Origin of the sequence: Streptomyces sp. NPDC049597, from assembly GCF_040675505.1 — a bacterium.
Lineage (GTDB): Bacteria > Actinomycetota > Actinomycetes > Streptomycetales > Streptomycetaceae > Streptomyces.
In genome coordinates this window covers 118480-163139 of record NZ_JBFAOY010000002.1, presented here as the reverse complement: position 1 = coordinate 163139, position 44660 = coordinate 118480, and the positions used below count along the sequence as shown (strand labels likewise).

Here is a 44660-nt window from a genome sequence, read left to right as displayed (position 1 = left end):
TTTTACACCCACACCACGCCATACCGCTTGCAGTTTTGGGTCACTGGTGTTCAGACGTTGGCACTTCCCATCTTTTTTTCGGGTGCGGTGTTGAGGTGCGGCTCTCCAGGAGCTCCTGGAGAGCCGCACTTTTGCTGACCAACCGTGGGCAGGGGGCAAGGCCCCAGGTCACCCGCATGCCAGATCCGTGCCAGATCGAGCGGGGACTCCCGGGGAACCGCGGCTGCATGCAGGGCCCAGGAGCCGCAGGCGCCGAAGCCATCAAATACCCAGGTCAGGCCCAACTCGCCTCACCTCGCTCCTAAAGCGGGTGTCGCAGGTTCGAATCCTGCCGGGGGCACCAGCGCAAAGGCCCCGGACCGATCATGGTCCGGGGCCTTTGACATCCACTTCTGACATCAACGGAGGCGGTCACTCACGGCCTGGCCGCCTCTTGAGCAGCCGGTCCATGTGGCTGATCGCCTCGCGCTGCGTGTCCTGGACGACGTACGTGTAGACGTCCATGGTGATGCTGATCCGGCTGTGCCCGAGGATCTCCATCACGACGCGAGGAGCGACCCCGGCAGCAGTGAGCAAGGTGGCGCAGCCGTGCCGGGCGTCGTGCAAGCGGATGACGCGAAGGCAGGCGGAGTCGGCGACCCGGGTGAAGGACCAATACACGTTGCGCGGCTCGACCGGTCGGCCGGTACGGGTAGCGAAGACGTAGCCGCCCTCATCCCACGACTCCCCCGCGCGCCCCTTGGCGGCGGCCTGGCGCGTCCGGTGCCAGCGGAGCGGCGCGATGCACATCGCCGGGAGCGGCACTGCCCGGCGACGGCGGCCCTTGGGATCGTCGTCATAGAGGACGCCACGCCGACGCTGCGTCTGCTGACGGACGTAGAGCACGCGCTTGTCCGGGTCGACGTCGACCCAACGGAGACCGACGATCTCACCCCGCCGGAGGCCCATGGCAATGGCGAGGACGAAGGCCGCGTACAGCGGGTCCTTACGAGCGGCGGCGAGGAAGTTCAGCGTCTCCTCGAGGGACCAGGGGCTCAGCTCCCGAGACTTGGCCCGGGGCGGCTCGACGAGGCTCGCCACGTTACGGGTCACCAGCTCCTCGCGGCAGGCAGCCGTCAGGGCAGTGCGCAGCACCCGGTGCGATTCCTTGGCTGTGGCCGCAGTGGTCTTGTTCTCCAGCTGGACCAGGAAGCGCCGGACGTCGGCGGTGCCCAGGGATTCGAGCCGTTTCGACCCGATCACGGGCACGAGGTACAGCCGGACGTGAGCCTCGTACGTGTCGTAGGTGCTGAGCTTGCGACGCGGCCTGATGACGTTGTCCAGCCGTCAAGTCGGGGCAACCGACGACGCTCCAGCCCGGGCAGCTAGGGCCGCTGCCCAGCTCATGGCCAGGCCGCGCGCCAACGAGCCGTCACCCGCTCCACGAGAAAGCCCCAGGCCAGCAGCCCGGGGCTTCTTTGCTGTCTGGACCGCGCTGAGCGCCTTGCGCCAGATCCGCACCAGAAGGCCGCTCGCGAGGCCGCGTCGACAGCCGGGCTGATGAGGTGCCAGATGGCGTCTCCGGTCCGAGGCGTTTGCGGGGGCACGCACACCGGGCTCGTCGTATCCGCAGGTATGCGACAGCCAGGGCACCGTCCGTACGGCAAGCACTCCACGAGGGCTGCACCCGGTCGTACCAGATAGGGCGGCGAACCGTGACCAACCATGGTTCACGCGTCCCCCGGCCGCACGTCCACCTGGTCTAGCGCAGCGGGCGGATCGGCCGGGCACAGCCCCTGACAAGACGTGCCCGCTCCTGCCGACGGCCGAAGACCCCCTCTTGAACAGGCTTCATCACGAGCCGTGTGCCCGCCGTTCGATGCGCTCCACCAGGTCGGCCGCCATCGTCTTGATGGTCTCCAGCCCCTGTTGACCCCAGGGATGCGGATCCTGGTCCACCACGCAGATCGTGCCCAGCACCATGCCCGTGTTGTCGATCAGCGGAGCGCCCAGGTAGGAGTGGATCCCAATGGCGTCGACCACGTGGTTCCCGGCAAAGCGTGGGTAGTCGCGGACATCCTCCAGCACCAGAGCCTTGCGCCGCTTGACTACATGCGGGCAGAAACCAATGTCGAAGGCACGAGGCATCACCCGGCCGGGCACGGGATCGTCGAGAAGGGGGGACTCCAGGTTCACGGTCGTGTCGGCGGCCGCGCTGTACAAGCCCGCATAGTACTGACGGCTCTCGTCGACAAGGAAGTTGACCCCCGCGTAACACCCCCCGGTGCGCTGCGCGAGTTCACGCGCGAAGTCATCGAACTCCGGAACGGGCTTGTCCTCGATCCCCAGTTCCCGAAGCCGGCGTGTCCGCGCCTCTGCCTCAGGGTCCTCCGGAGGGAGAAGCAGATGACGCACGGCGATCGCTATCTCCCCTCCGAAGGGAGACTTGTACACCATCTCAGCCATGCGAACTCCTTGAAGTGATCAGATGCTCCACGAGGGAAAGCAGAACCCGAATACCCGAGCTGGACAGGCGGGCATCACACAGGACCACTGGGACCTCGGGCTTGAGGTCCAGCGCCGCCCGCACCTTTTCCGGCTCATAGCGGTGCGCCCCGTCGAACTCATTGACCGCGACGACGAAGTTGATGCCTCGCGCTTCGAAGAAGTCGACCGCCGCGAAACTGTGGTCAAGCCGACGGGTGTCGGCGAGCACTATCGCACCGAGCGCACCAGCGGACATCTCGTCCCACATGAACCAAAAACGCTCCTGACCGGGCGTGCCGAACAGGTAGAGCACGTGGTGGGGGCTGAGGGTGATCCGGCCGAAGTCCATCGCGACCGTGGTGGTGGCCTTGTTCTCCACCCCCTCCAACCTGTCCGTGGCAGCGCTGACCTCGGTCAGCAGTTCTTCCGTGCTCAGCGGCTCGATCTCGCTCACTGCTGCCACGAAGGTGGTCTTGCCCACCCCGAAACCCCCGGCGACCAAAACCTTGATCCCCATCGGAAGGGAGTCGGCGCCGGGTGCCTCAGAGCCGTTTGAGGAGCCCATCCCGCAACGCCTCCAATAGATCTCGATCGGGGGGAGAATATGACCCCGGTGTTCCCACGTCGAAGCGCCGTGTGACGACCGCCCCACGCTCCATCAAGTCGGACAGCAGCACCTTGATCACTGCTGCCGGCATCCGCGTGTGTCCCGCGAGCTCAGCCACCGTGACCGGCGTCCGGCACAGGTCAAGCACATGTCCGTGATCCAATCCGAGGTTGGTCCGCAGCACGGTACCCGTGGCCACCACCATGGTCATCAAGTCGAATTGGCAGGTGGGCCTGGTGCGTCCGTCACTGACGGTGTACGGCCGAACCAGCCGCCCCAGGGCATCGTCGAGCAACGGCCTATGCGGATCGTCCGGGTCATCCGGCATCTCTCACTGCCCCGCCGGCTGACGGGGAGCGGCCCCCAGGTGGCTGCGGACGCTCTTCACCATCATGGTCATCTCGTAGCCCAGCACCGGCACATCCGCCTCGCGTCCGGCCAGCACTGCCAACAGGGCGCCCTGCCCGGCCGCGGAGACAAAAAGCATCGAGCTGCTGAGTTCGGTCACGACCTGCCGCACATCACCGCCGTCATCGAATCGCTTGCCGGCACTGCGCGCCAGAGAGTGGAGCCCGCTGGCGAGGGCCGCCAGATGATCCGCCGCGTCTTTGTCCAGTCCATCCGAGGCCATCACCAGACCGTCCGATGACAACAGCAGTGCACTGCGCGTATGCGGTACGCGGTGCACAAGGCCGCTCAACAGCCAAGAGAGATCTTCACTCACCACAACTGCCCACTTCTCCTCAATGACGTGAAACTGCTAGGGGGCCGGATCCGGTCGGATCTCCCCGCCGAGGGACGAGGAGGTGTCGGTTTCCTGGGAGTCCTCAGCCAGGCGGACGCCGCTCTGAAACGCGGCCATCAGGCCGGGATCGTGATCGTCTTCCTTGGGCGCCACGGCAGTTTGGGGAGACTGCCGCAATTCCGGGGCGAGGTGTTCCTGACGGCGCCGCTGGGGCAGCACGGGGGGAGCATCTCCCTGCGTGGGGGCCGCGACGGGGGCGTGTAGTGGTTCGGCCGCCGGTGCCGGTGCCGGATCCCGAGCGACAGACGTGTCCGGCTCACGTGCCTGCTCCGTCGCGTCGTCGGCGTGTCCATGAGCGGCGGCAGGAGGGAGGTCCGACTGTTGTGGCTGTGATTCCACCACGTCCGGGCCCCGGCCCAGCAGCTCGTGCGGCAGCACCACCACCGCCTGTGTACCGCCGTAGACGTTGCTCTTGAGTTGGACGACGATGCCGTGCCGCCGGGCCAGCACAGAGACCACATACAGGCCGATGCGACCGTCCTGGAGCAGCTCGCCCAAGGCGATGCCCTCAGGGGAGGCGAGCAGGGCATTCATCTGGTCCCGCTCAGTGGAGGTCATGCCCAGACCGCGGTCCTCGACCTCGATCGCCAGCCCGGCGGTGACGTGCTCGGCACGCAGCAGCACCTGGGTCTGGGGGCGGGAGAACACCGTGGCGTTCTCCACCAGCTCCGCCAGTAGGTGAACCACGTCGACGACCGCGTGCCCGCTCACCGTCCCGTCCACCGGAGGCACCATCTTGACCCGCGAGTACTGCTCGATCTCGGCAGCCGCGGAACGCATCACATCGGCCATGCTGACCGGTCGGGTCCACTGACGATAGGAGACCTCGCCGCCGAGCACGGCCAGATTCTCGGCGTATCGCCGGACACGCGTGGCCAGGTGGTCCACATGGAACAAGCCTTTGAGCAGGTCCGGGTTCTCGACCTCGTTCTCCAGGTCGTCCAGCAGCCCGATCTCGCGGTGCACGAGAGACTCCAGCCTTCGGGCCAGATTGGCGAAGACCTCGAAGTGCTGACCGCCACGCTCCCGCGCCCCGTGCTCCACCGCAGTCGCCCCGGCCACGCGCTGAGCGGATGCGATCGGTTGCCCCGGCCGATCCAGCGCATCACCCGTCCGCTCGGACAACGGGCCTGGCTGATGGCGCTGATTTTCTCCCAGCTGTTGGCCAGGCCCCATCTGCCGTCGGAGCGTGGCCAGTTCGGCCTGGCTCCGTGCCGCGAACGAGCTCAACTCGCTATGGCTGCGAGCCACGGCCCGCGCCTTCCCCGCGGCGATGAACGCTGCGCCCGAGAGGATCACGCAGACGAGCAGCAGCGTTCCATTGAGCAGACCCCAGAAGGCGCTCTTGTCGACGTGGCCCACGCCTGCGGTGAACAGGAGAGCAGCGCCGGCGGCTCCGATGATCGCGACCAGCACGGCCGGCAACACCGCCAGAAGCACCATGTGGCGCTCAACTGCCTTGCCACGCCCGCCCATAATGTCAGGAACATGCCATGCCTGAAGCTCGGCGGGCGCTATCTCCTGATGGGCTTGAGCGGGCAACATCAGACGTTCCTGCATCACAGTCCCTGGTTGCGTATCGGCCAGCAGGCTGAAAAGTGTACGGCGCACGTTACCCCCAACGGCACCTCACGTCACGCGTGGTGACGTCATGGGGATTGATTCAACGGTCCTCATGTCCCTGAACTGACCTCAGTGCCGTGGCACACTCCTGGCTGTACGTGCCAGAACGTGCCGATCCATGCCAGAACGAGCGGGCACGAGCAGTGCCGACCACTCGAGGGCAGTGACAGCCCATGGTCGCCGCCATCGCGAGCAGGCTGATCGCCTCCGTGCGGGCGTCGATGCGTGGACGGTTGATCTTCGAATCAGAGTCCACCGACCCCAGGTGCGTACGTAGACTCGCGCAGTGATCACAGCCGTGCGAGCCCGAGCGCTCGTTGACGCCCATCTCGCCCAGATGCAGCCGTCCCCTCCGGAAGAGGGCGTGACCGCTGTAGTGATCCAAGTGAAGGAGCACGGCTTCGCGTGGGAGTACACGTATCAGAGCTCCAGATACGTGCAGACGGGGAGCCTTCGAGACATGTGGATCGGTACGGGGCCCATCGTTGTTGACCGCCGCGACGGCCGCCTGGAAGAACTTGGCGGCAGGCAGTTCGGTGACACGGTCGCTGAGTACCAGCGTGTCTACGACCAAGAGACGTCTACCGGCGGGAAGCCCTGACCCGTGCCCGCTACGTGCCCGACAAGGCAGGAGCAAAGGGGGGAACCACGGGGAACAGGGGTGCCAGTGGTTCGCCCCGGCCTCGGGCGGCAGAAGGGTTTCACTGTGCCGGCGGTGTTGGTGGCGCTCATCGTGCTGGAACGAAAACACCATTGCGTTCAAGCGGCGCCGCCTGTAGGCAAGACGCCGATGACGATCTTCTCTTGTGCTGCGTGCGGCAGGCAGCTCACATCAGAGCTCCAGATGATGGACACGGTTCCGGAGCGTCCGCATTACGACGGCCTACCCGTGGGTGGCGTACGTCGCGCGCCAGCGACGATGCCTCGCGGCTGGTACGCGGTGGACCCCGACCCATCGGGAGCTCCGTTCGTCCCCAGCGACAACCAGGATGAGTGTGTGCCGGCCTACCCGGGCGGCCCTTCGATGAGCGTCGACGGCCTGGAGGCTGTCTCCGGCGGGCCACGTGACACCCTGCTTCTGCACCCTGAGGACATGCCTGGGCTGCTGAAGCTGCCCACCGGCGAAGTCGGCTGCTGTGGTCTTCCTGGTGACCGGGGGCCCAACCGGAAGTGCACCTGCGGACCTGCGATAGGCACCGTGATGTCCGAGTGCTACACGCCGTACGAATTGCACATCGTCCCTGGCGCCGGGACGGGCCGGGGAGTTGGCGTTGACGGCAGCCCCTGACGGCAACCTCCGCACACTGGAGCGGTCGAAGCGCCGGGCGAGGGTTGGGGCGATGGGGAGGACACCAAGTCCAGGTAGCGGGAGGTGATTGGCATTGCGGAAATTGCTGGCGAGCGCTGCTCGATGGGCGGCACCGACTGTTGTCCTCGCCCAGGTCTGTCTCGTCTGGACCGGCGTGTTCAGTTGGGGCGAGGCTGTGGCAGTTGGGCTGATCCTCGAAGTCCTCCTCGCCGGGATCGTCATCATCGAAATCACCGTTGCCAGACGGGCCTTCAAGACCTCCCGACGTCAGGGCGCCGACGGTCAGGAGGCCCTCAGCCAGGCACTTTCCGCAGTCCTCCCCGCACCCGTGGCCAAAGCGATGGGGGCGGAGTTCGGACTCTTCCGGGCCCTTTGGCGCTGGATCCGCCGCAAGCCGGACGCGCCGGAGGCCCACGAGATCCTGACCTACGGCTCCGAAATCAAGCCAATCATGTGGGCGATGGTCTTTCTCGTACCGCTGGAGATCCTCGCCGTCGAATTCCTGGTCCCCTGGCCAGTGGTGCGCTTCATACTGCTGGCTCTCTCCGTGTACGGAACAGTGTGGGTACTCGGGTTCATCGCCGCGCTCTCCGTCCGCCCCCACATCGTCGGCGACGGCAAAGTGGTTCTGCGCTTCGCCCACTTCACCCAGATCACCGTTCCGCTCGAACTCGTGGAGTCGGTGCGTACGACCCGGCACAGCGGCTACCGCAGGGCGGTCCAGATCGCCGACGGCGTACTGGCGATGCCGATCGGCGACTCCACCACCCTCAGCGTCAGGCTGCGCGAGCCGTACCCCGTGGAGCTCAAGCCGGGCAAGCCGACGCAGGAAGTGCGAGAAGTCCGCTTCGCCGCGGACAACACTCGCGAAGCCGTCCGCGTCCTCACACTGGGCATCACCGGCGGCTGATCCACCTGCGCCGAGAGAGCCACGCGCGCTACCAGAGTTGCCACAGAGTCCACATCCCCCAGCCGGAGCCCCCGGCGCATCCTCGCAGGCGGAGGTCCAGGGCCCCGCGTGCACCGAGGGTCCAGGCCCTGCGGATCAGTCGGCGAGCACGGTCGCTGATGTCGAGCCGGGCGGTGGCTGACGGATTGCCTTCGTTGAGCAGACGAGAATTCGGGGGCGATTTGCGCAACGATGCGGAACACTCGGGGGCCGACCGATGAGTTCTGCCGGGTGTACCGGTCCTCACCGGTGTCACCAACCCACTCCAGCCGGCGGCCCTTGGCTGCGAGGCGACTGCGACCAGGAACCCCAGCGAGGTGCTGCCATGTCAGCTGTGATCCAAGAACGACCCGCCGTACAGGCGGGCCGCACACCGATGGTGGTGCGGCTGCTGGTGCTGGCCACGTTCGTGGTGATCCTCAACGAGACCATCATGATCAACGCGATCCCGCGGCTGATGGACTCGTTGCGCGTCACCGAGCAGTCGGCGCAGTGGGTGTCCACCGCGTTCATGCTGACCATGGCCGCTGTGATTCCGGTCACTGGCTGGTTCCTGCAGCGGGTCACCACCCGTCAGGCCTACGCCATAGCGATGGGCGTGTTCCTCGCGGGTACCGCCCTGTCGGCCGTCGCGCCGTCCTTCGAGGTACTGCTGCTGGGCCGGATCGTGCAGGCCGCGGGCACAGCCGTGATGATGCCCTTGCTGATGACCACGTTGATGATCGTGGTGCCCGAGCATGACCGCGGCCGGGTGATGGGCAACGTCACCCTGGCGATCTCGGTGGCTCCCGCGCTCGGACCCGCCGTGTCCGGGCTGATCCTGCAGGTCGGTTCCTGGCGACTGCTGTTCGTGGCTGTCCTGCCGATCGCGGCCCTGGTGACCTTGCTCGGGCTGCGCAAGGTGGAGAACATCGGCGATCCGCAGGTGAGCTCCATCGACTGGCTCAGCGTCGGCGTGGCGGCGCTCGGCTTCGGCGGCCTGGTGTACGGCCTGAGCCTCTTCGGCGACAGCGACGGCAGCGTCGGGCTCGCCATCGGCGTCGTCATCTCCGGGGCCGCGGCCATCGCCGTTTTCGTGATCCGCCAGCTCAAGCTGCAACGCACCGGTGTGCCTCTGATGGACCTGCGCACCCTCGGGCACCGCACCTACAGCCTGTCCTTGGCCCTCATGTCCATCGGGTTCCTCGCGATGCTCGGGGCGATGATCCTGCTACCGCTGTACCTGCAGAACTTGCGCGGACTCAGCCCGCTGGAGACCGGGCTGCTGCTCATGCCGGGCGGTCTGGTCATGGGCCTGCTGGGTCCGACCGTCGGAAAGGCGTTCGACAAGTTCGGCAGTCGCCCGCTGGTGCTGCCCGGCTCGATCGGCATGGTGCTCGCCCTCGGCGGGTTCACGCAGGTCTCGACGACGATGCCGTACTGGCAGGTGCTGGGACTGCACGCGCTGCTGATGGTCAGTCTGGCGGCCACGTTCACCCCGGTCTTCACGCTCGGCATGGGAGCGCTTCCCCCTCACCTGTACTCGCACGGCAGCTCGATGCTGGGGACGTTGCAGCAGGTCGCCGCAGCGTTCGGAACCGCGCTTGTGGTGACCGTGATGTCCGCGCGCGCCAGCCGCCTGGCCGCCGACGGTGTCGCCGCCGTGCCCGCGCAGGTGAGCGGGATGAAGCTGGCCTTCGGGGTCGCGGCCGCCCTCGCCCTGGTGACGATCGTCGTCGCGGCGAAGCTGCCGCACCGGGTCGCGGGGGCCGGCGCCCAGGGCCACGGCAGCGCCGACGCGGGGCCGCCCGCCGACGGACACCCCGGCCAAGGTGAACCTGCCACCGCCAAGGAGGCCTGACGGGCACGCACTCAGGCGCAAAGTGTGTAGCAGGAGGAGGACTTGAGCCAGGCGGCCGTCAAGGCGGCTCACTCCGCTCGCCGTGCGCGCAACACGTGCTGCGGCGCTCGGCAGCCCACGCAGGGATCCGGCGAGACGCATTTGGCGTGCTCAGCCCCCATGCGCTTGAGTATCCAACGTCAAGTCGGCAATGAACACGAGGGGTTGACGTTGATCAAGGCAGCACGGGGGATCGCGGCCGGAGTGGTGCTGATGGCCGTACTGACGGCATGTGGTGGTTCGGACGACGGTCTGGACGCCTTCCGGGGGGACGGCGACAAGCCCCCGGTCACGCTGACGCCGGACATGGTTCGCACCGCCCTTCCCAGCAAGGCGAGCGCCCCCCAGGGCTTCGAGGGCGACGACATCGAGATCGAGGTCGGCGAGGAGGCCGTCGAGACGTGCACCGAATCGACCGAGTCCAACTGCGGCGGGCTCATCGCCATGGGCGGCACCGACTTCGACACGGATGACAGCGGCCGGGGCGACAGCTCCGACTACGACGGTGAGGTCAACTTCGCCATCCTGGCCTTCCAGAGCCCGGACGACGCCAAAGCCACGTACAAGGCCCTGGTCACCGAGGAGCGCGGCGAGGCCGAGGAGGACGGGAAGAAGGCGAAGCCGGTGCAGATCGACGCGGGCGCCGAGGAGACCGAGGCCTTCGAGGACGCCGACGGGGAGACCATGGTCATGATGCGGATCGGGAGCGTGGTCACCGTGGTGAACGGCGACGGCACCTTCGTGGAGAAGCCGAACTACAACGACCTCGCGAAGCTCCAGATCGACCGCCTGAAGAAGACCGCCGAGGGCAGGAACCCCGACGCGTGATCCGGCGAGGCTCCGAAAAGGTTCTGACCCTGCGGGGGCCCAACTTCTGACCCGCGTCAGAGGGTCCACCTCAGAGGGCCGGCGTCAGAGCACCCGCGTCAGAGCGTCGGACACCCCCTCGGAAGTGATCTTCTGAGGGGGTGTCCGACAGCCTGATGGCGTGCCGTGCTCAGCCGTCGGACATGACGCCGTTCACGTCGCACTTTCCGTCGCGGCACGTCTCACCGGCCTGGAGCACCTCGATCACCACGAGCAGGGAGGCCAGGGACTCCCGCGCCTCGGGCACGTTCACCGGTGTGGCGTTGAGGAAGCCGATCGCGGTGTCCAGCCGCTCCCTCAGGAGGTCGACCTCCGCCAGGCAGAGGCACTTGCTGTCCTCCAGCGCCGTCAGCCTCCGGTCGGCCTGGGACAGAGCAGTGCGCGCGGTGGGGATCGCCGGAGGCGTGCTGTCCAGCGAGTCCTCCGCCAGCCGCAGCCGGTCGAGCAGCTGGGCGAGAAGCGGCGCGCAGTTCCTCTTTTCGTCGTCCCTGTCCTTGTCCTTGTCCTTGTCCCTGTCCTTGTCCTTGTCCATGACGACTGCGGCGGACGGGACGGACTTCGTGTCGGCCGAGACTGTGGGGGCCATGAACACGGTGGCGGCGGCCGCCGCCGCGGTGACGGCCACGATGGAGCCGCGGATCTTGGCAGATATCATCTCGTGCTTCTCCTCAATGCGCTCTGATGCGAGATGAGACGAGCCGCTCCGGATGGAGCTCTCGATTCCAAAGAACCCACGCTGACTCAGCGTGCAACCGCGACTACCGCCCGTGTCGCCGATGATGGGGTCCTCACCGCACGAGAACCGCAGGTCAACGGCCCGGAAGGGCCGTTAGGACCAAAGGGCGGCGCTGTCGTGCAGATCGGTGACACGGCGACCGCCCAGGAGGGGCGGCTGAGCGCGTCGGCATACGTCGCATGCGCTCCGGCCGGATCGGACGGAACGGCACCGCGGTCAGGCGCGACGACACCCCCGCAGCGCCGGCCTGAAACCGTTCCGCCGGCCCGCTCTGAACCAGCAGGCCGGCGGCGCGAACAAAGGCATCGTTCCCGCCTCGGGAGACTCGGCAGGCATGAGACCAGCCGCTATTGGCGGTGACGGGGCGTGGCCTGTCGCGGTGGCCGAGTCAAAGTGATCTGTCGGACGAGTTGCTGGAAGCAAGCCAGGCACGCGACGGGCGGCAGGACGGCTGCGGCGACACCCGTGAAGGTCCTGTCGGCCTGAGCCAGGCACAGAATTACCGCGACCGAGGAAAACAGCAGAACAATGAACCAGGAATGGAAAGCCCGGCGCCGGTGCAAGGCGGTTCGCAGGATGGAGAGAGAGGCCGCCATCCAGGGTCCGTACACGAGAAGGGGCCACCAGGGAATCATCCCGCTCTCCGCATCGGACATGATGTTCTGCAGAGGCTCATAGGCCGCCATGCCGCCGAATACGCTGACCATCGCCACAATCACGGCGACGAATGCGACGATGAGGAAGCTGCCGGTCTGCAACCACTTGAGCCGGAGCTTCCGGACTCGAATCTTCCGGTGCGCGGCAGAAGAACGCCGGACGCGCGGCAACTGAGCGGTGATCCGCGTCAGGTTCTCCATCGGGTCGGTGAAGTCACCGCCGGACGGCGCATCGTTGCGAGGCGGTGGCACCGTGGCCGCCGGCTCCGCCGGAACGGCCTCCTGCAAGAGATAGGCGAGCTCCTCGACCGGGTCCCAGTTCGAGTCGGGGGGCACCAGGGCAGGCCCTGAGTGCAGGCCCTCGACAGGGCCGCCGTGCCAGCCGGTCCCCACCCCATAGGTGTACGGGTCGGAATACCAGTCATTCCGCACGAAAGAGGGATCCGCATAGTCGTGATTCATGGAAATCCGCCCCCCGTCACGCGCGGTCAGCGCGGCGGCCAGAGCTTCCCTGACCGTTCCACCGCTGATTGAGTTCCTCCTGGGCCGCCTCCAGCAGTGCGAGGAAATCGCGGAGCAGTGAATCGGTGACCTGGAGTTGAACCCGCGCGCCGTCCCCGTGCAAGGTGCCACGCGCATCGAGCGCCGACTGCGCCACACCGGGCGTGTAAGTGTATTTTCCCGCCACCACATCACGGGCCGCAGGCAGACTGTCCTTCCTCGCGCCGTACTGAGGCAAGCCGTGGAACCCTGCTTTCGTCATATCCCGACTAACGCCGCTCCCTCTCCTCCAGATGCGTGGCAAATGGGTGACGCTGGCACCGGGAAACGCCGAGGCGGGCGTCGTAATTAATACCATCTGCATCTCACTCTGCGTGGCATGAGCCGAGCGGTTGTCCTCCGCTGCCGGCATCGGCGACCACGAAGCGCGGCACACCTTCGGAAGCGGGTGCGGCAGGTTCGCATCCTGCCGGTGACAGCAGCGCGAAGTCCCGGATCGGTGGCGGTCCGGGGCCCTCGGCGGCGTCAGCGGGAGACGGCTACGCGCCGGGGGCTCGGTACGTGATGTGCTCGGCCTTGCGCAAGGCGTCCAGCGTTTCGTCGACCGTCAGGAGAACCGTCGTCTCGAACGAGCTGAGCGCACCGCCTCCCGTGATCGCCAGCGCGACCGCCGCCATGGAGACGTTGTCGGGGGCCTCCCACAAGTTGTAGCCGTCGCGTCTGCCGAAGGCGTACCAGAATCCGTGCAGTTTCCCGCCCACCGACTCGATGTACGTCTGAGCGGCCCGTCTGCGGTCCTCCGGGTGGCTGATGAGCCTGGCCCAGGTCTCCGGCGTGTAGTTGAACCTCGACAGATAGAGCGGCATCGAGTCCCTCTCGTCGGGCATTTCCCTGCAAAATGTCGTGGAATGCCGAACTTAGCCGCTGTGCCCCCGAAGCGGCTGCACCGCTTCTGCGTGTCACGCATCCGCCGCGTTCGACGCGCGGGAGGGCGTCGCCGAGCCCATGCGCGGGCGGCGGACGCCGGTCAGGCGCGGCACTCCGCGCGCATCTGCGCCGCCGCGTGGTGCGCGCCGTCGCGGCCGTCACCGCCCCAGTCCTGACCGCGGTCGACCAGGCGCACCGTCAGCCGCTGACCGTGCACCGGGACTTTCTCGATCACCAGGCCGCTGCCGCGCAGCGACGTCTGGTCGATCTCGAACGTCTTGACCGCGCTGCCCGGATCGTCGGGGTCCTTCAGCACGAAGTACGTGGACGGCCGGCCCGCCACGTCCCGCGCGCGGTCGCTCTCGGGTACGACCACCGCCACGGAGCAGGTCGTGTAGCCGCTGCCCACGTACCAGGACCATGTCGCGGTGTTCCCACGGTCCTTGACCGGGGAACCGGACATCGGGATGGCCGTGAACCGGCCGTCGCAGCCGTCGCCCCGGTGGCCTCCCGCGCGCACGGTGTACCAGCCGTCGTCGCCGTCGCCGTAGCGCCCGTCTTCGTCGTAACGCCCGCCGCCGGTGCAGCCGGGCCCGGCCCAGGCCGTGTAGAAGGAGCCCTTGGTGGAGCGCGGGGGTTTCGGCTTCTGCGGCGGCTTCGGCGTCGGGCGGCTCAGGGAAGGGGACGGCGAGGGCTTCGAACTCGGCGTGTCGGACGGCACGATCCGCTGCGGGGCGCCGCCGAGTTCGTCGAGGTCCTCGTCCGGGCCCGAGGCCTGCGCGCCGGCCGGCTGTGTGTCACCCCCGAAGGGGCCGCACGCCGTGAGGGTCAGGGCCAGAGCCGTCAGGGCGACCGCGCCCGTCATCAGCCGCCTTGCCGCTCGGGGCGACCGGGCCGCCCTCGTCGCCGCGCCGGCGTCGCCGTCTCGCTCGTACGTCATGTCGCACCGAACCCCGTAGACCGACTGATCGGTATGTCAAAACGCGTCCACTATGCACCAGCGCGACCGGGCGCATAAGTGTTAACGCGGGTAAGGCTGCGGCACTACCGGAACTCCTCGGGACACGGCGTACCGCGCGGCAGTCGATAGGGAGCCGCGAGCCGGTAGACGCCCGCGCGCGGTGCGAGCAGTTCGGTCCACTCGTCGCCCTGCGGGTCCTCCTCCGCCTTCAGCAGACAGCCGTGCGGGTTGTCGAAACTCCTCGGCCCGTCCTCCCGCAGCTTCGACGCCTCCGTCTCCTGCGGCCCCGGCACGCTCCTGCCCTCCTCGTCGACGAGGCCGAGCCACGGCGAGTACGGGACACGGATCAGCACACGGCCCGCCGACCGCACACGGATCGTCAGCTTCCCCGCGCCAGCGTGCTCGACCGTCGCCGGCGGGTCCGCGATCGGCATCGGGTCCTTCACCGCGAACAGCTGCCAGTTCGCGTCCCCCCACACCCGGGTCAGATACGGCTGCCCCTTGCTGACCAGCTCCGCCTCGCGCAGCGCACCGCTGGAGTCGGGGCGCCCCTTCGGCAGGACGACGTAGTGCACGGCCCAACGGTCCAGCCAGGCACGGTAGGTGGCCGGGGTGAGGACGTTCTCCTCGTCGTAGAAGAGCGGATTGCGTTTCATGTCCGCCTGGCGGTTCCAGCCGCGCGCGAGGTTGACGTACGGGGCGAGCGCGGACGCCTCGCGGTGGCTGCTCGCCGGGACCACCTCCACCCGGCCGCGCTCCGCGCCCACCTTCTGCAGCCGGTCGACGAGCGGCGCGAGCTCCCGGTTCCACGAAGCCGCCGGAGCGGTGCGGACGATGTCGTCGACGCCCTTGAACCCGATCCAGGCGTTCAGGCCCGCGAACGCGAGCAGGACGGCGTACCACCTGCGCGAGCGCGGCACCGTGTACGGCAGCGCGGCGAGCAGCACCACACCCGCGAACAGCATCGGCAGCCGGGACACGTTCGACCCGATCTGAGAGTCGATCAGCCAGGTCAGCAGCGTGCCGAGCGCGTACACGGCCGCGCCCGTGCGGACCGTGCGCCACTCCTTCGGCACGAGCACGAGGACGAGGGCTCCGAACGCGAACGGCAGCGACGTCGACGCGAGCGACATCGGCTGCGTGCCGGAGAACGGGAACAGCCAGGCGGAGAGCGCCACGACCACGACCGGCGCGAGGCCGACCGCGTACGCGCCCGGGCGGCGGCCGTTCAGGAACAGGGCGGCGGCCACGACACCGAGGAAGAGGCCCGCGACCGGGCTGGCCGCGGTGGCGAGTCCGGCGAGCGGGGCCGCGACGGCCGCCTTCGCCCAGCGGTTGCGCCGCCAGCGGTGCGGCCAGCAGAAGACCGCGCCGACCGCGCCGAGCGCGAACATCATGCCGAGCCCGAACGTGACCCGGCCCGACAGCGCGTTGCACACGAACGCGAACACGCCGGCGAGCGCGCACGCGGCCGGGTTCCGGACGGCCCGCACCCGCACGAGCATCAGGGCCGTCAGGGCGGACGAGACCGTTCCCGCGAGGATCATCGTCGTCCGCACGCCGAGCACGGACATCAGGTACGGCGAGACCACGCTGTACGAGACGGGGTGCATCCCGCCGTACCAGGCGAGGTTGTACGCGGAGTCGGGGTGCCGGCCCACGAACTCCGCCCAGGCGTCCTGGGCGGCGATGTCGCCGCCGCTGTTGGCCACGAAGAAGAACCAGAGCAGGTGCGCGACAGCGGCCAGCGCGGTGGCGAGGGCGACGGGGTGGCCCGCGAGGCGGGCGGCGAGGTGGCGAAGGCGCGACACCGGGGGCCGCTTGCCGTGCCGGTCCTCAGGGGCCTCGTCGCCGTGCACCGCCTGGTGGAGCAGCGTCGGTGAGGCGGACTGTATTCGCGGTCCGCGACGCCGCTGCGGGTCCGCGCCGCTGCCGTCGGGCGTGCACGTGCTGCTGCCGTCCGCCCGTGTCGGCTCAGCGGTGGTCACTGCGGCTCTCCCCGATCTGTCCCTCTGCCTGCCCTGTGTGCCGTCGTCCCCCGGGCCTGCCCTGCCCCGTCATGTGCCGTCCGTACGAGAGGACGCCGTCCCCGCGCCCCCAGTTGCCCGGGGACGCTAACACGTGGGCGCCCCGGTCGCCCGGGACGCCCACGTGTGCCGGATGGCCCGTCGGCCTCAGCCGATACGGGTCAGCCTGGCGCCGAAGCCCGGTTCCACGAGGTCCTGCTGGAGTGCGACGGGCACGCTGACGGTGCCCGCGCCGGATCCGGCGGTGATGCTGCCGACGACCGTGCCCGCCTTCGCCGTGTGCGGCAGCTTCTTGCCGCCGTCGGTCATGCCGAGTTCGACCTTCAGGCCCGACCAGCCGACGACCGTCATGTCCTTGGTGGCCACGACCGGGGTGTAACCGCCGACGCCGTCGTCCACGTGACCGACGACGTCACCCTTCTTGACCACGGTCTTCGCCTTCAGCGCCTCGCGGGTCGCGACCAGCACCTCCTCGCTGACGCGGTTGACCGTCTCGAGGATGGACGGCTTGTGCTGGCCGAGGACCGCGCCGACGATCGTCTGCGTCGTGCCGCCGATGTCCTTGTACGCGGCGAACAGCAGGTTGCCGCCGGCCTTGGTGGTCGATCCGGTCTTGATGCCGATCGCGCCGTTGCGCGGCATCAGCGTGTTGTAGTTGCTGTGCCGCTTTCCTGACGGGTCGTACCACTCCTGCTGACGGGTGATGTCCACCATGGCCTTGTTCTTCACCAGGGCCTGACCCAGCTTCACCTGGTCGGCCGCCGTGGAGACGGTGGTGGCGTCGAGGCCCGAGGGGTCGGTGTACGTCGTGTTCGTCATACCGAGTTCCTTGGCGGTGTCGTTCATCTTCTTGACGAACGCCTCCTCGGAACCGGCGTCCCAGCGGGCGAGCAGCCGGGCGACGTTGTTGGCGGACGGGATCATCACCGCGCTGAGGGCGTCGCGCTCGGAGATCGTGTCGCCCTCCTTGATCGTGTTGAGGGTCGACTCGTCGTTGGTCCGGTCGTAACCGCCCTCCTTCTCGGCCAGCGCGTCCACGGGGATGGACGCGCCGTCCTCGCCCCGCTCGAAGGGGTGGTCGCGCATGATGATGTACGCGGTCATCGTCTTGGTCACGCTGGCGATCGGCACGGGCTTCTCCTCGCCGAACTCGCCGACGACTCCCAGCCCGGACACCGCGATCTGGCCCTGGCCCTCGCCCGGCCACGGGAGCGCGGGCCTGCCACCGTCGAAGGCGACCTCCGCGTCGGCGGTGAGCGCCAGCTCCGGGTCCGGGAGCGGACGGACCATCTGCACGACCGCGAAGACGATCAGCAGGAGCAGGACCAGCGGGGTCCAGATCTTGATGCGCCGCACCACCGTACGGACCGGGGTCTCCGGCGGCGGCGGGGTGTTCGTCAGCTCGGCGAGCAGGTCGAGCGGGGGCAGCGGCGGCATGGGCTGCTGCTTGGTCCGCTCGGCCTCGGTGAGCGAGGCGGGGGGCAGCGGGGCGGCCGCGGCCTGCGGCTTCTGGGGAGCCGCGGCGTGTGCGTCGTCGCGACGCAGGGGCACGAAGGTGCTGGAGCGCCCGGACCCGGCCGCCGGCTCTTTCGCGGAATCGGTCGCCGGCTCCGACGCGGTGGCCGGCTTGGGCACCGGCGGCAGCTTGAGCGCGGTCGTGGGCTGGTCGACGGCAGGGCGGCGCAGCGCCTTGAACGTGGTCGTCGGCTGGTCGACGCCGGGCCGCTCGGCCGGGGCGTCGTCGTCGGCCGCGCCCGCGTCCGTGTCCGTGTCCGTGGCGGCCTTCGCGTTCGACGCCCTGTCGGCCTTCGCGTGCGCGTCCGTGTTCGGCTTGGCGTCCGCGTCCGCGTCCGCGTCCGCGTCCGTGTTCGGCTTGGCGTTCGCGGCCGCGTTCGGCTTCGCGTTCGCGTCGGCGTCGGCGTTCGCAGATGCGGAGGAGTCGGCCTCGGAGCCGTTGCCGACCGCGGCCTCAGCGGAAGCTTTCTCCGCCGGGGACTTGGCGTCGGCCGGGGCCGGGCTCGCGGAGGACTCCGCGTCGTCCGACTTCTCGACCCACGCGGCCACCGCGGCGCGCAGCCGCGCGTCGTTGCCGCCCGGCTCGGCATCGCCGTCGCCCTCGGGCGCCTTGGGAGCCGTCTGAGCCGCGCCGGACGCCTCACGGGCGGGCAGGGTCCGGAAGACCGCCGTCCGCTCGCTCGCCGGCGGCTCGGAGGCCTCGGCGGCATCGCCATCGTCGGAGTCGTCGGAGTCGTCGTCCCTGGCGGACGTACGGGAAGCGCCCGAAGCCTCACCTTCGCCGTCCGCCGGGGCGGTGCCGGTCCGCGAGGCGGCCGCCGTCCCGCGGTCGCCGCCCTCCGCGTCACCCGAGCCCGCGCCACCGCCGGCACCAGCCCCACGGGGCACGTCCTGCTCGGACTGCGAGGCCGCGCGCGCCCCGTCGCCCTGTCCGGACGGCGTACGGGCCGACGCCTCCTCGGCGTCGGCATCCTCAACGGCCGCGTCGCCCGCGTCGTCGGCCTTGTCAACGGTCTCGTCAACGGCGTCCGCCTCGGACCGCGAAGCCGAAGCCGCGCGCGACGCGTCATCGGCGCCCGCGCCCTCCTTGGCAACGGCCCCCTCAGCGGCGTCCGCGCCGTCGCGGACGGCAGCCTCACCGGGACCGTCCGCCTCGGCCGGGGCGGCCCCGGACACGGTGTCCTCCGCCTCGGCGGCCTCCGCCGCCCTTCGCGGGGACAGCGCCCGGAAAACCGTCGTCCGCTCGTCCAGCGGCGGCTCGGCAGCCGGCGCGGACGGCTCGGAAGAGGCCGGGGAACCCTCGCGGAACACAGCGAGCCGCGGGTCGCGTTCGCTCCCCGTCGCCGCCCCCGACGACTTCCGCTGCTCCGACCTGTCGGGGGACTCGCCCGCCACCGTGCCTCCTTCATGAGTCATTGCCATGCGCCATGCGTATCCCGGTGCGTACGCGTACGCGTGTACGGCACCACGAGTGTCACGGCGAGCCCCGAAAATGACGAGCGCCCGCCGTGTCCGAACCATCTACCAGTGTCCTGTGTGAGCGCTTGGCTCCCGTGCTAGACGAGAACGACATACCTATCGGTTCCCTAACAAAGCACCCAGGCGCTCTCGACAGACCAATGTGAGAGGGGTCACCCTGTCATTCATCCACGCGGGGAGGCATGGATGGGCAGGAGCCGCAGAACACTTCCGGAAGAGCTTCTGCTGCTCGCTCTGGACCCGGCCACGGGTACCACAGCGCAGCCGCAGTCGCTCGACCTCGGCCTGGCCGGTGCACAGCTAGTAGAGCTGGCTCTGGCAGGACGGATAGCCCCAGACGGGGATCGTATCGCCGTGGTGATGCCACGGCCGACAGGAGATCCGACTCTGGACTCCGCACTGGAACTGCTGCGCCGACGCGGCAGTCCGGTACGGGCGGTCCACTGGATCGGCGGGCCCCGGCTGGGGCTGCGCCAGGTTTACCTCTCGCATCTGGAGCGATGCGGCATGGTGCATGCCGTGGAGGGCCAGATGTGCGGAGTGCTGCCGACGACTCGCTACCAGGCGACGGAGACGGCGATCAGCCGGGACATCAGGGCCCGGCTGGACAGTGCGATCCGCACCGGTGTACCGCCGGACCCGCGGACCGCGGCGCTCGCCGCACTGGCCCACGCGGTCGGTCTCGGCAAGCACCTGTACCCCGGGAACGAAGGGCGTTCCTCGAGGTCCCGGCTGCGGGACCTCATCCGGCACGATCCGATGGGCGGTCTGGTGGCGCACGCCGTCATGGACGTCCAGAACGGTGTGGCCGCCCAGCCGCGCCGTAGCCAGCCGGCGAGCGGCAGCAGCCGTCAGCCGGGTCCGGTACCGATGCAGCCACGCCGCAGCGGCATGGCCCGCGTCGCCGCGCACTGAGCGCGCTGCCGCACCGCGTACCGCAGCACCACCGCTTTGGGCACACGCACCTCCGCACCACGCCGCACCACGCCGCACCGACGTCCCCATGACCCGGTTCGGGAGCCGCAGAACGCGCGGGGCAGCATCTTTGCTGTCCCGCGTGTTCGCGTGTGTGCCCATTCGGCAGCGCAGCAAGGCCGATTGGTGGCAGTCTGCTGAACAGTAGATACGCAGAGCAACGCGGTCGGAGGTGCAGTTCCCGTGGCGTCCAACGTCAATCCCACTGTCCGAAGGCGCCGATTGGGCCAGGAGCTGCGCCGGCTCCGGGAGCTGAAGGGCATGACGGCCGAGGAGGTCGCGGAGCGCCTGCTCGTGTCCCAGTCCAAGATCAGCAGGCTGGAGAACGGCCGCCGTTCCATCAGCCAGCGCGACGTCCGTGACCTGTGCGGCGTGTACGAGGTCGAGGACCACCGCATCGTCGATTCGCTGATGCAGATGGCCAAGGACTCCCGGCAGCAGGGCTGGTGGCACGCGTTCGGCGACATCCCGTACAGCGTCTACATCGGTCTGGAGACGGACGCGGCGAGCCTTCGGGTGTACGAGCCGCAGGTGGTGCCGGGTCTGTTGCAGACACGTCAGTACGCCGAGGCGCTGATCGCCGGCGCACTGCCGGAGAGCGGGGTCACTGACATCGAGAAGCGGGTCAGCGTCCGGCTGCGCCGCCAGGAGCGCATCAGGGACGCCGAGCACCCGCTGCGCCTGTGGGCGGTCATCGACGAGGCCGCGTTGCGCCGCCGGGTCGGTGACGGACATCTGATGCGTGAGCAGTTGGAGCATCTGGTGGAGCTCTCGCACCAGCCGCACGTCACCGTGCAGGTCCTGCCGTTCGACATGGGCGCGCATCCGGGTATCAACGGGCAGTACGCGATCCTGGAGTTCCCCGACGCCTCGGATTCGAGCGTCGTCTACATCGAGGGCGTCACGAGCGACCTGTATCTGGAGAAGGCCAACGACGTGCAGAAGTACAGCGTCATGTACGAGCACCTGCGGGCCCAGGCACTGAACGTGGAGCAGACGCGGCAGTTCATCGAGAAGATCGCGAAGGACTACGCACGGGAGACCGCGGGAGGCTTCGACGACTGAAAGCGCCGCACGGTACACCACCGGACCGCTGCGATGGAAGAGTCACCTGGAATATGCCATCCAGTCGAGTGAATGCCCATCTCGCGCTCCCGGCACGGCGAGTAGCGTCGATCACGCCAGCAAGAACGTTGGCGCACATCACATCACTTGCCGAAGCGGAGCGATCATGGCAATCATTCAGGGCGCTACGGAGACCTGGACGAAGTCCTCGTACTCCACGGGTAACGGTGCTTGCGTAGAGGTCAAGTCCCCCGTGGCCGACGCGATTTCCGTGCGGGACTCGAAGGTCACGGCGGGCCCGACGATTACCTTCGTGCCGGACTCGTGGAATGCGTTCGTGAACGAAGTGGCGCAGAGCGCGTTCGGTCGCGACTGAGCGCGGCGCCGCGCATCACCGGCGAATTCCAGCCACAGCCCGACAGCACACCGACAGGAGCCCTCTCGACTGGTTCGCCGTCCCGGCCGAGGGGGCTCGGCCTTCTTCTCGGTCCCCAGCGGAGCAGATCGACACAGCGGTCCACCCTTGGAGCGCCGGGACGAAATGAGCGACCAGTTCCGCGCTGTCGAGCCGGCCGCCTCGACAGCGCCGTCGAGCCCTCTGAACACCGGCTCCCCCGGCTCTTGCTGGGTCCGCCTCCAGGAACCACAGCAGAGTGAGCCCGGTGTCCACACCCCTCCACCTGCTTCCCCCAGTCCAATCCGGTCGCCGGGCAACGGCGCCGGCCGCAAGGCGGTCACCATCGCGGCAGCGACCGGCCGGCCGCTGCGGCAGACGCCGCGAGCACAGCCACTCCAGCAACTCCCCGCGTTGTTCTGTGCTCTGCGCGTCGACAACCTCCAGGACCGGTCCGGCGTACGGGCCTTCCCGTGCGTGATGGCCGCGTGGGCCCGTGGCTCCGCCGCCGTGGACGGTGGTCCCGTCGTCCTCGGGGGGCTGGGTGGCGTGGGGCGGTCCGGTCCCGGGGCCGGCGGCCACGGCGGACTGACGCGGTCGGCGACGACCGTGCGGGATGCGGCTCCCGGCGCCGGCCACACCTGGGTGGCGGCGGCCTCAGGCCAGTTCCGGTGTCATCGCTCGGGGATAGCGCGTGAGCCAGCCCGGCGCCGTGGACGTCGGGCTGTGCAGCGCCGGCCCCTGCGTCATCTCCATCGCGAAGTCGTCCGCGATCTGCAGCAGCGTCCCCCGCCCCTCCAGTTCGCACAGCCACGCCGGCGGCAGCGCCGTCTCCCCGTGGAGCGCGCCCAGCAGCGCCCCGCACACCGCGCCCGTCGCCTCCGACGGGCCGTCGTGGTTCACCGCGAGACGCAGGCCGTGGCGGATGTCCTCGCCGACGAGCGCGCAGTACACCGCGATCGCCAGCACCTCCTCCGCGTACCCGTTCTCGCCGAGCGCCGCGACGCGGGTCGGGCTGGGGATGCCCTGGCGCACGGAGCCCAGCGCCTGCTTGAGCGCGTCCGTGACGGGCTGGTGGCCGGGGCGGGCCGCCAGTTGCGCGAGGGCGCGCTGCACCGCGCCGTCCAGGGTCTCGCCGCGGGCGAGCCCGTGCACGATCACGGCGAACGCGCCGGCGGACAGGTACGCGGTCGGGTGCCCGTGGGTCTGCGCCGCGCACTCCACCGCGAGCTGGCAAACGAGCTGCGGCTCCCAGCCCACCAGCAGCCCGAACGGCGCCGACCGCACCAGCGCGCCCGCGTCGCGGGCGGTGGGGTTCTTGGGTGCCTGCAGCGTGCCCATGATCTCGTCGCCGAGACCGGTCAGGCATTCGCGCGAAGGGCCGCGGCGGGCGTAGAGCCATTCCTCGCACGCCAGCCAGCCGTTGTCCTTGCGGCGCTCGTCCGGCCCCCAGTCACGCTGGGTCGCGGCCCATCGCAGGTAGGCGCGGTGCAGGTCGGTCGGCGGATGCCAGGCTCCGGTGTCCCGCCGTACCTGGGCGCGGATCAGACCGTCGACGGAGAACAGGGTCATCTGGGTGGCCGCCGTCACCGTCCCCCGCCGCCCGCCCACCGGTACGAAGTCGACGAGGCCCTCCGGCCCGTGGGCCGCGCGCAGCGCGTCGAGGCCCTCTCCTGCGGCCCCCGCGCCGAGCGCGTCACCGATCGCACCGCCGAGGAGCGCGCCGCGTACCCGGGCACGGAAGTCCTGCTGCTCGGCCCGGCCCCACACGGCCGCGGCTGCTGCACTCACCGTGCCTCCACGACGTCGACGAACACTGCCCGGCGCAGCACTGTAATCGAACGGGAACCGGGTTCCCGGGGACGCGCAGGGGGATCGCGCGGGTATGTGGCATACCTGCCGGAGGTCACTTTTGACGGGGCGGGGCGGGGTGCGAGGAGCCGCCCGAGTCACCGCCGCCCGGATCGGAAGGCCGGGCCCGAGGCCGAGCGGAAGGAGAGGCCGGGAGGACAGGCCGGAGGCCGAGCGGAGGGACAGGCCGGAGGCCGGACCGGAAGGCAGGACCGGAAGGCAGGGCCGCCGCCCGGACCAGGCGGCGGGCCGGGGCGGCAGGTCCGGAAGACCGGGTGAGGGCAGGTCCGGAAGACCGGGTGAGGGCAGGTCCGGAAGACCGGGCCGGGGCGGCAGGTCCTGAACACCGGGCCGGGGCGGCAGATCCCAGGGGCTCCGGCGGGGCGGACCGGGTCCTCCCCCGCCGCGTTCCCGTCCGTCAGTCCGGCAGGAGCGGCAGCAGCTCCGGGAGGTGCCCGTCGGACGCCGCGGCCGCCTCCTGACGCTCCTGCGGCACCTCCCCGTACAGGGTGGTCCGCGGCTTCGCGGGCCGGCCCGCCGCCTCGGCGATCGCGGTGAGGTCGCGCACGGACCGGTACGAGCCGTAACCGGAGCCCGCCATCCGGGAGATGGTCTCTTCCATCAGCGTGCCGCCGAGGTCGTTCGCGCCCGAGCGCAGCATCTCCGCGGCGCCCTCCGTGCCCAGTTTCACCCAGCTTGTCTGGATATTGGTGATGTGCGGGTGCAGCAGGAGCCGGGCCATGGCGGTGACGGCCCGGTTGTCCCGGTCCGTCGGGCCGGGCCGGGCGATCCCCGCGAGGTACACGGGCGCGTTGGTGTGGATGAACGGCAGCGTCACGAACTCCGTGAAACCGCCCGTCTCCTGCTGGACGCGGGCGAGCGTACGGAGGTGGCCGAGCCAGTGCCGGGGCTGGTCGACATGGCCGTACATCATCGTGGAACTCGACCGGATGCCCAGCTCGTGCGCGGTCCGCACGACCTCGATCCAGGTGGCGGCAGGCAGCTTGCCCTTGGTCAGCACCCAGCGGACCTCGTCGTCGAGGATCTCGGCGGCGGTGCCGGGGAGGGAGTCGAGGCCCGCCTCCTTCGCGGCCGTCAGCCATTCCCGTATCGACATGCCCGTCCGGCTGGCCCCGTTGACGACCTCCATGGGCGAGAAGGCGTGCACGTGGATGCCGGGCACGCGCTCCTTCACCGCCCGCGCGATGTCGAAGTACGCCGTGCCCGGCAGGTCCGGGTGGATACCCCCCTGCATGCAGACCTCGACCGCGCCGACGTCCCACGCCTGAGCGGCGCGGTCGGCGACCTGGCTCAGGGAGAGGGTGTACGCGTCGGCGTCCGTACGCCGCTGGGCGAAGGCGCAGAAGCGGCAGCCGGTGTAGCAGACGTTGGTGAAGTTGATGTTCCTGGTGACGATGTACGTCACCTCGTCCCCGACGACGTCCCGGCGCAGCTCGTCGGCGATGCGGGTGAGCGCGTCCAGAGCGGGCCCGTCGGCGTGGAGGAGGGCGAGTGCCTCGTCGTCGGTGAGCTTCGTCGGATCGTCCGCGGCCCGGCTCAGTGCCCGGCGCACATCCGTGTCGATGCGCTGCGGCTCCATGCCGGGCGCCGCGGCCTCGCGCAGCGCGTCCCAGTCCCCGTAGACGTGGTCGAAGTCGTCGCGCCGGTCGTGCGTGCGGCCCTCGGAGTCGATGGTCCGGTGCAGGTCCGTGCGCCCGGCGGCGGTGAACCCGTCGTCGGGCTCCTGCCAGGGCAGGCCGGCGGGGATCGCGTCCTCGCGCGCGAGCCCGGTGCGGGGGTCGGCCAGCGCCTGGACGTGCGGGAACAGCCGGGGGTCGAGCCACGGCTCGCCGCGCCGCACGAACTCCGGGTACACGCAGAGCCGTTCGCGCAGTTCGAAGCCCTCGGCCGCCGACTGCTCGGCCAGCACGTCGATCTGCGGCCAGGGCCGCTCCGGGTTCACGTGGTCAGGGGTCAGCGGGGAGACTCCGCCCCAGTCGTCGATGCCGGCGCGCAGCAGCCTGGCGTACTCGCCGTCGACGAGATTCGGCGGAGCCTGCAGGCAGGCCGACGGACCCATGATGTGCCGGGCGACGGCGACGGTGGCGACGAGCTCGTCCAGCTCGGCGTCGGGCATCCCGCGCATGGCCGTGTCCGGCTTGGCGCGGAAGTTCTGCAGGATGAGCTCCTGGATGCCGTGGTAGGCGCGGGAGACGCGGCGCAGCGCGAACAGCGACTCGGCGCGCTCCTCGTACGTCTCGCCGATGCCGATGAGCAGACCGCTGGTGAACGGCACATTCGACCGGCCGGCGTCCTCCAGGACGCGCAGCCGCACGGCCGGCTCCTTGTCCGGGGAGCCGTGGTGGGGCCCGCCCGGCTCCGACCACAGGCGGGTGGCCGTCGTCTCCAGCATCATGCCCATGGACGGGGCGACGGGCTTGAGCCGCTGGAAGTCGGTCCAGGACATGACCCCGGGGTTGAGGTGGGGCAGCAGCCCGGTCTCCTCCAGGATCCGGATCGACATGGCGCGCACGTACGCGATCGTGTCGTCGTAGCCGTGGGCGTCCAGCCACTCCCGGGCCTCCGGCCAGCGGTCCTCGGGCTTGTCCCCGAGGGTGATCAGCGCCTCCTTGCAGCCGAGTTCGGCCCCGCGCCGGGCGATCTCCAGGACCTCGTCCGGGGACATGAACATTCCGTGGCCTGCGCGGCGGAGCTTGCCGGGGACGGTGGCGAAGGTGCAGTAGTGGCACTTGTCGCGGCACAGGCGGGTGAGCGGGATGAACACGCTCTTCGAGTACGTGATGATCCCGGCGCGCCCGGCGGCTTCGAGCCCCGCGTCCCGCACGCGCCCGGCCGAGGCGGCCAGGTCCTCCAGGTCGCTCCCCCGGGCCTGCAGCAGCACGGCGGCTTCGGCGACGTCGAGGGCCACTCCGTCCCTGGCCCGCTTGAGCGCGCGCCGCATGGCGTTCGCGGTGGGCCGTCCCGCCTCGTGTCCACCCTGGTGATCGGTCATGCTGCGAGCATACGAGCGCGGGCACGCGGGCCGGCCGGGCGGCTGAGTACCAGCGCCTGTGTGACCTGGGGTCATGTGCGGATACGCGCCGGTGCGGGGACGCGTAGCGTCCAGGCCATGATCGACAATCTCGAACGCCGCCGCGTCCCGCTGCTCCGGTGGCTCTGCATCACCCTGGCGGTGGTGATCGGCGTGCCGGTGCTGTTCGTGCTGGGCCTGCTGGTGACGTACTGGGTCCAGAGCGCGACCCCGGAGGACTACCCGCGCGTGGCCCCGCGGGAGATGGCCGACCGTGCGGCCTCGCGCTCGCAGGAGGCGTACGAGGTGGCGGGCTTCGACACGGTGCTCCCTGCGGGCCGGTACAACGGGTTCGGCTCGGACTCGTGTTATCCCGGCGGCCTGGAGGCCATCGCGGACACTCCGGTGGAGAACGCGTACGCGCTGTCCCACAGCTGGCAGCTGGACGACGTCCCGCGCGAGGAGGCGCTTGCGGCCCTGGCCCGGCTGCGCGACCGGCTGGAGGCGGACGGCTGGGACATCACGTCGTACGAGCGGCAACAGGCCTCCGAGGACTGGATCCTGCGCACGGAACGCGGCGACGGCGAGCGCCAGGTCTACGAGTGGATGTCGGAGGGCGGCCGCTTCTCGGGGGGTGTGTACATGGAGTGCGCGTACGACCCGACGGCGGAGGCATCGCCCGGTTCCTCGTACGACGGGTACGAGTCGTACGGTGGCAGCTCGGCGGCGGACGGGCTGGTGGCACCGTCGCTGGGGGCGAGGGCGTGAGGGGCTAGCGAATGCGTATGAACCGGGCAATGGCCGACGTGCTGGCGGGCGTCGACACGACGGGCCTGACCGACGCGGACATCCCGCCGATGTTCCTGGAGGTCGCGAACGAGGGCTGGACGCACGCCTCGAGCGGCGCATACGTACTGTCTGCCCTGGCCGCGACCGGGCCCGAGGGTTCGTACGCGGACATGGTCCAGGAGGAAGTCACCGTGAACGGCCGGGGCATGGTGGACCACGACCTGCCGCCGACAGATTCCGAGCGGATCGCACCGCTGACGCGCCGATGCCTGGCGTATGCCCTGCGTTGCCTGACGTCAGCGTCGGTCGACGGGCCCGCCGTGAAGGCGTACATCAGCATGTCGGAATCCTGGACGGAGGAAGGCATGGTCACGGCGCACGTGACGTTCTGCCGTCCGTACCCGGGACTGCGGCCGTACATCACAGACCCGGAAGACTTCCGGCACGAGGCACTGCTGGAACTGGAGGGCGGAGACGGTGGTCAGGTGTGAGTGAGTTCGTGACGCCCGATCCTCAACTGCTGGTCAACGCCTTCGGCGTCGAGCCGGAGGTGACGGGCGAGACCCAGAGCACTCTGCGCTTCAAGAGCGTCACCGGCGAGGACCTGACGTTCTCCTACGACGACGTCGGGCGGTCCGTGGCATTCTCCTGGCTCTCGGACTCGGGAGAGGTCAGGATGCGTCTCCTCCGGGAAGGGGCACGGCTGCTGCGGGTCGTCGAGGAGGGCGGCAGGACCGGGCTCCTGGTGGAGTTCAGGACAGCGGACACGGTGGGCGAGCTGAGGGTGCAGATCTTTCCTGCGGTGAGTGTCACCGAGAGCCTGCTGCTCGCGTGAGTCACGCGACCGGTTCGTAGGGGTCGAGGCCATTTTTGCGACGGGCATTGATCAAGGAGTGGGCGTGGGTGACGTGGGCGACCCTTTGGAATGCTCACTGGCAGATCTGGAGCGTCGCATCCACGGAGGCGGGGCTGCAGGACGGCCGGAGGACTGGGAACAGATTCGCGAACTGAGCGTGGGAAGAATGCAGTCTGCCCCGCACTCCCAGGAAGTCCGGATCCGATGGGCACATCTGGCATTGGCTGCCATTGCCCACAAGTACGCGACGTCCCTGGAGGATCCGAAGAAGTCGGTGGCCGAGTCGGCTCTTGTCCGCGTCTTCCTGATCAGAGAGTTCGGGGAGAGCGAGGACGACGAGGCGCGGCAGGTCGGCGATCTCTGCGCGCATGTGAAGGCGCATCTGGGTATGACGCGCAACGAAGCGCTGGAGCTGGCTTCGGAGTGGAGGGGTGCTCCGCGCGAGCACGTACTCGGCTTGAGGCGCATCAAGAACATGCTCACGCCGTTGGTGGTGATTCAGGGCCTACTGCATGCGGAGGATCCGATTCAGCAGGACATCGCCGAGTGGTTGGCCTTGATCCCAAGACTCCCGTAGGCCAGGCATGTGGGACCACGCTGCGGCCACGGCGGGGGCATCCCAGTGTGCGACGCCGCCACATCGCGGGCTGCATCCCACGAGGAGCGCGCGGAGGTAACGACCGGGCGCCCTCGGATGGCCGGCAACATGCGGATCTACTCGGTGTCCTTCGGGTGGCGGGGCGACGCATACACCAGGTGCACGGTTCGCCGGGCTTCGTCCACGAGGTAGCGCACCCGGCCTCCTGCCGTGACCTCGAACTCCCACTGGGGGTACTCCCGACCGGCCAACAGTGCCGTCGCCAAGCGGCCGCGCAGCCTGTGCTGGCGGTCGGGGTCCGCCATCGATTGCGGGTCGTTGCGCAGAGACTCGAAACAACGACGGGTGTTCCCTGGCGCTGCCGCACCCAACTCGCCCCACCCCTTGGCCGCCTCATTCGTGGCGAACCGTAAGTGCCACTCCTCGCCGACCGTCGGCGGGGCCACTGCATCACCACGCTTCGGCGTCATGGAGCGACCACCTCACCATGGTCCTCGTCCGGCAGAGGACGCATTGCCTGCGCCGCCTGCTCGGGGTCGGCCAGGATCCGCGCTGTGGCACGCCATTCGACGATCACGCGGTGCAGATTGCTGTGGACGTCCAAGTGGACTGCGTCGTGCGTGGCATCGACGAGTTCCTGCACGAACTCACGCACTTCGTCGCCCGAGAGGTGGCGCACCCAAGGGAAGACTGACGGCAGCGCGAGCCGTATTGCTCTTGCCCCGCCATCGGAACCGATCATCGCCCCTAGGAGGCGCGCCGTGATGTCGGCGGTCTCCTCGCGCTCTCGGTCGTGACGAGCCGTCGTGAGGTACAGATCTTCGCCGTCCCGACGCGTGATGTGCAGACGCTGCGCCTTGTCGAGCGTGTCCGCGACGCGCTTCGAGTTCTTCGACAGCTCGGAAAACGTGACAGTAGGCGTGAGCATGCACAGCAGCATACTTCGGAACGTATTCCGAAGTCAATCGTTCACAAATACTGCGCGTACTCGTCCAGCGCCCGCAGCACCTCCAGGTCGCCCCCCGGCGGCAGTTGCAGCACCACCTCCTCCACCCCCTGGTCCGCGTAGTGCGCCAGCTTGCCCGGGGTGGGGCGGACCGCGTACGGGACCACCTCCAGGGACTTCGGGTCGCGGCCCGCCGCCGTCCACGCGTCGCGCAGTTTCGGGACCGACTCCCCCATCCCGCGGCCGCCGATCGGCATCCAGCCGTCCCCGTACTCCGCGATGTGCGCGAACAGCTTCGGGCCCGCCGCGCCGCCCACCAGCGTGCGCGGGGCGCCGCCCCGCGGCTTGGGGTGGGCGAACGAGGCGCTGACCGAGGCGTGTTCGCCCTCGAACGCGCGCGGCTGCGGTGACCACAGCGCCCGCATCAGGCGCATCCTGTCCCGGACCAGTTCCCGGCGGGTCGACCATTCCACGCCGTGGTCCGCCGCCTCCTCGACGTTCCAGCCGAAGCCGACGCCCAGGGTGAACCGGCCCCCGGACACGTGGTCCAGGGTCGCGATGCGTTTCGCCAGGGCGATGGGGTCGTGCTGCGCCACCAGCGTCACCCCCGTGCCCAGCCGCAGGGTCGACGTCACCGCCGCCGCCTGGGCCAGCGCCACGAAGGGGTCCAGCGTGCGGCCGTACTCCGGCGGGAGGTCGCCGCCCGCGCCGTACGGGGTGGTCCGGGCCACCGGGATGTGAGTGTGCTCGGGGAGGTAGAGCCCGGCGAAGCCGCGCTGTTCGAGTTCGCGGGCCAGCCGCACGGGGGTGATCGTCTCGTCGGTGAGGAAGATCGTGGTTGCGATCCGCATGGGGACAAGGTAGGCCCAAACGGCGCGCCACGTCGTCGTCATGGCCGTGTCATCCGTCGATCTCCTGCCAACCCTCTTCCCTTGCACCGGCGTTCACGGCTCAATACCAGGGTTCGACCGCATCGACGCACCACCGCACCTCTCCTGTCCCTCGACATCCCGGGAGCCGACGGCATGTGCAACGACGACGAACACGCCCTGGGCAGGCGCGGTCTCCTCGTGACCGGAGCCGCCGCCGCCCTTACCTTGGGCACCGTGAGCTTCGCGAACGCGGCACCACCGGGCGGCGACGGGGCGACGGAGGTCGTACGCGGCACGCTGCCCCCCGGCGCGCCCGACTTCGTGTACCTCCCCGTGGAGATCCCGGCGGGCGTCAGCCGGATCCACGTCTCGTACAGCTACGAGAGGCCGCCCCAGCCGGCCGGCACCGCGGGCAACGCCCTCGACATCGGCATCTTCGACGAGCGCGGAACCGCTCTCGGCGGCAAGGGGTTCCGCGGCTGGTCGGGCGGCGCCAGGACGGAGTTCTTCATCCAGGCGGACGACGCGACGCCGGGCTACGTTCCCGGGCCCGTCCGGCCCGGCCTGTGGCACATCGCCCTCGGGCCGTACACCGTCGCGCCGCAGGGTCTGACGTACGAGGTCCACGTCACGCTCACCTACGGGGAGCAGGTCGAGCCACGCCCGGCGGTCCATCCGCCGGAGCGGGCCAAGGGGCGCGGGCGCGCCTGGTACCGGGGCGACTGCCACCTGCACTCGTGGTACTCGGACGGCAGGCGCACTCCCGCCGAGATCGCCGCGCTCGCCCGCGCCGCCGGGCTCGACTTCATCAACTCCTCCGAGCACAACACCCACGCGGCCCATGCCCATTGGGCCGAGGGGGCCGGTGACGACCTGCTGATCCTGCTCGGGGAGGAGGTCACGACGCGCAACGGGCACGTGGTGGCGCTCGGCACCGACCCGGGGACGTTCGTCGACTGGCGCTACCGCGCACGCGACAACCGCTTCGGGCACTACGCCCGCGCGATCCGCCGGGCCGGGGGCCTGGTCGTCCCGGCCCACCCGCACGCCACCTGCATCGGCTGCAACTGGAAGTTCGGCTTCGGCGACGCGGACGCGGTGGAGGTCTGGAACGGGCCCTACACCCCCGACGACGAGGTGTCCCTCGCCGACTGGGACAGCGCGCTGGCCGTCGCCGCGAGCACCGGGAAGCGCTGGACGCCGGCCATGGGCAGCAGCGACGCCCACCGCCACCCCGACCCGATCGGCACTCCGCAGACGGTCGTCCTCGCCGACGACCTGACGCGCGGGGCGATCCTCGAGGGGATCAGGGCCGGGCGCAGCTACGTCGCCGAGAACAAGGACGTGACCGTGGCCTTCTCGGCGGCCGGCGGGCGCGGGCAGCACGCGGGGATCGGCGGTCGGCTGCGCGTGGACGACGACGAGCCGGTGACCGTACGGGTGGAGGTGGCGGGCGTCCCCGGCTGCACGGTCCGCGTCGTCACCGACCAGGGTGTCCTGCACACGGCGCCGGTCCCGGACTCCGGGGCGGGCACGGTGGAGTGGCGTACGACGGCGCAGTACGCCACGTACGTACGCGCCGAGGTGCGGCACGCGCCGGTCGTCCCCGGGCTGCCGGGGCCGCTGGCCGCCTTCACCAACCCGATCTTCCTGGGCGGCTGACCCGGCGCTGCGGCCACGTACGCTCGGGGACAGCTGGGGGACCCGAGACAGAACGTGGAAGGAACGTGATCATGGCCAGCCCCGCCTCCGGGCCGCAGTCCGTCGACCGCGCGCTGGAGATCCTCGACGCCGTCGCCGACGCGCCGGGCCCCGTCGGGGCCAAGGCGCTCGCGCGGCGGCTGGGCTGCTCGCTGTCGACCGTGTACCACCTGCTGGGGCCGCTCATCGCGCGCGGGCATCTGGTCAGGACCGGCGACGGGTACGCACCGGGACCGCGCGTGGCCGTCCTGCACCGGTCGTTCCAGCGGCATCTCGGGCTCGGGCCGCGGCTTGCCGAACTGCTGCCGCGGCTGCGGCGGGCGACCGGCGCGGAGGCGTACGTCACGGCGTACCGGGACGGCCGGATCGTCATGCTCGACAGCACGGTGCCGGTCACGGACAGCAAGCACCCTTTCGTGCCCGGCCCCGAGACGCGGGCGCACGCGACCGCGCACGGCAAGGTGCTGCTGGCCGCGCTGCCGCGGGCGGCGCGTCGGCGGTACCTGGCCGAGTACGGGATGGCCCGGTTCACCGACCGCACGATCACCGGCGCGGAGCGCTTCGAGGCGGAGGTCGAGCGGGTGCGGGGCCGGGGATACGCGGTGTCCGTGGGCGAGGCGGACCCGGCGTACACCTGCCTCGCGGCGGCGCTCGCGGACCAGGGCGCGGACGGTGTGGTGCACGCGCTGTCGTTGTCGTTGCCGACGGCGGACTTCCGGCGTCGGCACGGCGAGCTGCGGGCGGCGCTGGTGCGCACGGCACGGCGGCTGCCGCCCGTCTCTCCGCCCGTCGGCTGACCGTCCGCGGGACCGGTTTCCGACGGCGTCGGAATGCGGGGCCGCCCGAGTGGTGCCGGTCCCCGGCGCGGCCGACCCTGGAGGCATGATCTTCATCGCCGTCAGGTTCACCGTCCGCCCCGAGTTCAGCGACCGCTGGCTCGACATCGTCGACGACTTCACCCGCGCCACCCGCGCCGAGCCCGGGAACCTCTTCTACGACTGGTCGCGCAGCGTGGACGATCCGCACAGGTTCACGCTGCTGGAGGCCTTCGCCGACGCGGAGGCGGGTGCGGCCCACGTCGCGTCCGACCACTTCAAGGCCGGCATGGAGGCGATGGCCACCGCGATCGCGACCAAGCCCGAGATCATCAACGTCGAGGTGCCCGGCCAGGGCTGGAACGAGATGGCCGAGCTGGAGCCCGCCTCCCGCTAGTGCTCCGACCGGGCCCTCGGGTCACTTGCGCCAGAACAGATGGTGCGTCACACCGCTCGGGCTGGGCACGATCTCGAGGTGGAACCGGTCGAGCAGCTCATCGGGCGACTCCCACAGGCGCAGTCCGGACCCGAGCTTCACCGGCGAGACCGCCACGTGCATGGTGTCCACGAGGTCGGCGTCCAGGAACTGCCGGATCGTGGTGACCCCTCCGCCGAGTCGGACGTCCTTGCCCTGCGCCGCCTCACGCGCCAGCTCGAGAACGGTGGCCGGGTCGCCGTCGACGAAGTGGAACGTGGTGTCGGAGAGCGTGAACGAAGGACGCACATGGTGTGTCATGACGAACACCGGGGTGCGGAACGGGGGCTCGTCGCCCCACCAGCCGCGCCACTCATGGTCCTGCCAGGGCCCCCGCTGGGGCCCGAACTTGTTGCGGCCCATGATCTCGGCACCGATGTTGCGTGCGTAGTCCCGCGTGAAGTAGTCGTCGAGGCCCCGGCTCCCCCCGGGATCGGTGCGCATGGGCCAGCTCGCCGTGGCGCCGGCCCATGCGAACAGCCTCCCGGGATCGGCGTGGCCGAACGGACTCTCGAGGCTCTGGTCCTCGCCGGCTCCGATCCCGTCACTCGAGACGTTGAAGTTCTGCACCCTCAAGAGCTGCGTCACGTGTTCCTCCCAGTCGCTGACACCTGTTGCCGACAACGGTGGTGAGACTCTCCGGGCCGGGAGAACTCATCGCCGCGCTCGTGATCGGACGGGAGATCTGACCTGGCGCTTCTCCTGCGGGAACAGCGGTGTCCAGGCAAGCGCGGTGCGCCAGGCGTCGCCGTCGCGCATCCAGTCGTCGATGACCTTCGCCACCGGCTCGGGGCCGATCACGGGGCCCTGCGCGGGCACATGGGCCTGGAAGTGCAGTTCCTCGCGGCCTTCGCGGTACTCGACCTGGTAGCTGAAGTCGTCGTTGAGACACACCTGCATGTAGTGGTGTCCCGCCGGCTCCCTGTCACGCCGTTCGACGATCACGTACGGGTGGGAGAGGTTCATGTCGGCGAGCAGGTCGTGCACCTCGACGCAGGTGGGGTCGTCGACGGCCCTGCCGCCCGCTTCGACGGCACGGATCACAGGCTCGGGCTTCGTCATGCGGGCGACTGTACGGTGCGGGTCCGACAACCGAGGGGCCGCGCCCCGCAGCGGGCCCGGCCCCGCGTCGCCGAAGCGCACCGCGACGGCGAGGCGCCGACACTCGTGCGTCCGCCGGCGGCAGAGTCGGTGCCCGACACCGACCGAAGGAGCACGTCATGAGCAAGGTCGTCGCGGACATCTCCGTCTCCCTGGACGGATTCGTCGCCGGACCGAACGACGGCCCGGACAACCCGCTCGGCGACCGGGGGGAGCGCCTGCACGAGTGGGTGGTCACGCTCGCGAGCTGGCGGGAGATGCACGGTCTCGACGGGGGAGCCACGGGGCCCGACTCCGACCTGGTGGAGGAGGTGGTGCAGCGCGCCGGGGCCTACGTCATGGGCCGGCGGATGTTCGACTGCGGCGAGGGGCCGTGGGGGGAGAAGCCGCCGTTCCGCGCCCCGGTGTTCGTGGTCACGCGCGAGGAGCGCGAGCCGCTGGTGAAGCAGGGCGGGACGACGTTCACCTTCGTCACGGGCGGGGTCGGGGAGGCCGTCGAACGCGCCCGTCGCGCCGCCGGGGACAAGGACGTGGCCGTCGCCGGCGGCGGGCAGCTGATCCGCGGCGTGCTGGCGGCCGGGCTGCTCGACGAGCTCCAGCTCCATCTGGTGCCTGTGCTGCTGGGCGGCGGGGTGCGGCTGTTCGAACCCGCCGCCGACGCAGAGAGGGTCACGGAGACGGTCGAGTTCGAGACGACCCGGGTGATCGACTCACCCTCCGTGACCCATCTGCGGCTGCGGCCCGTGCGGGCCTGAGTGTCAGTCGGCCATCACGAGGGCCGGCGTCTCCTTCGTCAGCACCTCGCCGCGGAAGAACGCCGGGCTGCGGCGCTGCATCACGAGCATCAGCACGACGCCGAGGAGCAGCAGGCCGACGCCGATCACGAACACCGATCCCATGCCGAGGACGGAGGAGCCCGAGCCGTAGGCCGGGTCCCACATGTCGTAGAGGGTCTTGGCGAAGACGGCGGTGAGCATCAGGCCGCCGACGCCGGGGAGCACGCCCTTGACCATCAGGTCTGCCGTCGAGCGCGAGAGCTCCTTGCGGAAGAACCAGACGCAGGCGAAGGCCGTGATCGAGTAGTAGAAGCAGATCATGAGGCCGAGTGCGTAGATGGTGTCGACCAGGACGTTCTCGCTGACGAGGCTCATCACCGTGTAGAAGAGGCCGGTGGCGACGCCTGCCGCGACGGTGGCGAGACCGGGTGTCTTGAAGCGGGGGTGGACCTTCGCGAACGCCTTGGGCATGGCCTCGTACGAGCTCATCGCGAGCGCGGTGCGGGCGACGGGGATGAAGGTCGTCTGGAGGCTCGCCGCGGCGGAGGCGAGGACGGCGACGAAGAGCAGGATGCCGAGGCCCGAGCCCATGATCGGGTCGGCCAGGACCGCGAACACGTTGTCGGAGGTGTCCGGGTTGCCGAGGCCGGTGCCCTTCTCACCGATGCCGGCGTACATCTGCACGGCGATGGCGACCATCAGGTACGAGATGACGATGATCACCATGGCGAGCATGGCCGAGCGGCCGGGGGTGCGGGTGCTCCCGACGCTCTCCTCGTTGATGGACAGGCAGGCGTCCCAGCCCCAGTAGATGAAGATCGACAGGGAGAGTCCGGCGGTGAAGGCGGAGAAGGACTCGACACCGAACGGGTTCATCCACGACAGGGAGAAGTCCAGGGACCCGGCGACGTCGTCCGCCTTGGCGACGGCCATGACCGCGAAGATCGCGATGACGGTGAGCTGGAGGCCGACCAGGGCGTACTGGACCCACTTGGTCGCGGTGATGCCGCGGTAGCTGATCGCCGTGGCGCCGGCGATGAAGGCGAGCGTGGTGAGGATGTGGACGGCCTTGTTGCCGTCGAGCGCGGCGACGCTCTCGCTGCCGGTGATCTCTCCGGCGGTGAGCCAGAAGAAGGACGTGGCCACTCCGGCGAGGTTGGACAGGACGACGACGGTGGCCACCAGCAGGCCCCAGCCGCACATCCAGCCGATCCGCGGGCCGAAGGCCTTCACCGTCCAGGTGAAGGAGGTGCCGCAGTCCGGGACCGCCTTGTTGAGCTCGCGGTAGGCGAAGGCGACGAGGAGCATCGGGAGGAAGCCGGCCAGGAAGATCGCTGGCATCTGGAGGCCGACCTCCCCGACGGTGGGTCCGAGTGTCGAGGTCAGGCAGTAGACGGGGGCCACCGTCGAGACGCCGATGACGGCTCCGCCCATCAGGCCGACGGAGTTTCCGCCGAGGCCTTTCTCGCGGACACCTCCGGCGTCTTCGGGGGCGGCCGCGCCCCGTACTGCATCTCCGGCCTGCGGCCGCGCATCGATCTGGGTCATGAACAGGACGTTAAGTCCTGCGGTTTCCACATTCGGAGGATCGAACTCCGGATCTTTCCTTTTGGATTCCAAGGCGCAACCGGGCAGTCGGTTCATGATTGAAAGATTCTCAGCGGCGAACAGGCGCACATTGCCAGGCCGCTGCCGACCCGCTCCCGATTGCGAGAACCGCAGCCATGCCCGATTTGGCCGGTTTCAAATTTTCCCACGGCGATTTTCGGACACCTTCTCCCGCAGGTTCGGCGGCCGTCCTCACCCCGGCCAGACCACCGCCTGCAGCTCGCTGTACGCATGCAGGGCGTACGACCCGACGTCCCGTCCCACCCCGCTCCGCTTGAAGCCGCCGAACGGCGCCTCCATGTTCCGGCCGACCGTGTTCACCCCGACCCCGCCCGCCCGCAGCTCTCCCGCCACCCGGAACGCACGCGCCACGTCGCCCGACCAGACGTAGTCGATCAGGCCGTAGTCGCTGTCGTTCGCGAGCGCCACGCCCTCCTCCTCGTCGTCGAACGGGACCACGACGACCACCGGCCCGAAGATCTCCTCCCGCACCACACGCATGTCGTTGGTGCAGTCCGCGAACAGCGTCGGCGCGACGTGGAAGCCCCGCTCGAGCGCCGGGCGCTCACCGCCCGCCACCAGCCGCGCCCCCTCCTCGCGGCCCAGCTCCACGTACGCCTCGACCCGATCGCGCTGCGCGGCCGAGATCAGCGGGCCGACCACCGTCGCCGGGTCGGCCGGATCGCCGACCCGCAGCCGCCCGGCGTACGCGGCGAGACCGGCCACCACCCGCTCGTAGACGCCACGCTGCGCGAGCACCCGCGTCGGCGCCGTACAGATCTGGCCGCTGTAGAAGGAGAACGTCGTCCCGATCCCGCGCACGGCGGATTCCACGTCCGCGTCGTCGTAGACGAGCGCGGCCCCCTTGCCGCCGAGCTCCATCAGCTGGCGTTTCATCGTCCGGCCGCACACCTCGGCGATGCGCTGTCCGACCGCCGTCGAGCCGGTGAAGCTCACCATGTCGACGTCCGGCGAGTCGACGGCGGCCTCCCCCGCCGCGGGCGCGGAACCCGTCACGACGTTCACCGTGCCGGGCGGCGCACCGGCCTCCTCAAGGGCCTCGGCCATCCGGTAGACCGACAGCGGGTCCTGCGGGGCGGGCTTCACGACGACCGTGTTGCCCGCCGCCAGCGCGGGCGCGACCTTGCCGGCCGCATTGGCCCACGGGTTGTTGTACGAGGTGATGCAGGTGACGACACCGACCGGGCGGCGCACGGCGACCGCGCCGAACACGCCCGCCCTCCCCATGGGACCCGCCGCGTTGATCTGCGGCGGCACCGCCTGCTCGACCGGTTCCAGCGCGCCCCGTGCGTAACGGCGGAAGCGGGCCGCGCCGACGGCGACCTGCATGCCACGGGCGGTGGCGGTGGTCGCGCCCGTCTCGGCGCGGGCGAGCGCGGTGTGCGCCTCCGCGTCCCGCTGGACGAGGTCCGCGGCCCGGTCCAGGACCGCCGCCCGCTCCTCCGGCTTCGTACGCGACCAGACCGCGAACGCCTCCCGGGCCGCCGCGGCGGCCTCGTGCACCTGGGCGCGGCTCGCCTCGGGCGCGAGCCCGACGACCTCCTCCGTGGCCGGGTCGACCACCTCGTAGTGGCCGAGGTCCGGCTCGACCCACACGCCGCCGATGAACAGTTTCTGCGGCCTCATCGCCTTCTGCGGCCTCATCGCGTCGACACCGTCCCGGTGTCCCGTCCCGCGCGCAGCACGACGCCCGGCACGGCCCCCGTGACCCGGTCGTCCCTGATCGTCTCGACGCCGTTGACCCGGACGGAGACGACGCCGATCGCCCGCGCGTCCAGGCGGGGGCTGTCACCGGGCAGGTCGTGCACCAGCCGCGCGGGGCCGGCGTCGATCCGCTCCGGGTCGAACAGGACCAGGTCCGCGTGCCAGCCCTCCTGGACCCGTCCGCGCTCGCGCAGGCCGAACAGCCGGGCCGGCTCGTCCGTGAGCATCCTGACCGCCTGTTCCAGGCCGACCAGCCGGCGACCGCGCAGGCAGTCCCCGAGGAACCGCGTCGTGTACGGCGCCCCGCACATGCGATCCAGGTGCGCACCCGCGTCGGAGCCGCCGAGCATCACGTCCTCGTGCTGCCACGTCTCGGCCCGCAGCGCCCATGACGCGGGATCGTTGTCCGTGGGCATGGGCCACAGGACCGTCCGCAGCTCGTCCTCGGCGCAGATCTCGACGAGGCACCCGAAGGGGTCCTGGCCTCGCTCGGCGGCGATGTCGCGCACCACCCGTCCGGTCAGCCCCTCGTTCTCCTTCGCGTACGTGTCGCCGATGACGTACCGGCCGAAGTCGGCGAGGCGGCGGAAGACGCCGGCCTCCTTCGCATCCGCGCGGCGCAGCATTTCCGCCCGGACCTCCGGGTCGCGGAGCCTGGCGATCCGCTCGGGGACCGGAAGGGCGAGGATCTCGCCCCAGCCGGGGATCAGGTTGAGCGCGCAGAACGTGCCGAGCGACATGTTCATGGGGGTCAGGATCGGCATGGTGAGGGCGACGATCCGGCCGCCGGCCCGGCGGGCGCGCTCGCTCGGTACCAGCTGGCGCGGCACCCGTTCGGGAACGGCGGCGTCGACGGTGAGGACGTTCCAGTTGAGTGGCCGGCCGGCGGCGGCGCTCATCGCGACGAGCAGGTCGATCTCCTCGTCGGCGAACCGGTCGAGGCAGCCCGCGACGATGGCCTCGAGCTGGGTGCCCTCGTGCTCGCCCACGGCCCTCGACAGGGCGATCAGCTCGTCCGGCCCGGCGTGCCGCGAGGCGACCGGCCGCCCGTCGCCGTCCGAGTGCGTCGACGACTGGGTCGTGGACAGGCCCCACGCGCCCGCGTCCATCGCGTCGTGGAGGAGGCCGGACATCTGCCGGAGCTGCGCGGGCGTGGGCTGCCCGCCGACGGCGTCCGGGCCCATGACGTGGCGGCGCAGGGCACAGTGCCCGACCATGAACCCGGCGTTGACCGCCGTCCGGCCGTCGAGGGCGTCCAGATACTCGCCGAACGTGTGCCAGGTCCAGGGAGCCCCCTCCTCCAGGGCGACCAGCGACATGCCCTCGACCTTGGACATCATGCGCCGCGTGTAGTCGGCGTCCTCGGGCCGGCCGGGGTGCAGCGGGGCGAGGGTGAAGCCGCAGTTGCCGCCCACGACGGTGGTGACGCCGTGGTTGAGGGAGGGCGTGGCGCACGGGTCCCAGAACAGCTGGGCGTCGTAGTGGGTGTGCGGGTCGACGAAACCGGGTGCGAGGACGAGGCCGGTGGCGTCCTCCTCGGTACGGGCGTCCTCGGTCACGCCGCCGGGAGGGGCGATGACGGCGACGCGGCCGTCGCGGATGCCGACGTCGGCAGCGAAGGCGGGGCCGCCGCTGCCGTCGACGACGGTCGCGCGCCGTATGAGGTGGTCGAGCATGGGGCGTCCCTTCGTGTGCGGGTGGGGTGGGGGCGGGCGGGGGCGGGGGGTCGGCGGGGGGGGCGTGGGGGCGCGGCGGGTGCGACCCGGCCGGGGACGTGGGCGCCTCCGTGGCGTGGGCTCGGCGGGTGCGGCCCGGCCCCGGGGGTGGGCGCCCGGGGGGCGTGGGCTTGGTAGGTGCGGCGAGTGCGGTGGCCGGGGACGTGGGCACCTCCGTGGCGTGGTGCGGCCCGGCCGGGGGCGTGGGCGCCTCCGTGGCGTGGGCTCGGCGGGGTACGGCCCGGCCCGGGGGGCACCCCGGGGGCGTGGGCTCGGCGGGGTACGGCCCGGCCCGGGGGGCACCCCGGGGGCGTGGGCTCGGCGGGTGCGGTGGCCGGAGACGTGGGCGCCCCGGGCGCGTCAGCGTGGCGTGGTGCGACCCGGCCGGGGACGTGGGCGCCTCCGTGGCGTGGGCTCGGCGGGGTACGGCCCGGCCGGGGGCGTGGCGGCCGGCCGCGGCCGCGCGCACTCCGGCCGGGCCGGGGACGGGCGGCGGTCCGGGAAGACGCCGCCCGTGCTGGTGAGGGCGGGGCGGGCCGCTGCGCGGGGCTTTCCCCTACCCGCCCCTTCCCGTAACCGGGGGCTCTGCCCCCGGACCCCCGCGCCTCAATCGCCGGCGGGGCTGATTTCGCGGAGCGAAATCCAGCCCGTCCGGCGTTTGAGCACACCGCGCGAAGCGCGGTACGGGGTCTGGGGCGAAGCCCCAGTTCGGGATGGGGTACCTCCCACGCCGACAAGGGCCCGCCCGCCCCACCCCAACCTCAGCCCGCCGACTCCCGCATCCGCCTCGTGCGGTGGATCGGGTCCGTGTCGACGTGAGGGATCACGTGTTCACCGATCAGCCCGATCGTCGTCATCGTGTCCTCGTACGACACCCCGATCGGCAGCCCGAACGCCAACTGGTCCGCCCCGGCCTGCTCCCACCTCTTGCACTGCCGCAGCACCTCCCCCGGGTCGCCGCAGATCATCAGTTCCTCCGCTATCAGCAGCTCGATGATCTCCGCCGTGTACTCGGGCAGCAGCTCGGGCCACCGCGGGATCCCCTCCGGGCGCGGGAAGGTGTCGTGGTAGCGGAAGAGCAGCGACTGGAGGTAGTTCAGCCCGCCGCCGGCCGCTATCTCGACCGCCTTGTCGTGCGTCTCCGCGCAGATCGCCGTCGACGTCACCATCACGTTGTCGTTGACGAACGCGCCGACCGGCTCCGCCTCCTTCACCGCCGTCTTGTACGACTCGACGACCCACTCCATGTCGGAGACCTTCTGCACGCTGAACCCCAGTACGCCGAGGCCCTTGCGGCCCGCCATGGCGTACGAGGACGGGGAGCCGGCCGCGTACCACATGGCCGGGTGGGCCTTCCCGTACGGCTTGGGGAGGACCTTCCGCGGCGGAAGGGACCAGTGCTTGCCCCGGAACCCCGCGTACTCGTCCTGGAGCCACATCCTCGGGAACTCGGCGATCGTCTCTTCCCAGATCTCCTTGGTGTGGTTCATGTCGGTGATGCCCGGCATGAACCCGAGGATCTCGTGCGAGCCGGCACCGCGGCCGGAGCCGAACTCGAAGCGGCCCTTTGACAGGTGGTCGAGCATCGCCACCTTCTCGGCGACCTTCACCGGGTGGTTGACGGGCGCGAGGGGGTTGAAGATCCCCGAGCCCAGGTGGATCCGTTCCGTCGCGTGCGCGAGGTAGCCGAGGAAGACGTCGTTGGCCGACAGGTGGGAGTACTCCTCCAGGAAGTGGTGTTCCGAGGCCCAGGCGTACTTGAAGCCGGACCGGTCCGCCTGGACGACGTACTCGGTCTCCTCCATGAGCGCCTTGTGCTCGGCGAGCGGATCGGTCCCGGCGCGCTTGCCGAGGTATCCCTGTACGAAGATGCCGAATTCCACGGGAGGTCACCGCCCAATCATTCCTGACGTACCGTCAGATCCGTGGCTCCGACTGTTCCACCGCCCCGACGGGAACGCAATACCTGACGATCCGTCAGTCATGGCAGGCGGAGGTGTCACAGCACGCTGACCCCGGCGAGCCATCCCCCGTCGATGACGAACGGCTGGCCCGTGATGTACGAGGAGTCGTCGCCGGTCAGGAAGAGCGCGAGCCGCGCGACCTCCTCCGGCCGCCCGACCCTGCCCAGCGGCACGAGCGTGCGGTACAGCTCCTCGATCGCGCCGGGGTCCGCGCCCTCCGGGTTGCTCATCGGGGTGTCCACCGCGCCCGGGCACACGGCGTTCACCCGGATCCCCCGCCCGGCGAGCTCCAGCGCGGCGACCCGGGTCAGGCCGAGAATGGCGTGCTTGGAGGCGGTGTACGCGCCGACGTACGCCATGCCGGTCAGGGCCGTGTACGAGGCGGTGTTGACGATCGTCCCGCCGCCGGCGGCCTCGATCTCGGGGGCGAGCGTCTTGATCCCGAGGAACGCGCCGACCTGGTTCACCCGGGTGATCAGCTGGAACTCCTCCAGCGGCGTGCCGACCAGCTCGTTGAAGCGCAGGATGCCCGCGTTGTTGACCAGGCCGTCGATGCGCCCGAAGGCGTCCTTGGCGGCGGCGACCGCGGCGGTCCAGTCGTCCTCCCGGCCCACGTCCAGGTGGACGTACAGGGCCCCCAGCTCATCGGCGAGCTTCCCGCCCCGCTCGTCGAGGACGTCGGCGAGGACCACGTGCGCGCCCTCCGCCGCGAAGAGCCGGGCCTCCGCCTCGCCCTGCCCGCGTGCCGCTCCGGTGATGAACACGACGCGTCCGTCCAGCTTGCCCATGCCGAGTCTCCCTGGTCGTTCGAGGGTCATGCGAGGTGAGGGGCCACGTCGGCGGCGAACGCAGCCATCTGGTCCGTGAGTTCGGCCACGCCGCGGCTGCGGAAGCGCACCTGGATCTGGTCCACGCCCAGCACCGCGTAGGCGCGCAGCGCGTCGGCGAGGACCTGCGGCCTGCCGGTGAGGGTCCTGCGGCCGGTGTGCCAGGCCGGTTCGCCGACGTAGAGCGGTTCGGTGAGGGCGCCGATCACGCAGGGCGACTCGATCCCCGCCTTCTCGCGCAGCGCCCTGATGCGGGCGATCCGCGCGGGCAGCCGGTCGCGCGGGTCGCCCTGCGGCAGCCAGCCGTCTCCCTTGAGCGCGGCACGGCGGACGGCGGCCGGCGAGGAGCCGCCGACCCACAGCGGTACGCGCTCCTGGGCGGGCCGGGGCCGCTGCCCCAGATCCTTGAAGCAGTAGCGCTCCCCGGTGAACTCGGGGAACTCCTCCGGGCCGAGCGCCGCCCGCAACGCGTCGATCGTCTCGTCCAGCACGGACCCGCGGTCGTCGAAGCCGACGCCGAGCGCGTCGAACTCCTCGCGCACATGTCCCGCGCCGACGCCGAGGACCAGCCTCCCGCCGGAGAGGTGGTCGAGGGTCGCGTACTGCTTGGCGGTCAGCAAGGGGTGCCGCAGTCCGACGACGGCCACATGGCTCAGGAGGCGGACGCGTTCGGTGACCGCCGCGAGGTGGGAGAGCGTGGCGACGGGGTCGTACCAGACGGTGGACATGGCGTCGGCGAGGCGGCGCGGGATCGCGACGTGGTCGCAGACGGCGATGTACGCGAAGCCGGCGCGGTCGGCGGCGCGCGCGATCTCGACGAGCGCGCCCGGGCCGGCCCCGGCCTCCCAGGGCTCGGCGTACAGGGTGCTCTGGGACTGGACCGGAAGCTGCATCCCGTACGCGACCATGGGGGACTCCTCGAATCTGACGGATCGTCATAAACGACGGCCCGCCCATGGTCTTGCCCCGCGGTCCATCAGGCAAGGGCCCTGCGCCGCCTACCCCAGCAGCGCGTACACCGTGGAGGCCCGGGCCGCGGGACCGTCCGCGTCCTCGGGCGTCATGGTGATGTCGGCGAACGCCATGCGCTTGCCGAGCTTGGTGATCCGTGCGTCGACGAGGACGTCCGCGTCCGTGACGGCGCGCAGGAAGCTGGTGGACTGCTGGACCGTGGTCATGGGGACGAAGCCGCCGCGGGCGGACGACACGGCGATCACGGTCGCGGTGTCGGCGGCGGCCATCAGCGCCTGCCCGGACAGGGCCCCGCCC

41 protein-coding genes and 1 pseudogene (1 of these 42 running past the window's edge) are annotated in these 44660 nt (G+C 70.4%); 15 read left to right on the top strand and 27 right to left on the bottom strand.

Features of this window, described 5'->3' with window-relative positions; all coding sequences use genetic code 11:
* Positions 1–411: 411 nt before the first annotated feature.
* The 6 genes and pseudogenes from AB0K02_RS04595 to AB0K02_RS04570 form a co-directional block, all read right to left on the bottom strand.
* Positions 412–1323: pseudogene (locus tag AB0K02_RS04595) on the bottom strand (site-specific integrase); the annotation flags it as partial.
* Between the two features lie 510 nt (positions 1324–1833).
* Positions 1834–2445, bottom strand: a complete 612-nt coding sequence (locus AB0K02_RS04590) for a GAF domain-containing protein (RefSeq protein ID WP_307715691.1) — start codon at positions 2443–2445, stop codon at positions 1834–1836.
* Positions 2438–3031 carry an ATP/GTP-binding protein gene (locus tag AB0K02_RS04585; RefSeq protein ID WP_177153609.1) on the bottom strand — a complete coding sequence of 198 codons (594 nt, stop codon included), beginning with the start codon at positions 3029–3031 and terminating at the stop codon, positions 2438–2440. The genes AB0K02_RS04590 and AB0K02_RS04585 overlap by 8 nt, the downstream gene beginning before the upstream one ends.
* Positions 3009–3401 carry a DUF742 domain-containing protein gene (locus tag AB0K02_RS04580; RefSeq protein ID WP_365990874.1) on the bottom strand — a complete coding sequence of 131 codons (393 nt, stop codon included), beginning with the start codon at positions 3399–3401 and terminating at the stop codon, positions 3009–3011. The genes AB0K02_RS04585 and AB0K02_RS04580 overlap by 23 nt, the downstream gene beginning before the upstream one ends.
* A 3-nt stretch (positions 3402–3404) precedes the next feature.
* A complete protein-coding gene (locus tag AB0K02_RS04575; protein WP_365990873.1) occupies positions 3405–3800 on the bottom strand; it encodes a roadblock/LC7 domain-containing protein in 396 nt (131 codons plus the stop codon).
* 33 nt (positions 3801–3833) lie between these two features.
* Positions 3834–5438, bottom strand: coding sequence for an ATP-binding protein (locus AB0K02_RS04570; RefSeq protein ID WP_365990872.1), 1605 nt, complete (start codon positions 5436–5438; stop codon positions 3834–3836).
* 349 nt (positions 5439–5787) lie between these two features.
* On the opposite strand from AB0K02_RS04570, the gene AB0K02_RS04565 reads away from it, so the two are divergent.
* The 4 genes from AB0K02_RS04565 (at position 5788) to AB0K02_RS04550 (ending at position 10466) form a co-directional block, all read left to right on the top strand.
* Positions 5788–6102 carry a YrhB domain-containing protein gene (locus tag AB0K02_RS04565; protein WP_365990871.1) on the top strand — a complete coding sequence of 105 codons (315 nt, stop codon included), beginning with the start codon at positions 5788–5790 and terminating at the stop codon, positions 6100–6102.
* 883 nt (positions 6103–6985) lie between these two features.
* Complete coding sequence (locus AB0K02_RS04560) at positions 6986–7720, top strand: hypothetical protein (RefSeq protein ID WP_365990870.1); 735 nt, start codon at positions 6986–6988, stop codon at positions 7718–7720.
* Between the two features lie 364 nt (positions 7721–8084).
* The gene (locus AB0K02_RS04555; RefSeq protein WP_365990869.1) at positions 8085–9599 is read left to right on the top strand and encodes an MDR family MFS transporter; all 1515 of its coding nucleotides are present in this window, start codon (positions 8085–8087) and stop codon (positions 9597–9599) included.
* Between the two features lie 210 nt (positions 9600–9809).
* The gene (locus AB0K02_RS04550; protein WP_365990868.1) at positions 9810–10466 is read left to right on the top strand and encodes a hypothetical protein; all 657 of its coding nucleotides are present in this window, start codon (positions 9810–9812) and stop codon (positions 10464–10466) included.
* A gap of 169 nt (positions 10467–10635) precedes the next feature.
* On the opposite strand, the gene AB0K02_RS04545 is transcribed toward AB0K02_RS04550, so the two are convergent.
* From AB0K02_RS04545 to AB0K02_RS04515, 7 genes are all read right to left on the bottom strand, one after another.
* Positions 10636–11160 (bottom strand): hypothetical protein, encoded by a 525-nt coding sequence (locus AB0K02_RS04545; RefSeq protein ID WP_365990867.1) that lies wholly within the window; start codon positions 11158–11160, stop codon positions 10636–10638.
* A 428-nt stretch (positions 11161–11588) separates the two neighbouring features.
* Positions 11589–12359: a DUF2637 domain-containing protein gene (locus AB0K02_RS04540; RefSeq protein ID WP_365990866.1), complete on the bottom strand. Its 771-nt coding sequence runs from the start codon at positions 12357–12359 to the stop codon at positions 11589–11591.
* Positions 12360–12375: 16 nt separating this feature from the next.
* Positions 12376–12762, bottom strand: coding sequence for a hypothetical protein (locus AB0K02_RS04535; protein WP_365990865.1), 387 nt, complete (start codon positions 12760–12762; stop codon positions 12376–12378).
* Between the two features lie 175 nt (positions 12763–12937).
* Positions 12938–13264, bottom strand: a complete 327-nt coding sequence (locus AB0K02_RS04530; RefSeq protein ID WP_365991015.1) for a GYD domain-containing protein — start codon at positions 13262–13264, stop codon at positions 12938–12940.
* Between the two features lie 161 nt (positions 13265–13425).
* Positions 13426–14265 carry an adhesin gene (locus tag AB0K02_RS04525; RefSeq protein WP_365990864.1) on the bottom strand — a complete coding sequence of 280 codons (840 nt, stop codon included), beginning with the start codon at positions 14263–14265 and terminating at the stop codon, positions 13426–13428.
* A 104-nt stretch (positions 14266–14369) separates the two neighbouring features.
* The gene (locus AB0K02_RS04520; protein WP_365990863.1) at positions 14370–16274 is read right to left on the bottom strand and encodes an MFS transporter; all 1905 of its coding nucleotides are present in this window, start codon (positions 16272–16274) and stop codon (positions 14370–14372) included.
* Between the two features lie 186 nt (positions 16275–16460).
* The gene (locus tag AB0K02_RS04515) at positions 16461–19250 is read right to left on the bottom strand and encodes a serine hydrolase (RefSeq protein WP_365990862.1); all 2790 of its coding nucleotides are present in this window, start codon (positions 19248–19250) and stop codon (positions 16461–16463) included.
* Positions 19251–19493: 243 nt separating this feature from the next.
* On the opposite strand from AB0K02_RS04515, the gene AB0K02_RS04510 reads away from it, so the two are divergent.
* The 3 genes from AB0K02_RS04510 (at position 19494) to AB0K02_RS04500 (ending at position 21723) form a co-directional block, all read left to right on the top strand.
* Positions 19494–20222 carry a GPP34 family phosphoprotein gene (locus tag AB0K02_RS04510; protein WP_365990861.1) on the top strand — a complete coding sequence of 243 codons (729 nt, stop codon included), beginning with the start codon at positions 19494–19496 and terminating at the stop codon, positions 20220–20222.
* 243 nt (positions 20223–20465) lie between these two features.
* A complete protein-coding gene (locus AB0K02_RS04505) occupies positions 20466–21347 on the top strand; it encodes a helix-turn-helix transcriptional regulator (RefSeq protein WP_365990860.1) in 882 nt (293 codons plus the stop codon).
* Between the two features lie 166 nt (positions 21348–21513).
* Positions 21514–21723 carry a DUF397 domain-containing protein gene (locus AB0K02_RS04500; protein WP_365990859.1) on the top strand — a complete coding sequence of 70 codons (210 nt, stop codon included), beginning with the start codon at positions 21514–21516 and terminating at the stop codon, positions 21721–21723.
* Between the two features lie 675 nt (positions 21724–22398).
* Here the strand turns inward: AB0K02_RS04500 and AB0K02_RS04495 are convergent.
* A complete protein-coding gene (locus AB0K02_RS04495) occupies positions 22399–23532 on the bottom strand; it encodes an ADP-ribosylglycohydrolase family protein (protein WP_365990858.1) in 1134 nt (377 codons plus the stop codon).
* A 478-nt stretch (positions 23533–24010) separates the two neighbouring features.
* On the bottom strand, positions 24011–26605 hold the full coding sequence (locus AB0K02_RS04490) for a bifunctional FO biosynthesis protein CofGH (protein WP_365990857.1): 2595 nt from the start codon (positions 26603–26605) through the stop codon (positions 24011–24013).
* 117 nt (positions 26606–26722) lie between these two features.
* On the opposite strand from AB0K02_RS04490, the gene AB0K02_RS04485 reads away from it, so the two are divergent.
* From AB0K02_RS04485 to AB0K02_RS04470, 4 genes are all read left to right on the top strand, one after another.
* Entirely contained in the window at positions 26723–27391 is a 669-nt protein-coding gene (locus AB0K02_RS04485; RefSeq protein WP_365990856.1) for a hypothetical protein, read from the top strand.
* A gap of 29 nt (positions 27392–27420) precedes the next feature.
* The gene (locus AB0K02_RS04480) at positions 27421–27903 is read left to right on the top strand and encodes a hypothetical protein (protein WP_365990855.1); all 483 of its coding nucleotides are present in this window, start codon (positions 27421–27423) and stop codon (positions 27901–27903) included.
* Positions 27900–28247 (top strand): hypothetical protein, encoded by a 348-nt coding sequence (locus AB0K02_RS04475; protein WP_365990854.1) that lies wholly within the window; start codon positions 27900–27902, stop codon positions 28245–28247. Before AB0K02_RS04480 ends, AB0K02_RS04475 begins: the two co-directional genes overlap by 4 nt.
* 64 nt (positions 28248–28311) lie before the next feature.
* Positions 28312–28845, top strand: coding sequence for a hypothetical protein (locus AB0K02_RS04470; RefSeq protein WP_365990853.1), 534 nt, complete (start codon positions 28312–28314; stop codon positions 28843–28845).
* A gap of 137 nt (positions 28846–28982) precedes the next feature.
* Here the strand turns inward: AB0K02_RS04470 and AB0K02_RS04465 are convergent, their stop codons facing one another.
* From AB0K02_RS04465 to AB0K02_RS04455, 3 genes are read right to left on the bottom strand one after another with little or no spacing between them, the layout of a single operon-like run.
* Entirely contained in the window at positions 28983–29336 is a 354-nt protein-coding gene (locus AB0K02_RS04465) for a hypothetical protein (RefSeq protein WP_365990852.1), read from the bottom strand.
* Complete coding sequence (locus AB0K02_RS04460) at positions 29333–29806, bottom strand: prevent-host-death family protein (RefSeq protein WP_365990851.1); 474 nt, start codon at positions 29804–29806, stop codon at positions 29333–29335. The genes AB0K02_RS04465 and AB0K02_RS04460 overlap by 4 nt, the downstream gene beginning before the upstream one ends.
* A 29-nt stretch (positions 29807–29835) precedes the next feature.
* Positions 29836–30663 carry an LLM class F420-dependent oxidoreductase gene (locus tag AB0K02_RS04455; protein WP_365990850.1) on the bottom strand — a complete coding sequence of 276 codons (828 nt, stop codon included), beginning with the start codon at positions 30661–30663 and terminating at the stop codon, positions 29836–29838.
* Positions 30664–30837: 174 nt separating this feature from the next.
* Here AB0K02_RS04455 and AB0K02_RS04450 point away from each other — a divergent pair, with 174 nt between their 5' ends.
* From AB0K02_RS04450 to AB0K02_RS04440, 3 genes are all read left to right on the top strand, one after another.
* On the top strand, positions 30838–32346 hold the full coding sequence (locus AB0K02_RS04450) for a CehA/McbA family metallohydrolase (RefSeq protein ID WP_365990849.1): 1509 nt from the start codon (positions 30838–30840) through the stop codon (positions 32344–32346).
* A 71-nt stretch (positions 32347–32417) separates the two neighbouring features.
* A complete protein-coding gene (locus AB0K02_RS04445) occupies positions 32418–33182 on the top strand; it encodes an IclR family transcriptional regulator C-terminal domain-containing protein (protein WP_365990848.1) in 765 nt (254 codons plus the stop codon).
* A gap of 85 nt (positions 33183–33267) precedes the next feature.
* Positions 33268–33597 carry a putative quinol monooxygenase gene (locus AB0K02_RS04440; RefSeq protein ID WP_365990847.1) on the top strand — a complete coding sequence of 110 codons (330 nt, stop codon included), beginning with the start codon at positions 33268–33270 and terminating at the stop codon, positions 33595–33597.
* 21 nt (positions 33598–33618) lie between these two features.
* On the opposite strand, the gene AB0K02_RS04435 is transcribed toward AB0K02_RS04440, so the two are convergent.
* Both AB0K02_RS04435 and AB0K02_RS04430 read right to left on the bottom strand, forming a co-directional pair.
* Complete coding sequence (locus AB0K02_RS04435; RefSeq protein WP_365990846.1) at positions 33619–34263, bottom strand: dihydrofolate reductase family protein; 645 nt, start codon at positions 34261–34263, stop codon at positions 33619–33621.
* A gap of 66 nt (positions 34264–34329) precedes the next feature.
* Positions 34330–34737 (bottom strand): hypothetical protein, encoded by a 408-nt coding sequence (locus tag AB0K02_RS04430; RefSeq protein ID WP_365990845.1) that lies wholly within the window; start codon positions 34735–34737, stop codon positions 34330–34332.
* A 158-nt stretch (positions 34738–34895) separates the two neighbouring features.
* Between AB0K02_RS04430 and AB0K02_RS04425 the strand changes: the two genes are divergently transcribed.
* Complete coding sequence (locus AB0K02_RS04425) at positions 34896–35531, top strand: dihydrofolate reductase family protein (protein ID WP_365990844.1); 636 nt, start codon at positions 34896–34898, stop codon at positions 35529–35531.
* A gap of 3 nt (positions 35532–35534) precedes the next feature.
* Here AB0K02_RS04425 and AB0K02_RS04420 read toward each other — a convergent pair whose 3' ends face one another.
* The 7 genes from AB0K02_RS04420 to AB0K02_RS04390 form a co-directional block, all read right to left on the bottom strand.
* The gene (locus AB0K02_RS04420; RefSeq protein WP_365990843.1) at positions 35535–37100 is read right to left on the bottom strand and encodes an APC family permease; all 1566 of its coding nucleotides are present in this window, start codon (positions 37098–37100) and stop codon (positions 35535–35537) included.
* 252 nt (positions 37101–37352) lie between these two features.
* Positions 37353–38807 carry an aldehyde dehydrogenase family protein gene (locus AB0K02_RS04415; protein WP_365991014.1) on the bottom strand — a complete coding sequence of 485 codons (1455 nt, stop codon included), beginning with the start codon at positions 38805–38807 and terminating at the stop codon, positions 37353–37355.
* 14 nt (positions 38808–38821) lie between these two features.
* Positions 38822–40561 (bottom strand): D-aminoacylase, encoded by a 1740-nt coding sequence (locus AB0K02_RS04410; protein WP_365990842.1) that lies wholly within the window; start codon positions 40559–40561, stop codon positions 38822–38824.
* Between the two features lie 800 nt (positions 40562–41361).
* Positions 41362–42483: an LLM class flavin-dependent oxidoreductase gene (locus AB0K02_RS04405; protein ID WP_365990841.1), complete on the bottom strand. Its 1122-nt coding sequence runs from the start codon at positions 42481–42483 to the stop codon at positions 41362–41364.
* Positions 42484–42599: 116 nt separating this feature from the next.
* Positions 42600–43352: a glucose 1-dehydrogenase gene (locus tag AB0K02_RS04400; protein WP_365990840.1), complete on the bottom strand. Its 753-nt coding sequence runs from the start codon at positions 43350–43352 to the stop codon at positions 42600–42602.
* 26 nt (positions 43353–43378) lie between these two features.
* Positions 43379–44299: a TIGR03619 family F420-dependent LLM class oxidoreductase gene (locus AB0K02_RS04395; RefSeq protein WP_365990839.1), complete on the bottom strand. Its 921-nt coding sequence runs from the start codon at positions 44297–44299 to the stop codon at positions 43379–43381.
* A gap of 90 nt (positions 44300–44389) precedes the next feature.
* Positions 44390–44660, bottom strand: partial view of a PaaI family thioesterase gene (locus AB0K02_RS04390; protein WP_365990838.1) — the 3' portion only. 143 nt of this gene lie beyond the right edge of the window; only the last 271 of its 414 coding nucleotides appear in the window; the start codon falls outside the window, past its right edge — the gene reads right to left on this strand; the stop codon is at positions 44390–44392.

Excerpts from the sequence above, each read along its gene's own strand:
- AB0K02_RS04485 (WP_365990856.1), top strand. The coding sequence starts at position 26,723 with ATGATCGACAATCTCGAACGCCGCCGCGTCCCGCTGCTCCGGTGGCTC.
- AB0K02_RS04460 (WP_365990851.1), bottom strand. The coding sequence starts at position 29,806 with ATGCTGCTGTGCATGCTCACGCCTACTGTCACGTTTTCCGAGCTGTCG.
- AB0K02_RS04450 (WP_365990849.1), top strand. The coding sequence starts at position 30,838 with ATGTGCAACGACGACGAACACGCCCTGGGCAGGCGCGGTCTCCTCGTG.
- AB0K02_RS04510 (WP_365990861.1), top strand. The coding sequence starts at position 19,494 with ATGGGCAGGAGCCGCAGAACACTTCCGGAAGAGCTTCTGCTGCTCGCT.
- AB0K02_RS04570 (WP_365990872.1), bottom strand. The coding sequence starts at position 5,438 with ATGCAGGAACGTCTGATGTTGCCCGCTCAAGCCCATCAGGAGATAGCG.
- AB0K02_RS04415 (WP_365991014.1), bottom strand. The coding sequence starts at position 38,807 with ATGAGGCCGCAGAAACTGTTCATCGGCGGCGTGTGGGTCGAGCCGGAC.
- AB0K02_RS04480 (WP_365990855.1), top strand. The coding sequence starts at position 27,421 with ATGGCCGACGTGCTGGCGGGCGTCGACACGACGGGCCTGACCGACGCG.
- AB0K02_RS04440 (WP_365990847.1), top strand. The coding sequence starts at position 33,268 with ATGATCTTCATCGCCGTCAGGTTCACCGTCCGCCCCGAGTTCAGCGAC.
- AB0K02_RS04445 (WP_365990848.1), top strand. The coding sequence starts at position 32,418 with ATGGCCAGCCCCGCCTCCGGGCCGCAGTCCGTCGACCGCGCGCTGGAG.
- AB0K02_RS04410 (WP_365990842.1), bottom strand. The coding sequence starts at position 40,561 with ATGCTCGACCACCTCATACGGCGCGCGACCGTCGTCGACGGCAGCGGC.
- AB0K02_RS04585 (WP_177153609.1), bottom strand. The coding sequence starts at position 3,031 with ATGGGCTCCTCAAACGGCTCTGAGGCACCCGGCGCCGACTCCCTTCCG.
- AB0K02_RS04420 (WP_365990843.1), bottom strand. The coding sequence starts at position 37,100 with ATGACCCAGATCGATGCGCGGCCGCAGGCCGGAGATGCAGTACGGGGC.
- AB0K02_RS04490 (WP_365990857.1), bottom strand. The coding sequence starts at position 26,605 with ATGACCGATCACCAGGGTGGACACGAGGCGGGACGGCCCACCGCGAAC.
- AB0K02_RS04465 (WP_365990852.1), bottom strand. The coding sequence starts at position 29,336 with ATGACGCCGAAGCGTGGTGATGCAGTGGCCCCGCCGACGGTCGGCGAG.
- AB0K02_RS04515 (WP_365990862.1), bottom strand. The coding sequence starts at position 19,250 with ATGGCAATGACTCATGAAGGAGGCACGGTGGCGGGCGAGTCCCCCGAC.
- AB0K02_RS04425 (WP_365990844.1), top strand. The coding sequence starts at position 34,896 with ATGAGCAAGGTCGTCGCGGACATCTCCGTCTCCCTGGACGGATTCGTC.
- AB0K02_RS04530 (WP_365991015.1), bottom strand. The coding sequence starts at position 13,264 with ATGCCGCTCTATCTGTCGAGGTTCAACTACACGCCGGAGACCTGGGCC.
- AB0K02_RS04555 (WP_365990869.1), top strand. The coding sequence starts at position 8,085 with ATGTCAGCTGTGATCCAAGAACGACCCGCCGTACAGGCGGGCCGCACA.
- AB0K02_RS04455 (WP_365990850.1), bottom strand. The coding sequence starts at position 30,663 with ATGCGGATCGCAACCACGATCTTCCTCACCGACGAGACGATCACCCCC.
- AB0K02_RS04400 (WP_365990840.1), bottom strand. The coding sequence starts at position 43,352 with ATGGGCAAGCTGGACGGACGCGTCGTGTTCATCACCGGAGCGGCACGC.
- AB0K02_RS04500 (WP_365990859.1), top strand. The coding sequence starts at position 21,514 with ATGGCAATCATTCAGGGCGCTACGGAGACCTGGACGAAGTCCTCGTAC.
- AB0K02_RS04540 (WP_365990866.1), bottom strand. The coding sequence starts at position 12,359 with ATGAATCACGACTATGCGGATCCCTCTTTCGTGCGGAATGACTGGTAT.
- AB0K02_RS04525 (WP_365990864.1), bottom strand. The coding sequence starts at position 14,265 with ATGACGTACGAGCGAGACGGCGACGCCGGCGCGGCGACGAGGGCGGCC.
- AB0K02_RS04580 (WP_365990874.1), bottom strand. The coding sequence starts at position 3,401 with ATGCCGGATGACCCGGACGATCCGCATAGGCCGTTGCTCGACGATGCC.
- AB0K02_RS04430 (WP_365990845.1), bottom strand. The coding sequence starts at position 34,737 with ATGACGAAGCCCGAGCCTGTGATCCGTGCCGTCGAAGCGGGCGGCAGG.
- AB0K02_RS04395 (WP_365990839.1), bottom strand. The coding sequence starts at position 44,299 with ATGGTCGCGTACGGGATGCAGCTTCCGGTCCAGTCCCAGAGCACCCTG.
- AB0K02_RS04535 (WP_365990865.1), bottom strand. The coding sequence starts at position 12,762 with ATGCAGATGGTATTAATTACGACGCCCGCCTCGGCGTTTCCCGGTGCC.
- AB0K02_RS04545 (WP_365990867.1), bottom strand. The coding sequence starts at position 11,160 with ATGATATCTGCCAAGATCCGCGGCTCCATCGTGGCCGTCACCGCGGCG.
- AB0K02_RS04590 (WP_307715691.1), bottom strand. The coding sequence starts at position 2,445 with ATGGCTGAGATGGTGTACAAGTCTCCCTTCGGAGGGGAGATAGCGATC.